This is a genomic window from Lacticaseibacillus suihuaensis (assembly GCF_054785075.1).
Map to the genome: position 1 here is coordinate 1 of NZ_BAAGBJ010000017.1, position 47,508 is coordinate 47,508.

Below are 47,508 nucleotides of genomic sequence, written 5' to 3' on the forward strand. Positions count from 1 at the left end.
CCGTGGTCTCCGTCATCGACACCGGGATCGACGCATCGCACAAGGACATGCGCCTGAGCGACCCGTCCAAGGCCAAGATTTCCCAAGACGACGCCAACGCCTTTGCCAGCTCCGTCGGCTACGGCCGGTTCCTGACCGACAAGGTGCCTTACGGGTACAACTACGCTGATGACTCCAACGAGTACATCGCCGACGACGATCCGGAAGAGCAGCACGGCATGCACGTTGCCGGCATCATCGGCGCCAACGGCACGACCGGCGACCCGACGACCTCAGTGGTCGGCGTGGCGCCTGAAGCGCAGCTTTTGGCGATGAAGGTGTTCTCGAACTCCGACGCCGAGGCGACGACCGGTTCCGACACGGTTATCTCCGCCATCGACGACTCCGCCAAGATCGGCGCCGATGTCTTGAACATGTCCTTGGGTTCTGGTTCCGGGACGCAGACCAACGACGATCCGGAGCAGGCCGCGGTTCAAAACGCGATCGACGCCGGCACCGCCGCGGTCATTTCCGCCGGTAACGACGGCTCCAGTACTTCCGCCACCGACGGCTCCAACGCCAGCTACTTCGACACAGAAGACACCGAAATGGTCGGGGCTCCTGGCGACGCCCGGAACGCGACGACCGTTGCCGCGGCCGAAAACACCGACGCCGTTGGCTACTCCGTCAGCATCAAGGACGGCGACACCGACGTGGTGACGCCTGAGCTGACCCAGATGTCGACCAGCGCTACCCAAAAAGACTTTGATTCCAAGAAGTTCTTCATCGCGCGTGACGCCGATGGCAAGCTTGGCATCGGGACACCTGATCAGATCACCGCAGACGCCGCCGGCAAGGTCGTCGTCGTCGCCCGTGGTGAGATCAACTTCACCGACAAGCAGGCCAACGCGGCTGCGGCCGGTGCCAGCGGCTTGATCATCGTCAACAACACCGATGGCGATGTGCCTTTGACCTCCATGTCCATCGACGACAGCATCCCGACGATCTCGCTGTCCCAGACCCAGGGCAACAAGCTGGCCGACTTTGTGACGGACGGTCACACGGATGACACGTTCAGCGTTTCGCTTGGTCTGCGTCAGTCGCACAACGCGGCTTACGACGCCGACAAGATGTCTTACTTCACGTCTTACGGCCCAACCTCCGACCTGTCCTTCAAGCCGGACATCACGGGCCCTGGTGGTAACATCTGGTCGACCCAAAACAACAACGGCTACATCAACATGTCCGGGACCTCGATGTCCTCACCGTTCATCGCCGGCACCCAGGCCCTGTTGAAGGAATCGATCACCAACGCCGACAACCCGTTCTTCGCCCAGTACGAGGCGATGAGTGGGGCTGAAAAGGCCGGCCTGTTCAAGGCCATCGAGATGAACACGGCCAAGCCGATCCTCGACGACAACTACGACAACGCAATCCAGTCCCCACGTCGCCAAGGCGCCGGGATGGTCGACGTCGAAGCCGCAATCGAACGCCTCGAGACCAACCCGTCGACGGTTGCGTCCGACAACGGTTACCCGGCCGTTGAGCTCAAGAGCATCAGTGGCAACAAGCGCCAGTTCAACGTCACCTTCACCAACCGCACGGCCAAGGATCTGACCTACACGCTGGATTCAACCACCGGCACCCACGCCGTATACACCGACGCTGTCGATCCAAGCGACGGCACGATGTACGACACCCAGGTTTACGGGGCGACGATCCGCACCAACGACGACATCGTCGTGCCGGCCAACGGCACCAAGACCGTGACCCTGACGCTGAGCCTGCCGGAAGGCCTGAGCCAGAACCGCTACATCGAAGGCTTCATGGGCTTCACCGGCTCCGACGGCACGACCTTGAACCTGCCTTACATGGGCTTCCGCGGCAACTGGGATGCCCAGCCGATCTTTGATCCGGTCAACGGCCAGTCTGCCCAGGCACTGGGCCTGAGCTCCTCGTCGGTGCTTTACGCCGAGGACCTGCTGACCGAGAAGCTGATCATTCCTGGGACGACCGCCGATTCCGACACGGTCGACCAAGACGCCGTGGCCTTTTCCAACAGCGGCAGCGCGGCCGTTCAGTCCATTCAGGGCCAGGTCTTCACGTTCCGCAACGCCAAGGATGTGCTTTTTCAGATTCTGGACGCCGATGGCAACGTGGTCACCACGCTTTCCAAGTCGACAGCCGAAACCAAGACGTACTACTACCAAAACGGTCAGTACTACACCACGGTTGACCTGCCGAAGTGGGACGGGACCGCGTTCAACCAGGCAACCGGCAAGTACGAAGTCGTTCCTGACGGCCAGTACACCTACCGTGTCTCCGCGATTGCCGACGGCGCATCCGAGGACAGCCGTCAAAACATCGACATGCCGTTCAAAATCGACTCCGTTGCGCCTGAATTGCAGCACATCGCGTTGACCTCTGAGGAAGTCGACGGCAAGACCCAGTACTACATCACGGGCGAAACCAAGGACGACTTCTCCGGCAACGACATCACCAAGATGGCCGGCACCGCCGTTAACGGCGTCGTTGAGGTCTACCAAACCTACGAAGTGACCGGCACCACGGCCGACGGCTACACCCAGATTCGGGTGCCTTTGACCGACGCGCAGGCCAAGACGCTGGCTCAGGGCCGCAACGCCATCGAGCTGTACGTCAACGATAACGCCTCGAACTATGTCGACGTCATGAAGGACGACGCACCGCTTCCAGGCCAAACCGCCGACGGGCTGGTCATCGACGGTGGGATTCCTGCCACCATCAGCATGGCTAACGAAGACAACATCGATGCAGACTTCAACACCGGCGTTCTCTCCTACCAGATGACCGGGCGCTACTCCGGCGGCGATGTCTACGGGACCTACGTGGATGCGGACGGCAAGACCCAAGATCTTGACATCACCAACCACACGAACCCGAACGACCCAACCGACGTTTCGGCTCAGTACTTCGTGGCGAAGATGCCAATCACGCATGCGGTTGATTGGGACACGACGTTCAAGTTCTACGCCGATGCCGCTCACACGCAGTTGCTCGGCAGCTACGACTCACACATCGCCCTGCAGCAGCCGAAGATCGGGACGCTGACCGTCAACAACGGCAACGACCAGACCTCCGAAGGCAGCGTCAAGGTGGCCGGTGCGGTTTCCGACGACGTGGTTTCGGCTACGGCGACGGTCAACGGCGGCGATCCAATCGACCTGGCCCTGGATGACAGCCACGCGATTGACGCCGATGTGCCGGTTGCGTTCGGCGACAACACCGTCACCATCACGCTGACGGATGCCGATGGCAACGTCAAGACCTTCGACTACGCAATCAACTCCAGCTACGACGCCGATCCGCTGAGTGGCGCGGTCACCTTCGACAACGTTGCCTTCGGGAGCAACTACGTCGAACCAGGCGACACCGCTTACGACGCCGACACCCAGACCTACCACGTCTCCGGCCACGTCAAGCACCCGACGACCAGTCTCGAAATCGCGGGTAAGCACGTCGACATCAAGTCCGACCTGTCCTTCAGCGTTGACCTGCCGGTTGGCACCCTGGGCAAGCACGACTTCAGCGTGGTTTACGGCAACACGCTGACCGGTCAGACCATTCAGGAACGCATCTCCATCATTTTGGATGCGATTGCCCCTGAAGTGACGATCGACCAGGATACCGACAACGACATCCACACCGACAAGGACACCTTCACCATCAGCGGGACCGCGACGGACAACTTCGATTACCTCGAAGTCTACATCAACGGCAACCAGATCGTGCAGACCACCGGTGACCTCAACTGGAACACCACGAACCCTGGCACCAGTCAGTCCTTCTCCGAGGTTGAACACCTCAAGGAAGGCAAGAACATCTTCGTGATCGATGTTGGCGACAGCACCGGTAACCAGGTTGAAAAGGTTGTCACGGTTTACTACGACAAGCCAGCCACGACCGGCACCGAAACCGGTACCGGCACGGAAACTGGCAACACGGGTTCCGAGACCACCACGGACACGATCCAGAGCGTTCTGGACGCAATCGCGGCGGCCAAGAAGGACGCCAGTGACGTCGGCGAGGCCATCAACCCGGCAACGGGCAACACCTTCAACGGCGACTTCAACGCCCTGGCCACTGACCTGAAGATCAGCAAGCTGACCCCGGCCCAGGCCAAGGCACAGCTCGCTGACCTGATCAAGGCGGTTGAGGCCTACCGCACCGCCAACGGCATCACCGCGCCGACGACGAACACGGATACCGACACTGACACGGATACCGATACGGATACGGACACCGACACTGACACCGATACCGACACTGACACCGATACCGATACGGACACCGATACGGACACTGATACCGACAGCCCAATCTTGACCGCAATTGACGCGGCCAAGAAGGCGCTTGGCGCGACGCTCGGCGAAACCACGAACCCGGCCACGGGCCGCACGTTCTACGGCGACCTCGACGCCCTGGCAGCGCAGGTCAAGGCAGGCACCATCTCCGATGAAGACGCCGAAACCACGCTGAACCAGATCATCAGCGCCGCCTACGTCCAAGGCGATATCGCCACGGTCAAGGCAGCCTTCGCCAAGGCCGACTTGGGCAACACCAAGGACGCCGCGACGGGCCGCACGTTCAACGGCGACGTTGACTACCTGAAGGCTCAGGCCGCTTCCGGCGCGATCACGCCAGAAGATGCCGAAAAGCAGCTGAGCGGGTTCGTTGACAACGCGCTTGACGCCTTCGCTGCCGCCATCAAGCAGGCAACGCCGGTCGCCATCGGCAACGCGACGGATGCCGCGACGGGCCGCAGCTACTACGGCGACCTCGACAACGCGAAAGCGGCCGGTCAAAAGGCCACGACGCTTGCCGACAAGCTGGCGCAGTTCGACGCGCTGATCGGCTTCAAGGCCGACATCGCAGCCGCCAAGGCCGGCACCACGGCCCCGGCCGCGACGACCGACACCAAGACCACCACGACCAAGGTCGGCGCGAAGTTCGCCGCCTTCGCCAAGGCCGTCAAGGCAGCCTTTCAGAACCTGACCAAGTAAGCTAGGCCGCAACAAAACACGACCATCGCAGCGATGCGGTGGTCGTGTTTTTTTAGTCAAAAAATCCTGACCTCGACGCGATGAGGTCAGGATGAGCAGGCATCGCCAAACGCCAAAAACGGCACGTGAGAGCCAGGAAGACGCAGGCTGCCATTACCCCTCGGCCAGCGCCATCAGCCGCGCCAGACACTCGGCGGCGGCCTGCGGGTTGGCGTACTCGACGGCGTAGACGAAGCCGTCCCAGGCGCTGTACAAGGCGCGATAAACGGCATCGCGCGTGGTGGCCGCGGCGTCTGGCGCCGGGCGGCGGCCGTAGCCCGCGTAGAACTCGGCCGGCGTGGTCGATGAAATCGCGAAGTCCAGCGCCGGGTCGCCGAACAGGCCGCGGTCGCAGTCGATGACGGCGATCAGCCGACGGTGATCCAAGCTGACCAGCACGTTGCCCTCCCAGAGGTCGGCGTGAACCAGGTGCGGCGTGGTGATCGCGTCAAGCGCCGGCCGCAAATCAGCCACCCAGGCTTGCACGTGAGCGGCCTGGGCCGGCGTGAGCAGCGCGTGGTGAACCAGCAGCCGCAGGGTCGTCGCGAATTCGGCTACGACCCAGCCGCTCCAGGTGGCGAAGCGGCGGTCGGGCTCCGCCAGGCGACCGAAGCGCGGCGCGGTGATCGCGTGAAAAGCGGCCATCGTGGTCCCAAGCTGGCGGTACAGCGCCAGCCGCTCGCCTGGCGTCACCGCCGGGTCATTGAGCGTCACACCGGGCAAACAGCGCGTCAGCATGTAGGCGCGGTCCAGCGCCTGGTCGCCGCGCGACCAGGCGACGACCTGGCTGCCGGGGACACCGTATTGAGCCAGCAACTGCGCGGCCTGGGCGTCGGCCGCCATCAGCCCGTGTTCGAAGGGCAAAAGCAGCTCGCGGTGAACCGGCCCGATGCGCAGGATGTAGGCGTCACCGGTCGCCAGGGTGAGGAGGTAGGTGGTGTTGAACAGGCCGCCGTGAACGACGGCGACGCGGTAGCCGGTGGCGCCGGGGAAGTGGCGGTGAATCAGCGCCGTCAGTTGCGGCGGCGTCAGTTCCTGGTAGATGCGAGATGGCATAGCGACCTCCAAGGGTTTTGCCTTCAGTATACCCGCTGTTCCACGTGAAACAAGGGTGAAAACAAGCCGCGTGGGGTCCAAAAAATAATTTTTGTTATCGAGTGTCAGTTTACCTGACCGCCGCGCTTGAGCCCCGCGTGAATCTCGGGTATGCTTCAGTAAGTAATGCACAACACATGGAGGCTATCACGTGACTGTTAATCTTGATTGGGAAAACTTGGGCTTCGACTACATGGAACTGCCGTACCGCTACGACGCCCACTGGAAAAACGGCGCCTGGGACGAGGGCGGCCTGGTTCAAGGCGGCAGCCTGACGCTGAACATCAGCAGCCCGGCTCTGCACTACGGCCAAAGCGCCTTCGAGGGGCTGAAGGCCTACCGCACCAAGGACGGTGCGATCCAGCTCTTTCGCCCGGACCAAAACGCGGCGCGGCTGAACCGCTCGGCCAGCCAGCTGCTGATGCCGGCGGTGCCGACCGACCAGTTCCTGGCCGCCGTCAAGCAGGTCGTCGCGGCCAACGCCGAGTACGTGCCGCCGTACGGCACCGGCGCGACCTTGTACCTGCGGCCGCTTCTGATCGGCGTCGGGGAGAACATCGGTGTCGCTCCGGCCAAGGAGTACCTGTTCACCGTGTTTGCGATGCCGGTCGGCGCCTACTACAAAGGCGGCATGGTGCCGACCAAGTTCATGGTCGCGGAGACTTACGACCGGGCGGCCCATTTTGGCACCGGGCAGAGCAAGGTCGGCGGTAATTACGCGGCGAGCTTGCAGGCGGGTAAGTACGCTCATGAGCATGGCTTCGGCGACGCCATCTACCTCGACCCAATCGAGCACCGCTACATCGAGGAGGTCGGCTCGGCCAACTTCTTCGGCATCACCAAGGACGGTCGCAAGTTCGTGACCCCCAAGTCGCCGTCGATTCTCCAAAGCATCACGCGCCGCTCGCTGATGGCCCTGGCGACCAGCGTCTGCGGCCTGACCGCCGAAGAGACCCGTATTCCGATCGACGGCCTGGATGACCTGGCCGAGGCCGGCGCTTGCGGCACCGCGGCGGTGATCACCCCGATTCAAAGCATCACGTACCGCGACCACGTGCATCAGTTCGGCGACGGCGGCGTCGGCCCAATCACGCAAAAGCTCTACGACACGCTGGTCGGCATCCAAAACGGCGACGTTGAGGGCCCGGCCGGCTGGATCGTGACCGTGGAAGCCTGAGTAGCGGCGATTCGGAAGCCGGTTCGCGCCAACCGTGACGGTGGTGGTTCGGGAGCCGGCGTGGTGGCAATCGTGGCCACTCGCCGCGGATTACGGTCGGTCGACTCGTTGCGGCGCGTTGTCTGCCTTGCCCGGCAGTGCCAGGCGCAAGCCATCGCGGCTCAACCACGCAAAAGCAGGTGCCTCACCTCACAATTGTGAAGTGAAGCACCTGCTTTTTAATGGTCTGTTGGGTTAGTCGGCGAAGTGCAGCACCTGCGCGACCGGGTAACGGGCGGACTTCATCTCGTCCTTGCCGTTCTTGGCCGGCTTGCCGATGGCAATCGCCATGACCGGCACGTAGCGGGTCGGGTCGAGGCCGAAGAGCTTAGCGGCCTTGGTCGTGTCGTAGCCGCCGATCGGGTTGGTCTCGTAGCCGTGAGCCCGAGCGACCAGCATCAGCTGGGTAGCGGCGATGGCGGAGTCGACCGAGGAATCGGCGACCAGCATCGACTGCGGCGCCTTTTCGTAAAGCGGCAGGAAGGTCCGCAGCACCTCGTCGCGCTTTTCAGGCGTGATGCGACCGTCTGCGGCCGCCTTGTTCCACAGGTCGCGGTAGGACTTGAAGGCCTGGGTGTCGCCGAAAATCTGAACGACGGCGCTGGCGGATTCCAGTTGCGGCAGGTTGAACTTCATGAAGTACTGGCGCAGCAGGTCCTTGCCGGCGGCGTTGTCGACGACCTCGAAGTGCCAAGCCTGCAGGTTGCAGGCGGAAGGCGCCGTGATCGTCTCTTGGATCATGGCGGTCAGCTCCGAACGGGGAATCGTGACGCTTGGGTCAAAGTCCCGCACCGAGGAACGGTGCAGCAGCACATCACCGAAATCATTGTTCACAAAAGTCATCAGGTAAGACTCCCTTCAATGTAAGTAGCGGGTTGAGCTGGACGCGCCAACGTTGCGCTTGGAAACCCGGATTCGACTTCAGTATAGCGCTTTCCCTATCTTTTGGTAAGCGCCACCTGGACATTTATCGTCAAGTGACCACAAACGCTTACAATGTGTTGCAAGCGAGCCATTGTAAAAACGGTCACGGACTCGTAATCAAACTGTCACGTCGCCGGCCTGGCCAACATGCTACGATGGAATTATTAAGAAAAGGTAACGATAGGAGGACGCTGATGAGAATGAATCGGGTTCAGTTAGGGAAGGCGACACTGGGGGTTACGGCGGCTGCACTGGCGGCGCTTGGGGCGCAGGGCCGCGGCCACGTCACTCAGGCGGCCGGCGGCGCCCAAACCGCAACCGCCAGCGCTGCGGTGGCCAAGGCGCAGACGAGTCGGACCAAGGCCACGGTTTTGGCCAACTCGGTCACGAAAGTCAGCCCGTTAACCAGCGGCATTCAGGCGCTGCAGGCGACCAACTCAAGCCGCTACCCCAAGGCCGTCGCCGGCTTCCTGAACCAGATCATTTCAGGCGCCATCACCGGCTGGACGTCACACCGCATTTTGCCGTCCCTGACCGCCGCCCAGGCGATTTTGGAAAGCGGCTGGGGTGGCTCCAGCATGGCCACCAGGTACCACAACCTTTTTGGCATGAAGGGCAGCTACAACGGCGCGACCGTGCGGGTGGCGACGCGCGAGTACTACGGCGGTGCCTACCACACCATCTACGATAACTTCCGTGTCTACCCGAACGACGCCGCCAGCATCGCCGACCACGCCACGGTGCTGGCGACCAGCGCTCGCTACGCCAACCTGATTGGCGTCACCAACGCGACCACCGCGACCAACCGCATCAAGGCCGACGGTTACGCGACGGCGCCGGATTACCCGGCCAAGCTGCGCCAGCTGATTGCGACCTACCGGCTGACCGCCTGGGACCAGCTGGCGTTCCAAAACGCCGCCGGGGCCGGCACCGGCGCCGGTGCGACCACCGGTAGCACAAGTGGGGTGACCTACACCGTGCGGCGCGGCGACACCCTGACCGCGATCGCGCGGCGCTACGGCACCACCGTCAGCGCCTTGGCCGCCCTGAACGGCCTCAAGAACCCGAACGTCTTGATGGTCGGCCAGAAGCTGGTTGTGAAAAAGGCCACGACAACGACCGCAAGTTCAGCAACGACCAAACCGACCACGACGACCAAGCCGGCGACCAGCACCAGCAAACCGGCCGCGAAGCCGACGCCGGCAACCGCCACCAAGCCGGCCGCGAAGCCGACTGTGACCAGCCCGGCGGTGACCTACACGGTGCGAGCCGGCGACACGCTTTACGCGATCGCTCGCAGCCACCAGACCACGGTGGCCAAGCTGGTGAGCCTGAACAAGCTGGCCAACGCCAACCGCATCGGCGTCGGCCAGCGGCTGGTAATTCGCGCCGCAACCACGGCGGTGAAGGCGACCGCGACGAAGGCGACGACCGCGAAGGCGACGCCGACCAAGACCGCGACAGCGAAGACCACCGCGAAGACCACGGCGGCCAAAACCTACGTGGTGCGAGCCGGCGACACGCTTTGGGGCATCGCGACGCGCAACCACACCACGGTGGCGAAGCTGACGGCGAAGAACCACCTGACCAATGCGAACTACTTGCGCATCGGCCAGCGGTTGGTGCTGGCGTGAGGCTGGCAACAATGGTAAGGTGAGATTGTTCATCTCGACACGTGACGGCGGGTTGATTCCGGCCGTTTTTGTGCGTCAACTCACTTGCAAAGGAAGATTCTCATGGACCTGATCGGCATCGACTTAGACGGCACCTTGCTGGACCGCGACCAGCACATTTCGACCGGCAACGCCGCGGCGCTGCGGCTGGCACAAAAAACGGCGGTGCCGTTCATCTGCTCCGGCCGTGACCCCGAAGACATTCAGCGGTTGCTGGCGGCGGTCGCGGTGGCCGTGCCGGTGGTCGGGCTCAACGGCGCGGTTGGCGTGGTCAACGGCCGGCAGCTGTTCGCCACAACCTTCGCAGCAGCAACCGCAAGCGCTGTCATTACTGTTTTGGACGCCATTCCGTACAAAGTTTACTCGCCAACCGCGCGATTCGAGACGCCGGAATACGAGGCCAAGCTGCGGGCGCTTTTTGCCGCCGGGGATGCCGATCAAAAAGGGCAGCTGCCGTACCAGCTGGCGTATGATGCGAGCGTTCCGGCGCAACCGCTTTCATCATCCGACCGCAACGACCTGACCAAGTTCAACGTGACGATTCCAGACCGCCGGCTCAAGGCCCGGGTGATTGCCAGCCTGGCTGCGGTGCCGGGCGTCGTCACCACCGGCTCCGGCCCCGCCAACCTCGAGGTGATTCCAACCGGTGTTGGCAAGGGACTCGCGTTTGGCAAGTTGCGCCAGGCCCTGGCGCTTGAGGCAGGGCGCAACGTGGCAATCGGCGATTCCGAAAACGACCGCTCGATGTTCGCCGCGGCGGATCTGACCTTTGCGATGGGTAACGCGACGCCGGCGATTCAGGCGGCCGCAACCGCGGTGGTGGCCGACCACGACCGAGACGGCGTGGCCGAGGCGCTGCGGCTTTGGGCAACGCGCTAGTTGCGTGACGCCGAGAAGGCCGCAGCGAGGCTTTACCGCCGCGAACCGGCCATGTTATACTGAAGCCAGCAAAAAACGGCACCCCTGCAAGAGTGCCGCCTTGCAGACTACCGCGTTAAGAGCGGTGGCCCAGTGTTTAGAAGCTAAGAAGCCGCCAAGCTTTGGTCAAAAAGATGTGGGCGGCTTTTAGCTTGCTCATTTTTGGATGATGGCCCTCAGTGCCTGAATCGCAACGACCAGGCGGCTGATGGCTGCGATCGATTGCTCGATCTCCGTAATCAGCCGGTTCAGGCTTGCGACCTGTTTGCGAAGCGCATAGGTCGCAAGCGTCGAACCACTGAGAAACACCACGATCGCCGTCCAAGACGGGATCACGAGTTTGCAAAGTCCTCCTTTCTTTCAGAATCCGACTACCAACGCGCCTCAGCGTCATTGGCATCACCCTCTTTCGGAAGTGGGGACCACCGCTCATATCACTTTGTCTGCCGGTGTATTGTACCAAGAGCTGGCGCGTTTTGCCTAGGTGAGGGGCATGAGAAGTTGGTGTGACGCGGCTTTACCACCGCGAACCGACCATGTTATACTAAGGCCAGCAAAAACGGCACCCCTGTGAAGAGTGCCGCCTTGCAGACTACCGCGTTAAGAGCGGTGGCCCAAGTGTTATGGAAGCTAAGAAGCCGCCACTACTTCTGCCAAAAAGTTATGTGGGCGGCTTTTAGCTTGCTCATTTTTTGATGGTGGCCCTCAGTGCCTGAATCGCAACGACCAGGCGGCCGATGGCTGCGATCGATTGCTCGATCTCCGCAATCAGCCGGTTCAGGCTTGCGACCTGTTTGCGTAACGCATAGGTCGCAAGCGTTGAACCACTGAGGAACACCACGATCTCCGTCATAGACGGGATCACGAGTTTGCCGTGCCCTCCTTTCTACCGGAATCCGACAGCCAATCCGCCTCAGCGTCATGGGCATCACCCTCTTTCGGAAGTGGGGACCACCGCTCATATCACTTTGTCTGCCGGTGTATTGTACCAAGAGCCGGCGCGTTTTGCCTAGGTGAGGGGCATGAGAAGTTGGTGTGACGCGGGTTGAAGGGCAGGACGCCGGCGCAGAGACGGATTTTTGAAGTTGCGGGTGACAGAAAGGATGAACGAACATGGCGATTCAGCTGGTGGCCATCGACTTGGATGGCACGTTGCTCAACGATAATCACGGCCTGGACCAAGTGACCATTGCGGCGGTGCAGGCGGTCGTGGCCCAGGGGGTGCGGGTGGTGCTGTGTTCCGGACGACCGCTGTCCGGCATCGCGCCGCTTTTTGCGCCGCTTGGGCTGGGGCGGCCCGACGATTACGTCATCGCCTACAACGGGGCGTTGGTCCAAAACGCCGCCAGTGGAGCGGTGATCGATGCCCACACCCTGAGCCTGACTGACTTCAAGCGGCTGGCGGCGTTTGCATCGGCGCAGCACGTTCACATCCAGGCGCTGGACCGCGAGCGTCTTTACACGCCCAACGCCGACGTGTCCCGCTTCACCGTGCGGGAGTCGTACCTGCTGCACGTCCCGCTGTTTTACCGGCCCCTGGCGGAATTTGCGCCGGAAAAACGCTTCGTCAAGGTGATGATGATTGACGAGCCGGAGCTGCTAGCCGGCGCTAAGCAAGCGCTTCCAAATGACTATTTCAATGATTACTACATCGTCAACTCCGAGCCCTTCTTCCTGGAGGTGCTGCCGCCGGCCGTCAGCAAGGGCAACGCGGTGGCGACGCTGGCCGCTCACCTCGGCATTCCGATGGCTGATGTGATGGCGATCGGCGACCAGGCCAATGACGTGCCGATGATTGCCGCGGCCGGCCTCGGCGTGGCGATGGGCAACGGGATTGAGGCCGCCAAGGCAGCCGCGGATGCGGTGACCGGCACCAACGCGGCCGGCGGCGTCGCCCAGGCGCTGCGACAGTTTGTGCTGAAGTAGGCAAGGGCGACCGGCCGGCCGGCGAGCCGCTCGCACTGCGGCGCTTCGCACCGAATTTGGCGCAACCGACTGGCCGGCGGCGTGGCCACCGGCTGTGCGGGTGACCGCGATGGCGGTTCGCGGGCGACCGAGCCACTGGGCAGACAGATTGCGACAAGGTGTGGGTGGTGGCCCGGGCCTTTTTCGTGGTGCTTTCTGAAAAATATTTGGCAACCAGGGGCAACTCGTGTAAACTGTTATTCGTAACCGTTACTGTTAACGAACTTTGGGGGAGACGCATGACGCCATTGATCACCGTATCACACATGAGCTTCGGCTTTCGCGACCGTAGGCTATACTCGGACATGAGCTTCGCGCTCGCTCGCGGCTCGATGACCAGCCTGATTGGGGCCAACGGGGTGGGGAAAACCACGCTGATTCGCCTGCTCATGGGGCAGCTGACTCCGACGGCCGGCACCATCACCCGGGCGGCCGACCTGAGCCTGGGCTATGTGCCGCAGTTTCGCAACATCGACCCCGAGTACCCGCTGACGATTCGCCAGTTCGTGCAGCTCAACCAGCTCAAGCACCTCGTCCCGTGGCATACCCGCGCGGAAAAAGCGGCGGTCGACCAGGTGATCGCCCAGTGCGACCTGAGCGAGCGGCAACACCTGCGGCTCGGGGCGGCCAGCGGCGGCGAGAAGCAAAAGGCCTACCTGGCCCAGGCGCTTTTGACCCAGCCGAACTTCCTGATCCTAGACGAGGCGACCGCAAGCCTCGACGTCAACACGAAGACCGAGCTGATGAGCCTGGTGCGGCGGCTGAACCGCGAGCTCGGGCTGACCGTGCTGTTCGTCACCCACGACCTGGAGCTCGCCCGGGAGTTCACGAGTCAGTACCTGCTGCTGACGGCGACCGGCCACGAGCTGGCGCCGACGCAGACGATGGATTTGGCCAAAATGCCGCGCGAGCTGACGCCGGTGGCGGAGGTGCATTAATGTTTCAGTATGATTTTATGCAAAACGCTTTTCTCGCCAGCACCTTCATCGCGCTGACGACCGGCATCGTCGGCGTGTTCGTCACCGCTCGGGGGATGAGTTTTCTCGCCCACACGCTGTCGGAAATCGGCTTCGCCGGGGCCGCCCTGGCGGTGTTCGTCGGCATCCGGCCGCTCGACGGGATGCTTGTGACCACTATCTCAAGTGCCGTCGCGGTCGGCAAGTTGTCGGTCAAGGCCAGTCGCCGCGAGGCCTCGATCAGCGCGGTGTCCAGCCTGTTCACCGGCTTGGGCATCCTGTTTTTGGCGCTGTCGGCCAAGAGCTCGAGCTACGCCACCACCATTTTGTTCGGCAGCATCATCGGCATCTCCCGCGCCGACGTGTGGCAGCTGGTCGGCCTGGCCGCGGTGGTGCTGGTGACGATAGCCTGGGCCTACCGCAGCCTGGCCTTCGACTCCTTCGACCCGGTCGGCGCCCAGGCCCAAGGGGTGCGGCGCAATCTGATCGGTATCTACTTTCTCTTGATCCTCGCGGTGTCCGTGTCGATCGGCGCCCAGATTGTCGGCAGCCTGCTGGTGTTCATCCTCCTGACGCTGCCGCCGGCCGTGGCCAAGTACCTCGGCCACACGCTGCCGCAGATGCTGGCGATTTCGGTGGCGACGGCGCTGATCGGCGTCTGGGCGGGGCTTTTGCTGGGCTATTACACCAACTGGCCGGTGACATTTTTCATCGCCGCCATCGAGTGCGTTTTTTACTTCGCGGCGCTGCAAGTGCGGCGGCGGCAGGGGTAATGGGCAGACTGAAAAGGCGTGGTCACGCGACCACGCCTTTTTTGATAAACCGATTCAGTTTCTGAAAACGAGAACGCGGTGGCGAAAGTACCGCGTTTTTTGCTTGCCGGCCAGCGCAATCACCACTGGGGTTGGTCCCGCGCCACGCGACACGCAAAGGACACCGCGGGTTGACCCACAGTACCCCCGGTTGATATTGAATTGACGAACCGACCCGCAAGCAGGGCAGACTGCCCCCGCCAGTAGGTAAAACCGATTCGGTTGGTGGTACGCACTGTGGTGGAGCCGGCAGTTGCGGATCATTGGAGTCAAACCAGGGCTGTTTTCTTTTACGCGAATTTCTTCGTCGCTAGACACTCACGCCGCGGACGTGGTCGACATAGGTCGACGTTCATCAGATGAGAATGATAGTCACCGTAGACTGCCTTGAGCTGCGCTTCGGCCGTGCGACCGAGAGGCGCTGTCGAATTCTACGAGGATAGAATAACACCAACTCAAGTCATTTGGCAAGCGCTTACGTCGCGATTAATGTAAATGTTGTGTAAATGTTTGGTAAATAAAATATAACAGAATACGGGGCCGCCGCCCCCACCCCTGCGACCGGTTGTGCTTGCAATCCCGGCGACCAGGTCGCATAATCGGCATGTTTTTTGACGACCTTGGAGGGGATACCGATGGTTTCACAGACATACGCCGCTTACCTGGAGCAGGTCCGGGTGACACACCACATTCGCATCAAGGCGCTGTGCGATTACGTGGGCTTTTCGGAAAAAACATATCAGCGCATCGTGCGGGACGAGGCCAGCCCCAAGATTGGGGAGTTCTGTCGCTGGCTGGATTTTCTGCACGTCGACGTGGCCAAGCCGCTGGCGCCCTTGATTGAGGCCGCCTATTTTCGCATCACACCGCTGCAAAACCGGGCGCTGACGCTTTTGCGCGACCCGGCGCCGCTGCCGGATGCCGGGTCGCTGCGCCGACAGCTGACCGCGCTTGCCGAAGCGACTCACCAGCCCGACTGCACCCTGCTGATGATGCTGCTGAAGATACGCGAGACGCCGGTAGCGGCGCGGCCGGCCATTGCTAGAACGGTGCTGGCGACGCTGCAGCGGCGCAAGTTCTGGGCCGCTTTTGAGCTACAGAGCTTCCTGGTCATCGCGCCGTATCTGACCTTTGCCCAGGTAGATCACGCCATGGAGCGCTATGCTCAGGCGCCGGCCAAGGGTCAGCCGACCGGGCCGCTGATCGGGCAGGTCATTCACTACCAAGAGGCGTTGCTGCTGTGTTACGTGCAGGCCGCCTGCGCCACGCACATCTGCGAGAACGTTATTCGGGCCCTGACCTGGGGAACGGTTCGCGACCCGGGGGAATGGACGCAGCCCTATGATTTTCAGGTGCTGGCGGCGCTGTGCCAGGCGCTTGTGCCGGTGTTTGAGGCAAGTCGGGTGAAGATTGAATCCCTGGACGCCGTTTTTGCGCCCCGGCTTGCGGCCCTGACTAAGCTCAATGGCCCGGCGCCATCGCGACTGGCAGGTCGTATCGCCGCGCTTGCGGCGATTCTCAAGGCGACGTCGGGCTACCACCACGATGCGCGGCCGCGCCATTGCGCGACCCCGACGGCGAGCGCCAAGGCGTTGGCTGCGGGTTTTGGGGAGCGGCTGGACCAGCTGCGCCGGGCTCAGCGCGTCAGTATTAAGAATCTGTGCCGGCTGAGCGGCCTCACTCGCGACGGCTACGCCAATGCGCTGGCTGGTGCCGGCTTGCGGCTGGATCAGCTTTGTCGGGCTCTGGATTGCCTGCATGTCGGCCTGCACGAGTTCATCACGTGGCGGGACATGCCGTACTGGGCCGAGGCAATGACGCTATCGCAAAGTCGGATGGCCGCGGCGGCCAGGGGCGAGCTGGCGGCGGATCATCAAGAGACACTGGCGCGGTTCAAGGTGCTGGCGGCCGGGGACAGTCCCTACTTCACCATGATGGTGCAGTTGATGCGAACCATCGATGCGGAAATCGGCGCGGGTTTTGATGCGGCACTGCCAATCGGTCAAAAGGTGACGGACAAACTGGCTAGCTTCGATGCCTGGACACCGCGCGACTACTACCTGTTGGCTGACACGGCACCGGCCGCGAATCTTGCCACTGCTCAGCGGCTGATGCGCCAGCTGGCCAAGGCGCAGACCACGCCGGATGCAGCGGTCAACGCGATGCACCCGGCGGTGTGGCCGAATCTCTGGTACAGCCTGCTGACGGTGGCTTATCGTACCCGAGACGCCGACACGGTGCTGGCGATGACCCGCACGATTGTCGCCTTGCCGCCACTTGCACCGACCGCCGACACGACGCTGTGGGATGCCATGCAGTGCTACGCCGCTTATGTTGCGCAGGTGGTGACGCAGGGGCGGACGGCCGCTGAACCGGCCTGGCGAGACCTGATGGCTGCCGCCAAAACGCTTTTGCCGACCACGACAACGACGGCGGCGGCCTGCATCAATCCCGGGCCCAACCGCGAGCTGCTGCTGGCGGTGCAATGGCCGGGGGATGCCGGAAGCAGTCATCAGTAAGTGAATGAGCGCCAGCCCCCTCGGGTGAGACCCGAGGGGCTTTTTTTGCACGAATTCTTCAAAATTTGGGTTTTTTGACCGCTTTTAAGACAGCAGGCAATCGCGCAACTAAACTTGATTTGTTCACTGAGAGATAATTAATCATCGAGAAAATGCGCGTGAGGGGGGAGGCGTCAACGCGCAACACGCACGACGAACGCCGGCCGGTCGGGAGAGGCCAGGGCGGTGCCGGCGTCCCGGCGAGACTTCACCGGGCACCGTTAAGTTTTGGGGGAAATTTTTTTCGGACGTATCCATCTGGAGGATATCATGAAGGTTAGTCAAATTAAGTCTCAAACCACTGAAGTGACCGAACACATCAAGCTGTACAAGGCCGGCAAGCGCTGGCTGACCGCGGGGATTTTCGTCGCGGCCCTTGGCGTGTACGGCGCCACCGCGACGCCGGTTCAGGCGGCGGCAGGCACAGACGCTGCGACCACCGCTACCGGCGACAGCATTACCAGCCACCACGCGGCAATCCTGAAGTCGTCGCAAACCGCGGCCCCGACCAAGGCCGCCACCGCGACCGACCCGACGCCGACCACGGCAACCACCGCCCCGACCACCGGCAGCGCCAAGACCGCGACGGCCACCGGTGACGCAGCCGCGACTGGTACCGCTGCGACCGGCACCGCCGCGGCGACGGCCAACCGCGCTATCGCGGCCGGCAACCAGGCCGCTCCGGTCAGCCGCCGCGCCACCAGCCCCGCGGCCGCAGCCAGCACCACTGCCGCCCGGGCCGCCGCGGCCGGCGCCTCAAGCGCCAGCACCACCGCTGCTGCCAGCACCGCTGCCACTGCCACCGCAGCCGCCCCAACCGCCACGGCGCCGGCGACCACGGACACCGCAACCGACGCGACGGCTTCCAGCGTCGACGGGAAGACCACGGCTGTTTTCGATTACGTCGACGAGGCCGGTGCCCCGGTCACGGGCGACCGGGTGCTGACGGTCAGCGCCGCCAAGCTCGGCGTCGTGCCGGGGGCGGCGACCGTCGCCGGCTACACGCTTGAGCGCGAGGTGGTCAACATCCCCGTCAGCGAGCAGCCGAACAAGCAGACCCACTCCGTTGTGGTCGATTACGGCAAGCAGACTTACACCGAATACACCGGGGACAACGGCACCGGCAGCGTCGTTGAGCAGCAGGACTTTACCGCGCTCAACGCCGCGGCTCGCCTGGCCTTGGCCAACAACGGCGTGATGATCGACCCGAGCCACGATTTTGACATGCAAGTCGACACCCAGGCTGACGGCAGCACCGCGGCGACCAAGGACGCGGCGGTCGCCGACTGGTGGCAGGCCTTCGTGCTGGGCGGTGGCTCAAGCGCCTATGTTTACAGCAAAAACACGCAGGACACCACGCCCGAGGCTGACCGCATTCGCACCACGTTCCACTATGTGACCGATCAAGGGGAAACACTGAGCAACGGCCGCATTTTGACCGTCGATGCACAAGCCCTCGGGGTCGTGCCCGGGGCCACCGTGGTGCCGGGCTACACGCTGCAACAAGAGGTCATCGACACGCCGGCCGCTTCCGGCTCGACCGATGCCGTGCAGTCCATCGTGGTGGATTACGCCAATCAGACCTACACCGAATACGCCGGGCTTCACGGTACCGGTGCGGTGCAGGCCCAGACCAAGTTCGCCGACATCAACCAGGCCGAACGCCTCGGCGACGCCTACCAGGGCATCATGATCGACCCGACCCAGGATTTTGACATGGGGGCCGATGCGGTCGGCACCTTCTACAACGCGGCCAACAAGCTGAGCTACATCAACCAGGTCTGGCGGCTGATTCAGTCCGAGGGCCTGACCTTCAGCTATGTTTACAGCAAAAACGCGACGGACACCACGCCGCAATCCGACGTCGTGACCACGGCCTTCAACTTCCAAGACGCCGCCGGCAACCAGCTGGCGCCGGCAACGACCGTGACCGTCACCGACCAGAACCTCGGCGTCGTGCCGGGGGCGGCGACCATCGCCGGCTACACGGTGCAAAAAGAGGTGGTCAACCTCGATCCGCAGACCTACGACGAAGGCACGGTGCAGTCGATTGTGATCGATTACGCTAGCCAGACGTATACCCAATACACGGGCCGCGACGGCAGCGGCGCCGTCGAAAAGCAGCTCAGCTTCGGCGCTATCACCGCGGCCCAGCGCGTCGCCATCGCCTACCAGGGCCTGATGATCGACCCGACCCAGGATTTTGACATGGAAAAAGACCGCATCGCCCAGTTCGTCAGCCTGAACGCCCGGCAGCTGACGATGCACGACACCTGGGCCGAAATGGTGGCGCAGCACTTCAGCTTCACCTACGTGTACGCCGAAGGGGACCTGCCGCTCTCCACGACGCCGGTGACCGATCCGGACGCGACGCAGGCGACGTTCAACTTCACCGATGACGCCGGGACGACCATCGCCGATCCGGTCACCATCAGCGTCACCCAGGCCAACCTCGGCACGGTGCCGGCGGCGGCCACTGTGGCCGGCTACGTCGTGCAGCAGGAGGTCGTCAACCTGCCGCCGATCAAGGATGCGGCCGGCACGGCCCAGTCCGTGGTGGTCGATTACGTCGCCCAGACCCTCACGGCCTTCGCGGGCCGCGACGGCTCCGGCGCCGCGCTCAAGACCACGGCGTTCGCCGACCTTGACGGCGATCTCCGGATGTCGCTTGGGTTCAACGGCATCATGATCGACCCGACCCTGCCGCTGGACATGGAAACCGCCGGCACGGCCCATTTTGCCAGCGCGACGGTCAAGCACGACAGCGTCTCGGCCTGGTGGCACGAGGTGATTGCCGGCGGCGCCACCTACACCTACGTCTACAAGACGGCGGCCACGGCGACACAGCCGGCGGCTCAGCACCTCAGCGCCGACTTCACCTACGTCGACGCCAACGGCCAGACCCTGGCCCCGACGCAGGTCCTCGCCGTCAGCGAGACGGCCCTGGGCACCGTGCCCGGTGCCGCGACCATCGCCGGCTACACGCTGCAAAAAGAGGTGGTCAACACCCCGGCCATCGTTGATCCGGCCGGCACCGCCCAGTCCATCGTGGTCGATTACGCCAAGCAGGTGATCAGCGCGTACAGCGACCGGGACGGCCAGGGGACGCTGATGAAGGCCACGGCCTTCACCAACCTGACCGCGACCGACCGCACCGCCTTTGCCTTCAACGGCATCCTGATCGACCCGAGCCAGGGCTTCGACATGGCGCAAGACACCGCCGGCCAGTTCCCCGGCGGCAAGCTGGCCGCGGTGTACAGCTGGTGGCAGACCTTCCTTGACGGCAACGGCACCCACAGCTACGTCTACGTTTTGGACACCGAGGCCGGCACCGGCGACCTGGTGACCGGCGACAAGGTCCGCGCGACCTTCAGCTACGTCGACGAGAACGGCAAGCAGATTGCGGCCGACCGCGCCTTCACCACCACCGAGCTGGTGGCCGGCACCGTGCCGGGCGCAGCCAAGGTCGCCGGCTACACGCTGCAAAAAGAGGTGGTCAACACCCCGGCCATCGTCGATCCGGCCGGCACGGCGCTGTCGATTGTGGTCGATTACACGACCCAGCGCGTCACGGCCTACACCGGCCGCGATGGGCAGGGCATCGCCCTCAAGACCTCGACGTTCGCCGCGATGAGCACGGATGACCGCATCGGGCTGGCCTACGACGGCATCATGATCGATGCGGGGCAGGATTTTGACCTCAACACCGACACCGTCGGCCAGTTCGCCAGCGTTCAGAGCAAGCTCGACCAGGTCTTCACCTGGTGGCAGGAGTTCGTGGTGAACGACGGCAGCCACACCTATGTTTACAGCCAAAACGCGCCGGTTCACGGCACCGCGACCAGCACCCGCACCATCGTCTTCGTCGATGATAACGGCAAGCAGCTAGCGGCCCCAATCGTGCAGACGGTCACCTACCGCACCAGCACCAACGGCGAGGGCACCACCGTTTACACGGCTCAAGGCGTCTACGCACCGGAGTCTTCGCCGACCATCGCCGGTTACACGCCGGATCAGACGACCATCGCCGCGGCCTACCCAGGCGCCGGCCTCGGTCAGCCGCAGAACACGACGGTGACCGTGACCTACACGCGCGACCACGGCAACGCGGCCGGTGGCGTCCGGGTCCGGACTCAAGTGACCGGCGGCGTGAGCGTGACCCCTGCGGATTACTACGATAACACCACGGCGGCACCGGCGCTGGATGCTGGTGTCCGGGTACGAGCGCAGGTTCCGGCAGGCGTGAGCGTGACCCCTGCGGATTACTACGATAACACCGAGGCGGTGCCGGCGCTTGACGCCGGTGTCCGGGTACGAGCACAGGTTCCGGCAGGCGTCAGCGTGACCCCTGCGGATTACTACGATAACACTACAGAGGCACCGGCGCTGGATGCCGGTGTCCGGGTACGAGCACAGGTTCCAGCCGGCTTGAGTGTATCGGCTGAGGACTTCTATGATTACACCAAGCCCGGTCGCGTCGACGGTGGGGTAGCCGTCCGGACCCAGGTTCCGGCTGGGCTGAGTGTGACCAAGGCCGATTACTACGACCACACCACCCCGCAGCCGGCGCTTGATGCCGGCGTCCGGGTCCGGACTCAGGTGACCGGCGGCCTCAGTGTGACGCCGGCGGCCTACTACGCCGCCCGGCAGCAGGGCATGGTGGCCGGTGGCGTGATCCACGAAACCGCCGTGCCGACGCCGGTCAGCGTGACCAAGGCCGCCTACTACGACCACCGGACCCCAACCGGCGACACTACGCCGACCACGGGCACGACGTCGGATGGTGGGACGACCGGAACCACGAGCACGACCGGGACGGCGACGCCAACCGGCACCCAAACGCCGGCGCAGCCGACCAACCTGCCGGTGACCGGCGGCAACACCGGTCGCCTGGTGGCCACCACCGGCACCAGCACCGCCCAGACTCCGGCGCTTTTGCCGGTGACCGGTGGCGCCACGCCGGCCGCGCAGCTGGCCGCCGACCACGCCGCAAGCGGCCAGCTGCCGCAAACCGGCGAGGCGCCTCACGCGGCTTTGACGGCCGCCGGGCTCGGCCTGTTGGCACTGCTCGGCCTCGCCGGGGTCGGTTCGCGCAAGGACCGGCGAGAAGACTAGTCTGCGTCAGCTAGTCGCTTGCAGGATTACGCGCGATGGGGAAGCGGTCGCCGCACGTCTGGCGGCGGCCGTGGCACCCATCTGGCGTGCGGGTCCGCCCCCACGGGCCCACACTCCAGATGGGTGCTGAATCCCCAAGTACTCGCGACAGGTGTCACCACGCGTGGCACCTGTTTTTTTGCGCAAAAAGGTCGGCCAAACGCTGTCACGCAACGTTTGGCCGACCACGGTTAATCTAAAAAATTGCGCCGCGCCGGTGCGGTGCGTTGGCGAAAACTGGCTCGGGCCACCGCGCCTACTTCCCCCAGCTCGGGTAGCTTTGGATCAGCGCCTGCGTGCCCAGGTCGCCTTGGCCGGCGTCGACCATCGCCCGGTACAGCCGCCGCGCCGTCGCCGTCGCCGGCAGGTCCAGGCCCATGGCGGTCGCCGAGTCCAGCGCGATGCCCAGGTCCTTGACGAAGTGCTTGATGAAAAAGCCTGGGGTGTAGTCGTCGGCCAGGATGCGCGGCCCGTAGTTGCTCATGCTCCAGTTGGCGCCGGAGCCGCCGCTGACGGTGGCCAGCACCTGCGCCAGGTCGAGCCCGGCCGCCTTGGCGTAAACCAGCATCTCGGTCAGGCCGGTCATCGTGCCGGCAATCATGATCTGGTTGGCCATTTTGGCGTGCTGGCCGCGACCCGGGCCGCCGAAGTGGTTGATCGCGTGGCCGACCGCCTCAAAAATCGGCCGCAGCAGCGCGACGGCCGCCGCGTCGCCGCCGATCATGATGGTCAACGTCCCGTTCTTGGCGCCGACGTCGCCGCCGGACACCGGGGCGTCCAGCGCCGTCACGCCTTGCGCCGCGGCGGCCTTGGCGATGCGCTCGGCGAGGCTCGGGGTGCTGGTGGTCATGTCGACCACGGTGCTGCCCTTTTTCGCGCCGGCCAAAATGCCGTCGTCGCCAAAGTATACCTGCTCAACGTCCTGCGGAAACCCGACCATCGACAGGGTGACGGCGCTTTGCGCAGCCACCTCGCGCGGTGTGGCGGCCCAGGTCGCGCCGGCGTCCAGCACGGCCTGCGCGTGGGCCTTGGTGCGGTTGAACACGACGACCGGGTAGCCGGCCTTCAAAAGGTTGTGGATGATGCCGGTGCCCATGACACCGGTGCCGATGAAACCGAGCTGTTGAAGACTCATGATGTCTGCTCCCTTCGCAATGCGATGTGATGTCAACTCAGTGCGGTCGCGCTCACCCCGAGCAACGCGGGAGCGGCTAGCTCAGGCCGGTCGCCGGGCCAAGTGCTGGCCCAACGCCCAGCCTCACGCTACCCGTCCCGCTAAACCCGCCGGGGTCACGCTCTAAACGCGTTCCCCCCGGCAACGCGGGAGCGGCTAGCTACGCACCGGCACTCGGGACCAAGCCCGGGTCCCAAGCACCAGCGCTAGGCTACCCGTCCCGCTAAACCCGCCGGGAGTCACGCTCTAAACGCGTTTCCCCCCGGCAACGCGGGAGCGGCTAGCTACGCACTGGCACTCGGGACCAAGCCCGGGTCCCAAGCACCAGCGCTAGGCTACCCGTCCCGCTATACCCGCCGGGAGTCACGCTCTAAACGCGTTCCCCCGAGCAACGCAAACGCGTCCAGCTACGCACGACTACTTGGGGCCAAGTGCCGCCCCGAGTGGCCGTGCTAGGCTAGCCGGTTTGCTAAATTCGCTCGGGGTCACGCTCTGATCAGTTTTTCAAACTCGTTCAGTCGTTGCTCGAACACCGCGAAGGCGTCCTCGAGGTAGGCGGCCTGGGTCATGTCGACGCCGGCGGTTTTCATCGTGTCGATGGCGAACTGCGACGAGCCGGACTTCAAAAAGCCCAGGTAGCGGTCGACGGCGCCGGGTTGGCCGGCGCTGATGTGGGCGGCCAGCGTCGACGCGGCGGCGAAGCCCGTCGCGTACTGGTAGACGTAGTAGTCCATGTAGAAGTGCGGAATCCGCGCCCATTCCAGCGCGATCTCGGGGTCACGCGCGACGTCTGGCCCGTAGTAACGCGCGTTCAGGTCGCCGTAAAAGGCCGACATCGCGTCGGCGGTCAGCGGCTGGCCGGCGGCGTCTTGCGTGTGAATCCAATGCTCGAACTCGGCGAACTGGGTCTGGCGGAACACGGTACCCTTGAAGCCGTCCAGGTAGAAATTCAGGATGTAGGCGCGAATTTTCGGGTCGGTCTGGGTCTTGAGGAAGTAGTCCGTCAGCAGGTTCTCGTTGCTGGTCGAGGCGATTTCCGCAACAAAAATCGGGTAGTCGCCGTAAACGTACGGCTGGTTGTGGCGCGTGTACCAGGAGTGAACGCTGTGGCCGGTTTCGTGAACCAGCGTGTACAAGGCGTCCAAGCTGTCTTGCCAGTTGAGCAGCTCGTAAGGCGCGGTGTCGTAGGAGCCGCCGGAGTAAGCGCCGGAGCGCTTGCCCTGGTTTTCCACGACGTCGATGTCGCGGCCGTCAAAAATGGCCTGGACGTGGCTCAGGTAATCCGGACCGAGCGGCGCCAGGGCCTTTTTGGCCTCAGCCTTGGCCTGCTCGAAGGTGTAAGACAGCGGCGCGTCGCCGGTCAGCGGGGTGTACATGTCGTACATGTGCAGGTCGTCGAGGCCCAGCAGCTCCTTGCGCAGCACGACGTAGCGGTGCAAAAGCGGCAGGTGGGCGTTGACCTGCTCAACCAGCGTGTCGAACACGGCGGCCGGAATGTGGTTATGCGCCATTGCGGCCGAGCGGGCGTCCGGGTAGTGATGCGCCTGGGCCTGGAAGTTGTGACGCTTGGTTTCGCCGGCCAAGGTCGCCGCGAACGTGTTTTTGAAGTCGCCGTATGACTTGAAAAGCGTCTGGAAGGCCTGCTTGCGAACCGGGCGTTGAAGCGAGCGGATCAGCTGGCCGTACAGCCCGTTGGACAGCTGGCGCTGGTTGCCGGCGTCGTCTGTGACGCTTGCGAACTTCAGGTCGGAGTTGTTCAGCACGTTGAAGGCGGCGCGGCTGGCCCCCATTGCGTCGCCGGCCGCGGCGAGCAGGGATTCCTGGGCGCTCGGCAGCACATGGGCGCGGCCTGCGGTGATGCCGTCGATGAAGTGGCGGTAAGGCGCAAGCGCCGGGCTTTCGGCCTGCCAGCCGGCCAGGGTCGCGGCCGGAATCGCCAGGATCTCGGGTTCGAGGAAGGCGGTTTGGGCCTCGATCTTGGCGGCCAGCGCCTCGGCTCGGGCGTTGAAACCTTGGTAATGGGCGTTGCCGGTGTCTTGGTCGGAGGACATCGACGCGTAGACGTAGACCTTCTCCAGGTTGCGCAGCACGTCAAGCACCTGCGTGATGCCGGCGGCCAGCGCCTCGGCGCTGGCGCCGAGGGTGCCTTCCAGCTGCGCAGCCGCGGTGCCTTGCGCGGTGACGGCGGCGGCCGCCTGCTCCCAGTCGGCGTCGGTGGCAAAAATCTTGGTCAGGTCCCAGGTCAGTGCGGTTGGGACCTCTTCTCGTTTCGGTAATTGTTCCACGCGATTCATCTCCATCTTCTCATTGTGGCTTAATTTTACCACAGTGGCGGCGCGTTGGCCCGACTGCGGCTCGCTTCCCGCGTTGCGCGGTGCCGGCCGTCGCTCACAGCGCAAAATGGCGCAGCGCCGGCCGCCGCCCGAGATGCGCGGCCCAGTCGCCGTTCGTTGCCCGAGGCGCGTCGCACCGGCCGTCGCTCGCATTCCCAAACCGCGCGGCACCGGCGCCTGGCCGCCGCCGGCAGCGCAGGACTTGTGGCCGGCCATCAATTGCGTGATAGCGGCCGGGCGTTATCAATCGAGTGATGATGGGACCGGGTGTGGCGGCCATCAGTGAATCGCTCGCTGAGAATTAGCCAATCGATGCCGGCCGGTGATGATTGAAATTTTAATCTGGCCACCGCCGCCAGGGTGTGGTAACCTTGGCCCCAAGGTAATTCTTCTGCCGCCGGGCAGGCACCGCGTCGACATCCTCAGGCCAATGGGATGTCGGCGCGGTGTGTTTTTTTTAGGAGCGTGTTGAATATGGCTTGGTTTTATCTGGTGTTGGCGGGGGTGTTTGAGGTGGTATGGGCGACGTGCCTGAAGCTCTCCGCCGGTTTCACCCGGCTGGGGTTTGCCGCCTTGACGGTTGTGGGGATGCTGGTCAGCTTCTGGGGGCTGGCGGAGGCGACGCGGCGGCTGCCGATGAGCCTCGCCTACCCGGTCTGGACCGGCATCGGCGCGGTCGGCAGCGTGGTGGTCGGCGTGATTTTCCTGGGCGATCGGCTCAGCCCGGCGACCTGGGGCTTCGTCGTCCTGCTGGTGGTGGCCATCATCGGCATTAAGGTGACAAGCTGAACAAAAACGGCCCGAGGCGGGTTGCCGTCCGGTTTTGACCGTGCTAAGTTACGCTTATCACCGATTGGGAGGTTGTTATGGATAGAATTGCCCTGAATCACCGCAGCATCCGGCGCTTCAAGCCGGAGCCGATCGCCTACCAAGCGCTGGAGGACGTGGCCCGGGCCACCGCCTCCAGCGAGTTTCTTCAGTCCTTCACGCTGATTCGCGTCACCGATGTCGCGTTGTGCGAGCAGATCGCGGCCGTTTCCGGCAGCGCCGTGTTGCACGAACGCGGCGGCGAGCTCTTCATCTTCGTGGTCGACTGCGCCAGAGACATCGCGCTGGTCCCGGCCGCAAGCGACGTGCATCACTTCACCAACTGGAACGCTTTTTTAGCCGGGTGCTTCGACGCGACCCTGGCGGCGCAAAACGTGCTGGCCGCGGCCGAGCGGTCGGGGCTGGGCGGCGTGTTTCTCGGCAGCATTTTGAACGACCCGCGGCGCATGATCGACCTGTTGCACCTGCCGCGCTACACCTTCCCGCTGCTGGGCCTGATGGTCGGGGTGCCGGCGGAGGACCCGGAGCCCAAGCCGCGCTTGCCGCGGCAGCTGACGGTGGGTGAGAACGGCTATCCGGCCTTCGATGCGGCCGCCGCGGCGGATTACGACGCCACGGTGGCGAACTACTACGCCAACCGCAGCGCCGGGGCCCGGCAGGAAAGCTTCACCGGCCTGGTGCAACGGCACCTGACCGCGGCGCTTCAGCACCGCGACGAAATCGGCGCCATTCTGGCGGCTCAGGGCTTCACCCTGCCGCAAGCATAAGGAGATTAATGACATGAAGATTCTTGTAATTGGCGCCACCGGCCGCGTCGGCCAGGCGCTGTGCGAGCAGCTGGTGGCCCAAGGTGACGACGTGGTGGCCGCGGCGCGGCACCCGGAGCGGCTGACCGGCGGCGGGGCGGCAGTTGGCGATGGCGTTGCGCCTTCGCCGGTTCCAGCCGCTTCGGCTGCGGAAAGCCCGGCCGCCGCGGGTCGCGGGACCCTGACGCCGCTTGCTTTGGACCTTCACGCGCCGGTGGCGACGCTGGCCCAGGCGATGGCTGGCGTCGACGCCGTGATTTTCACCGCCGGGTCCCGCGGCGCCGACCTGATCGGCACGGACCTGGATGGCGCGATTCAGACCATGCAGGCCGCTGAGCAGGCCGGGGTGGCGCGGTACGTGATGCTCAGCACGATTTTTTCGCTGGACCGGACCCGCTGGGCGGCACCCGGCATTCAGAGCCTGCGCGATTACTACATCGCCAAGCACTACGCCGACCTGTTCTTGACCCGCAGCGGTCTGGCCTACACCATTTTGCAGGCCGGCGGGTTGACCGACGACGCGGCCACCGGGCGCGTCACCTTCGCGGATGAGGCGGGGTCCAACGCGGTGGCCGACGTGGCGGCGGTGCTAGCGGCGCTGGTTCGCGCCGCCAACACCATCGGCCGCGTGATTCCGATGCATGCCGGCGCGACGCCGATCGCCGCGGCGATTGCCAACCTGTGACCAATTGAACGGCCAGCCCTGTCTGCGTGACGGGGCCGGCCGTTTTTGGAATGCTGGAAAATGGCCGATGCCGGCGGTGAGCCTTTTGCGGCGGCGTGGTCAGCTGCAACGCAGGGCCCTGGCTGATACGGCAGCGTTGGCGGTTCACCGCTGTGGCCGCTCGGTGTTGCAGCACTGAAAAAGGGCAAACGAATAGCCGCGTCCCAGTGTCCTCACGGAATATTGACGCGACTATAACGTTTGTTCAAATTAGTGCCCTGGCCACCGCGGTGTTCAGCCGGGTGGGGAGCTGGTGCGACTGCAATCGCGCCGGCTTGTCTATGCCTGAGCCTATTATCTTCAATGGTGGCTGGCTAGCCCGGCAGCTGCCCGGCGGCCTTGGCCCGGGTTGCGATGTCCTCGGTCAGCTGGGCCAGGGTGATGCCGGCCATCGCGGTTTCCGCCGCGTTTTGAACCGTCTGGTAGGCCGCGTCCAGGGTGGCCTGAATGTTGCCGCCGACCGGGCAGCGCGGGTTGGTTTTGTCGTCGACGTGCAGCAGGCGGCGGTCGCCTTCCAAGGCCCGGTAGATGGCCAAAAGCGTGATCTCGCTGGCCGGGCGGCCGAGCGTCGGCTTGGCGGTGCCGGGCTGGCTTTGAATCAGGCCGGCCTGCACCAAGGCGGCCATCAGGCGCCGCACCAGGCTGGGGTTGCTTTCGATGCTGGCGGCGATGGCGGCACTAGACAGGTCACCGCCTTCAAAAAGCGTGATGTAGGCCAGAATGTGAACGCCATCGCTGAGTTTGTGTGAGAATTTCATAATCGCTCCTTGGGTTGCTCAGTTCATCATAACGCAGCCGGTCACCGGCGGTCAGGGCGGGGCCGGTCACCGGCGGCCAGGGCGGGGCCGGTGCGTTCCGAGGCAATCCGGTGTGTTTCGGTGCAATTCGGCGCTGTGCTACTTGCCCAGCACGGTTTGCACCGTGGCGGCCAGCGGTGTCAGCGGTCGGCCCAGCACCGTCGGCAGGTCGGTAGTGGTTTCGGCCAGTTGGTTGTCGCGAATCAGCGCCTGCAGCATGCCCATCACGGCCACGTTGGCGTCGCTCATGCCGGCCTGGCGCAGCCCGGCCGCGTATTCCTCGGCGGTCAAAGACGAGACTTGGAAGTCGCCCGGCACGGCCGCCGCTAGCTCGGCGTAGGTGTGCGGGGCCCCGGCAAACTCGTAGATGGCCCGTGGCGCCGGGTCAACCAGGACCCGGGCCGCGGCCTCGGCGTAGTCGCTTTCGAGGGCCCAGCCGACCAGGCCGTCACCGCCGGCGTAGACGAACGGCTTGCCGGCCGCGGCCGCCTTCAGCTGGTGCGATTCGTTTTCCAGGTACCAGTTGTTGCGTAGGAAGGCGTGGGCGAGCCCGGATGCGGCAATCGCTTGTTCGGTGGCGGCGTGGTCTGCGGCCAGCGGCGTCGTGGCGGTGTCGGCGTGAGGAAAGCTGGTGTAGGCGATGAAGCCGACGCCGGCGGCCTTGGCGGCGGCCACGACGTTTTCGTGCTGCGTCAGCCGCGGCACGGCGGCGCCGGGCTGGCTGGAGATGAAAAGCAGCCGGTCGACGCCTTGCAGGCTGGCGGTGAGCTGAGCCCGGTCGGTGTAGTCGCCGGGCCGAACGGTGACGCCGGCCGGCAGCAGTGCCGTGGCCCGTTCGACGTTGCGAGCCAGTGCCACCACGTGATCGGCACCGACCAGGTTGACCAGAGTTTGCGCGGCGGTCTGGCCGAAGTGGCCGGTGGCGCCGGTTAATGCGTAAGTTGTCATAAGCGGATCTCCTTTTTGATGTTACTTTAAAAGTAACTTGCAACATTTATTGTAACAGCAAGGCGGCCGGTGTCAAGCCCCAACCGGCCACGCGTCACTGGCCCGGCATCACGAGCCCAGTCTAAAGCGCATTGCATCAGCTCAGCGCCGCTCAGTCCAGGTCCGAAACCGCCTCGCCCGGCCCGGCGCCGCGTAGCTCCAGTCCGGTAGCACCTGTGCCCGGTGCCGCATCGCACCGACTTGCGCATTTTTCAACTTCCTTGCTTGACAAGCTAGTCGACCTGCCTTATCCTTGCAGTGCAAAATAGTGGAGGTGAGGACATGCGCAGACTGCCGACGCAGCTGTTGAAGGGGACGCTGGAAGGCGCGTTGCTGCAGGTGATTGCGACGCGCGAGACCTACGCCTACGAGATTCACCAGGCTCTGGTCGAGGCGGGGTTCGGTGAGGTGGCCGACGGGACCATCTACCCGCTGTTGCTCAAGCTCGAACACGCCAAGCAGATCGAGGGGCGGCGCTTGGCCTCGCCGAACGGGGGACCGCCGCGCAAGTACTACCACCTGCTGCCGGCTGGGGAGCATGCGCTTGCGGCATTTTCGGCGGATTGGGCACAGCTGGCCGCGGCGATGGCCAGGCTGAAGGAGGAGAACCATGAGTGAGACGGAGACTTTGCTGCCGCGCAATCAGGACTACTACGACCGGCTAGCGGCCTACGTGACCGACGCGATCGGGGTCGACGGCGTGGCGGCCGATTCGACGCTGGCGGAGATTCACCAGGACCTGCTTCAGGCCCAGCACGACGGTATCGGTGCCGCGGACTACTTTGGCCGCGACCCGCAGGCCATCGGCGACGACATCGTGGCCAACCTGCCGCACCGCAGCCGGCGCGGTTGGGTGGTGCTGGGGATTGTGGCCTGGGCCGTGTGCTTCGCCTTGGATGGGTGGCGGGCCATCATCCTGGATCCGGCCCGGGTGCCGCTGGGGTCGCTGGCGGTGCTGGCGCTGCTGCTGCCGCTGGCGATTCTGGTGGTCACGGCCTTTCACCGCCGCCGCACCTTCACGCGCAAAAAGGTCCGGTCCTCGTTTTTGACAATTCTGCTGGCCGTCCAGCTGGTGCTGCTGCCGCTGACGGATGCCTTCCCGCGCTTCGGCGTGGTCGCGGTGCCGGCCTGGTTCAGCGTCGCTGCCGGCTTCGGGTTGGCGGCGCTTTTGTGCGGTTTTGCCATCTGGCTGGGGTTGCACTCCTGGGTGTTCGCGGTGATTGTCGCGGTGCTGGCCACGCTGTTCGCCTACCCCGCGGCGGATGCGCTGGGGACCTTGCCCGGCTGGTGGGGGCGACTCCTGATTCCGCTGCTGGTGGTTGGGCTGACCCTGCTGATCCGCGGCGGTGACCGGCTTTGGCCGACCAAGTGGCAGGCCAAGGACCGGTCGTGAGGCGGCGTGGTCCAAAAACGCGCAATATTTTCGGCGACGTCGCGCGTCTGAACCGCGTCGGATCAGCGTTTCCAGCGCTGGCTTGCGCCCGCGAGCCACAATCATTGACGACAAATTGGTCTGGTGTTAAGATGACTGCGATGATTATCAAGTGCGGGGATGGCGCTGTGGCCGCAGCGCCTGCACCTCTACTGCATAGGGGAACGATCCGGAGCGCAAGCGCCTCTAGTACCCAACCTATGCCAAGTCGCAGTGTATTGCCACACGACTTTAAACTCGAGAGCTTTAGTGCAACCCCTTCAACTTAGGAGGGGAAACCAGGGCACCGGACCTCCACCCACTGGTCGCACCACATCGGGACCTACTCGCAATGCGAGGCAGCTGCGGCTCCGATCAGGCCGGTGGTTGTACCAATCGCACCACCGAAACACGAAGCTGATGAGACGAAGACGGAATCCTAACCGAATCAGGCCAAGGCCACCGGACAGTGTGAGTCCGGTGGCTTCGGCGCGGCCGCCGCAACTTTTGGGTTGCGACGGCTTTTTTGGCGTCTGCTGTTCGAAATGTGTTTACAAAATTCGTAAACACGCGTAATCTAGCCGGAGGAGGTGCGACATGATCACAGCTTACACAACCGAAGACTGGCGGCGCGGCTACCACCGCAACGGCCGCCAGCTGACCTGCAATGCCTGCGAACAGACGGCGCCTTGGACCACCACCGGGGAACGCGCGATGGCCGCGCATGTCGCGGCGGCTCACGGTGGCGCCTTGCAGGCCGTCTTGGCGGCCGAAGCTCGCGCCAACACGCTGACGGCGACCCAGCAGGCGCTTTTGCTCGCGTTTGCCGGCGGCACCAGCGACAAGGCGGTGGCCGCGACACTGGGGCTGGCGGCCGGCACGGTGCGGCACCAGAAGTTCACGTTCCGCCAAAAAGCGGCCCAAGCGCGGCTGTACCTCGCGCAGTTTGACGCGGTGTTCGGGGAGCCGGCGGCCGCAGACACGCTGGTGCCGGTGCCCGAACCCGCCGCGGCGCTTGGCATCACCGAAGCCGACCTGGCCCAGGTACTGGCCAAGTATGCGCGGTTCGACACCGGGCTAGCGGTGACCTGGCCGCGAGCGGAGAAGGCGCGAGTCTGCCTGTGCCTACGGGTGAGCGAGGAATTCACCTTTGCTCGCCACTACGACGGTCAGGCGGTGCGAACCATTTTGCAGGCAATTAATCCCGATCACCTGAGCCTAACGCGCTACCTGGTCGACTACGGCTTCTTGGCGCGAACGCCGGATGGCCGCGATTACTGGAGGATGAACTGAATGAACACGGAAGCGAAAAAGGCGCTGCGCCAGGCCTACAAACTGGCGCCGGTCGAGTACGGCGTGATTCAGATTGAAAACACCGTCAACCATCGCCGCTTCATCGCGGCGGTACCGAACATCAAGAATCGCTGGACCTACTACAAGCTGAACTTGAACCGCGGCGCCTACCACGACACGCAGCTGCAGGCCGACTGGGACGCGATGGGGCCGGCCGCCTTCGCCTACTCGGTGCTGTGGTACGCCAAAACCGATGACGTCGTGAACATGAGGTCGACGCTCAAGGACCTGACCGCCGAGTGGACGGCCAAGGTCAAGCCGGAGTACCACCGCTAGGGTCGTCGGAAAGCCGGCTCGGCTGCCCCACGCGCGGATCACGCCACGGCCGGCGGCTACCACGTCGCCGCCTGTTCAAGACGCCGCAGGATCTTGCTGACGACGCCCGATTTTTTGTAAAAATCTGCCTGGCCCTCTAGCGCTTTTGGTCAAAATTGTTGTCTTACCTGTATAAGGGAGATGAGCGAATGACCAAGGCACAACTGATATTTCTGGCCACCAACGCCGCCGGCACCGGCCGCGTGTTCGAGGGGGCGGCGATGACCGCCGCGCAAGTGATGGCGCAGGTTCACGCGCTGTGTGCGATTCCCGTGTTTGCGGACGACCCCGCGGCGGTGGCCGCGGGTGCGACCTGGCCGGTGGCGGTGGTCGCCATGCGCGGCCCGGTTGATGCGGCGCCGGTGTCATCGGGCTTACCGGTGGCGGCTGGGCAACAAGGGCGTGGCGGCGGTGTGGCGGCGCGGTGTGGCAGTGGCGGTGCCGGCGACGGTGCGGCCGGACTGGCGACCGCGACCGCCGCGGAAGCCTTAGTGGCCGCCGGCTGGCAGGTCGTCTACGGCCGAAACCTTACCTGGCGGCTGCCGCCGGTCGCCGCTCCCCAGTGACGCCGCTGCGTCGTGGCATCACCAGCACTGAGACCCCGCCGGCATGACAAAGCCCCGAACCGCTGATGCGGCTCGGGGCTTTGTCATGCATGGATGCAATTGATTTACAGGATGGTGACAACCGCGCTGAGGACGCCGGCCGAAGGAATCTGGCTGTTCGGCATCGCGACGTCGATTTGGTGCGGGTTGCCGGCGGCGAAACCACCGGTGTCGTTGACCGTGCGGTACAGCGTCTGACCGTTGGACATCTGGATCTTGACGCGGGTGCCGCGGGGCAGCACGGAGAGGTTGGCGGCGATGCCGCCGTAACCCATGCTGGAACCGAGGACGGCCGGATCGTAGAAGGTCACGCGGAACGTGCCTGCGGAGCGGCCGGTGCTGGCGGTGGTGTAGCTGGTCTGCGTCGCAGTGGCGGTGCTTGCGGCGCTGCGAGCCGCGGCGGCCTTGGCGGCAGCGGCCTTTTTGGCGGCCGCGACGAGTGCGGCCTTCTTCGCGGCAGCGGCCTTAGCAGCCGCTGCCTTCTTGGCGGCATCCGCCTTCTTCTTAGCGGCGGCTTCTTCGGCCTTCTTCTTGGCTGCAGCCTTGGCCGCTGCCTCGCGCTTCTCTTCGGCGACCGCGTACGGGTTGACGCCGACCTTGAAGGTGATGGCGTGTGGCTTGGCCGCGATGGTCTGAACGGTGACGAGCTTTTCTGCCGTCTGGGAGGCGGCAGGTGTGTTGTTAGAGGCTTCGAGTTTGTACGCCGTGGCGGTCGGCTGTTCGATCGCTTCGACGGGCTGAATCCCGGCGTAAACGGCGAAGGCCGCGCCGAATGCCATTGTGATCACGATGGCGATTATATTGGCTTTTGAGGTTTTGATAGAAATCACTCCTATTTTTGTTAAGGTTCCCCCTGTAACTGACTGCAGTATATCGAGGCGGTGTGTCACCACAATGCCAGTGTGTTTACAAAATTTAGAATTTTTGACATAATGTTACGTCTTCGTAATATAACGGGCCTGAAATTTTTCTGTAAGCGGGAACAGCCGAATTTTCATGAAAAATGGGCCGGAATTTGTAATTTACGCCGATTTTTGAAAGGCTCGCCCCACCGACGGGAAAAAAGCGGCCGAATTTAGGGCAGATTAACCCGGCACAAGGCGACAGTTCGGCGCGTTCGCCGGCGGCTCGGGCCAAAAAAATGTATAATGAGAAGGAATTATTGCGGGAGGGATACGAGTTGACCATGTACCGAGAGAAGCGTTTTTCCGAGATTAAGCGGCTGCTTGCCGAGCGCAAGGAGCTGAGCATCGAGGACGTGATGGCGGCCGTCGGCGTGTCGCGCGACACCGCCCGGCGCGACATTGTGGCGCTGGCCGCGGCCGGGGCCGGACGCCGCACCCGCGGCGGCATCGTCTCGTTGACGTTCGGCCATACGGTGCCGAGCTACTCCGAGCGGCTGAAGCTTTTTTCCGAGGCCAAAACGGCGATGGCCGCCCGGGCCGCGGCGCTGATCAAGCCCGGCGGCGTCTACTTCATCGACGACTCGACCACCTTGCTCAAGCTGTCGCAAAGCCTGACCGACAGCGTCACCGTCTACACGCACTCGCTGGACAACGCAATCGCGCTGTCGGTCAAAAGCGACGTGACGCTGCGCGTTCTCGGCGGCAAGCTCAACCACCACGGGCGCTTTTTCTTCGAGCCGCGCAGCCTCGACCTGCTGTCGCGCATCGCCTTTGACGCCGCGTTCATCGGGGCCACCGCGATCGCCCAAGACGGCGTCTACTTCCCATACGCCGACGACGCCGAGGTCAAGGCGACCCTAGCCACTGCCGCCCGGCAGGTGGTCGTGGTCTCCGAGACCCAGAAGTTCCAGATTCAGGCGCCGTACCGCGGCTTCCCACTGACGGCCATCGACACCTTGATCACCGATCGCGCCTTGACCCCGGCGGAAAGTCGCTGGTTCGCCCCAAAGACGCAGCTGCTGAACGCAGAGGGCGAAGCAAGGCGCAGTTAGCGGTCCGGGCAGCGCGGCGCCGGGGCTTGGGGCGGGTTGCGTGAGGTCGTGCGTTGGGTCGGCGCTTGGCTTGGCTTGGCTCGGCGACCGGCCTGGCCGCGACGGTTGTTTCCCGACCCGGCAGTTGTGCCGACCACAGGCGGCTGTTATAGTGAACCTAATAGGAAGAAAGTGGGTGGCGATGTGCAGCCTAAGGTGTCGGTGATTGTGCCGATTTATAATCTCGAGCCCTACCTGGACCGCTGCCTGAGCAGCCTGGTCGCGCAGGATTACCACGCGCTTGAGCTGATTTTGGTCGACGACTGCTCGACCGACGGCTCGCGTGACGTCATTGCGCGTTACGCGGCGCAGGATGCGCGGATTCACGCGCTGTACCAGCCGGTCAACGGCGGCGTGTCGGCGGCTCGCAACGCTGCCCTGGCCGTGGCGACCGGCACCTACGTCGGCTTTGCCGATGGCGACGACTGGCTGGCGCCGCATGCGGTGGCCGCGCTGGTGGCCGCGCTTGAGGCCGGGCCTTACGACCTGGTGACCAGCCCGTTTTACCTCGACGACGGCAAAAAGCGCCAGCTGGCCGCGCGACACCTGCAGGACCGGCCGCTGACGCGCAAGCAGTTCATCAACGGGATGCTGGCGCCGGCCGGGCAGGTTCGCGGCTACCTGTGGAACAAGATTTTCCGGCGCAGCGTAATCGAGGCGGCTCACTTGAGGTTCGACGAGTCGCTCGCGCTGATGGAAGACGAGCTGTTTTGCGTCGAATACGCCGTGCAAACCGATCGCTTTTTCTACCGCGGGCGGCCCGGCTACCACCACGTGATTCGTGCGGATTCGGCGACCCGGACTTACGGGCTGGTCGGGTCGTTGCCCCAGCAGTTGACGGTACTGCACCGCATCAACCAGACGCTTCGCGCGGCCAAGGGCCAGGCGCCGGCGCAGCAGCAGGATTAAAGGAGAGACAATGGCAGTGACAATTCTTTCGCGGCGCGAGATCAAGCGCCGGGCGCATCGGCAACTTCACGACGGCACGGTGTTTCGCGACCTGGCCGTGGCCAACCTAATTCCGTGGCTGATCACGGTGGTGTTCGCTATTTTGGCCTACTGGACCCTGTTTGAAAGCGTGACGAAGTTCGGGGTGGCCAACATCGCCTACAACCCGCAGAACTTCGCGGATTACTACGCGGCCAACTCCGGCGACACGCTGGCCGAGAACCTCTTTGAGGGGCTGGTGTCCCTGTGGTTCACCCAGGCCGTGGCCTTCACGGCGCTTGATGTGACCCGCGGCCAAAAAGGGTTCGCCGCCGGCCGCGCGGTGTTTCGCACCTTCAACAGCCGCTACTTCTTCGGCGTTTTGGCGGTGTGGATCACGTCGTTGCTGCTGATCGGCCTGGGCTTCTCGCTGCTGGTGATTCCCGGCATCGTGCTGGCTTACGGGCTGCGCATGGCCTTCTTCACCCTGTACGACGGGCGTGAAAAAAACGATCACTACAGCTTCCTAGCCGCGCTGGGCGACTCCTGGCTGCTGATGCGGGGCCACAAGTTCGATTACTTCGTGCTGGAGCTCACGCTGATCGGCTGGCAGATTCTGGAGACCGTGACCTGCCACCTCTTCGACCTGTTGATCGACCCGTACCTGCAGCTGGTCAAGGCCGGCTACTACGACAACCTGACGGCGCTGCACGACCAGCGGCAGGCATCGCAGGACTAGCCACAGGCATCGCAAGACTAGCCACAGGCATCGCAAGACTAGCGATGCAACCGGAATACAACAAAAATGCTCGCCCCGCACAAATTTGTGGGAGCGAGCATTTTTATTGTATTCGAGATTAATAAATGGTCATCTTGGTCAGCGGCCAGTAGCGCCAGACCACCACGGACTGAACCTTGTCCTTCTTGATGAAACCGAAGTCGCGGCCGTCGTGGGAGATCAACCGGTTGTCGCCCATCACGAAGTAGCTGTTTTTTGGAACGGTTGCGCGTTTGGTCGAGGTCAGCGTCTTGAGGCTGAAGTTGTAGGTGAAGGGAATGGTCGACGGGTCGCGGTCGGCCTTGGCCGCCTCGGTTTTGATCTCCGCGGTCATGAAGGCCTGCTTCAGGTACGGCTGCTTTTGCTGCTTGCCGTTGATGTAGAGCTTCTCGTTTTTGACCTGGACGGTGTCGCCGGGCATGCCGATGACGCGCTTAATGTACAGCTCGCCCGGCGCGTCGGGGGCGTCGATCACCACGATGTCGTTGCGCGAAACAGATTTGTGCCGCAGCGAGTACAGACGGTCGCCGTCTTCAAGCGTCGGTTGCATCGAATTGCCCTGCACGACGTCTTTGCTGACGACAAAGCGCGTCAGAAGCTGGGTGGCCAGGACCACGACGACGATCAGCACGACGAATTCGATGACGCTGCGAAGGAGGCTTTCCTCTTTTTCGGGTTTTTGCTTAGCCATGAGACACCTTCCCAAACTTGTTTCACCTATCATAACACAACCGGGGGAAGGGGGTGGCAAAAAGCACCGGCGTCAGTCGGCCGCGCTTGCGGCGAAGAATCCGGACCGCTCGGCCACCTGGACCCGCTGCACAATGGCGCCGTACTTGGTCAAAAGCAGGCACCAGCGGTGGGGGATGCGCAGGTAGCCGTAGGACAGCCCCGCCAGGCCGCCGGCGAGCAGCGCGTAGGCGGCGCTGGCGTTGCCGAAGTTGGCCGCGGTCAGGACCGCCGGGGCGAAGTCGGCGGTTGCCTGCAGGCTGTACCAGGCGACGGCCAGCACGTTGCGCGGCGTGGCCGGGCTCGCCGCCAGCGTCTTGGCTTGCGGCAGGTCCAGGCCGCCGAGCAGCGCGAAGTCCAAGGCGGCCGGCTCGCCTTGGTAGTAGGTCAACGTCGCGTCCAAAGCGGCGTCAAGCGCGGTTGCCAGCGGCGCGTCGCCCAAAAGCGCGGTGACCGCCTGCAGGTACAGCGTGGTCGCGATGCGGTTGGCGAGCCCGGGGTTGGTCAAATCGACGAAGGCGGCCAGCTCGCCGGTGGCGGTAGGGTTTTGCAGCCAGTCGGCCCCGAACTGGTGGCGCAGGAAGAAGCCGAGCGGCAGGCTGCGCAGCAAGGCGCCGGGATCCGCATTCGGTGCCGCCGGGGTGCGGTGCCCGAGGACCGCCGCCGTGGCCGGCCAGGTGTGGCGCGGCGCCGTCGGGTAGGCTGCGTAGGCGCCGGTTTGCGCCCATTGCCGGTACTCCTGCATCAGCCCCGCGGGGGCAAAGCCGGTGGAGAGGGCCGCCAGCCCGGCCTGGGTCAGCGCGGTGTCGTTGCTGTAGGCGCCGGTGGGGCCGCTGGGCGAGGGGATCAGGCCGAGCAGCGGCTCGCGCGTCGCGTCGTTGGCCGGGCTGCCGTCAATCGGCAGCCCGAGGGCGGAACCAAGCGCCGCCCCGATGATGCTGTGGGTCAGGCGCGAATCGATCAAAGACATGTGCAGGAACTCCTTTCGATAATGGGCAAGGCGCGGCGCTTGTCTCACCGGTCGCGTCGCGCGTAAGCTTGGGGGGAAGCCCCGTGCCTTCATTATCCGACCCGCACGGCGCTTCGGCAAAGAATCTGCTTGATTGCAAAGTCACAATGAAGTGTGGTAGGGTAGTATGACGTTTTTTTCTGAAAATGGATTGAAAATACGCGCGAGACGGCCGCGCCAATTTCTGAAGGAGGACCCCCAACCATGAGTGTTTTGACCGTGACTGGCTTGTCGCAGCGGTTCTTAGACAAGCAGCTTTACCAGGACGCCAGCTTTCAAGTCAACCAGGCGGATCACCTCGGGGTGGTCGGCCAAAACGGCGTGGGTAAAAGCACGCTGATCAAGATTTTGACCGGCGGCCTCGAGCCGGACGCCGGCAAGGTGGTGTGGCAAAAGCACCTGCACATCGGCTACCTGGACCAGTATGTGAACCTGCACCCAGGTCAGACCGTGGGTGAATTCCTGCACACGGCCTTCGCCGCGCTTTACACCAAAGAGGCCAAGATGAACCAGATCTACGCCGACTACGCCCAGAACCCGGACGACGAGCTGCTGACCAAAGCCGGCACTATCCAAGAGGAGCTGGAGGCCGCCGAGTTCTACGACATCGACACCAAGATCGACACGGTGGCGACCGGGCTGGGGCTCGACGCCATCGGCCTGGATCACCCGGTCGACGCGCTTTCCGGCGGCCAGCGGTCCAAGATCATTTTGGCCAAGCTGTTGCTGGAGAAGCCGGACATGCTGCTGCTCGACGAGCCGACCAACTACTTGGACGTCAGCCACATCGCCTGGCTGACCGACTGGCTGCAAAGCTTCGAAGGCGCGTTCATCGTGATCTCGCACGACTACGATTTTCTCGAGAACGTGACCAACGCGATTCTTGACATCGAGTTCGGCCAGATCACCAAGTACACCGGCAGCCTGCACCAGGCGATGCGCCAAAAAGAGGCCGACCACGAGACCTACATGAAGGCCTACGCCAAGCAGCAGGCCCAGATTCAAAAGCAGGAGGCCTTCATTCGGCGCTTCAAGGCCGGCACCCGCTCCACCGCCGCGAGGTCCCGCGAAAAGCAGCTGGCGCATCTTGAACGCTTGACCCCGCCGGGCAACCGGGCCCATGCTCACCTCGCCTTTCCTTACCAGGAGGTGCAGCGCCAGGTGCTGGTGTACGTCAACGACCTAGTCGTCGGCTACGACCAGCCGCTGCTCGCCCCGATCAACTTCTCGATTGCCAAAGACGAGGTGATCGCGCTGTCCGGGTTCAACGGTATCGGCAAGTCGACCCTGCTCAAAACCATTTTGGGCCAGCTGCCGGCTTTGGGCGGCGACGTCGCCATCGCCGACAACGTGGTCTTCGGCTACTTCGAGCAGGAGCTGGACTGGGCGATTCCCAAGCAGACGCCGCTGCAGTACTTGATGGGCAAGTACCCGGCCTTGAGCCAGCGGCCGCTGCGCCAAGTGCTGGCGCGAACCGCCTTGACCCAAGAGGAAATGGACAAGCCGCTGCAGATGTTGTCTGGTGGTGAACAAAGCAAGGTCAAGCTCGCCGACCTGATGCTGACGCCGAGCAACATCTTGATCATGGACGAGCCGACCAACCACCTGGATGACGACACCAAACGCGCCTTGCAAGACGCGCTGAGAAGCTACCCCGGCGCCGTGGTGCTGGTGTCGCACGAAACCGGTTTTTACGACGACAGCTGGGTCGACACCCAGATCAACATCGAAAACCTGCGCCGCTGATTCAACCACCGATAGCCCCGCCGAGACCGCTGCGTCTCGGCGGGGCTTTGTCGTGTCGGCGGTGATCGAGGCCGGGGATGGCGGCCAACGTCGCCGGTGGTCGCACTCGAGGTCGACGCATCGCCCGAACCCACCGCGGGACGTCTCATTGCGGTCGGGACGACCGGGACCGCCTGGCCGCAGCGGCATGGTCGGCGGTCACCGCCAGGAACCGGCGGATGCGGTCGCCTGTGGTTCATCGGCTGAACAATCGGTCGCGGCCGTGACACGTGATGTCGCACCGGTAGCTTATACTGCGTGAGTTTTGATGGATACATAAGAAAAGGGGGCGTGGTCGATGGTGTTTTGGCTGTTGCTGGGCGGCGCGTCGCTGCTGGCGGTCTTAGTGATCGCGTTTGGCCTGACCCGCGAAGGGGTCGTGTGGCTGGCGGTGAACGCCTTGGTGGCGCTAGACGCGGCCCATTTTCAGGGCGGCGCCGGGTTGTTTTGGTACCTGGTGATCATCGGGGTGGCGGAGTTTTTTGCCATCCGGATCGATTTGTGAGGGAGTGGCACGATGAATTGGTTTGAAGTGGTGACGGTCGGCGCGTTTGCGACCGTGTTGATTCTGGCGATGTATGCCTGGTTGCGCCGGGTGGTGCTGCGGCGCGTCGGGCTGGTCGCCAACCTGGTTTGGGCGGCGCTGTTGCTGTTGGTGGGTTGGTGGCTGAAGTTTCACGATTTTGGTGATGGGGCCAGTGACGAGACCATCGTCATGCTGCGCTACATGGGCGTTTTGACGTTGGTCATCGGCGCCTGGGTCGCGCTGCGCCAGTGGTGGCCGGTGCGGGGCTGGACGGCGATTGTTGGCTACCACCTGGTGCGGCGACTGCGGCCGACGCCGGGCTGGCTGGCCGCGGTCAACCGCCAGTGGCACCCGCGGGTGGCGGGGCACTGGGGCATGGCCGGCGGTGTTTACCGCATGTCGGTTCTGGGCGACCTGGAGGCCTACGCGCAGGGGTTCGGCGAGGTCGCCTTCAATCACCGGGCCGTGCAGCGCCAGGCCAAGGACTGGCTGGCCTACAGCGTGGTGACCCGAACCGACTGGAAGGCCTACACCAAGGTGTTTTGGGCCGCGGTTGCGGCCAACGGCACCCGGCCCGACAACGACTACGCGCGTTATCTGGACAGCGCCTGCTGGCCGCTTTTGGCCTTCGTCGGCCGCTACCGGACGCGGGTGTTGGCGCTGCCCGAGGTGCTCGGCTACCTGACGCAGATTAAGGCGGCGCAGTCCCGGCTGCAAAACGCCATTCAAGGCGATCGTACCACCTTCGATGAGCTGGCCGACTGGTACCGCGGCGGCGTGGTGGCGGTGCCGGGCTTTCGCCGCCGGCTGCGCCTGTACCGCCAGAGCGGCCACACCCACACGACGCTTGAACGCGACGAGATGCAAGACGTTCGCGGCGATTACGCCGATTACTGGCGTTACGTGCTGCTTTTGGGCAATGGCACCCTGCTGGTGTCCGTCACCAACAACCCGGCCCGGCGGCTCAAGGAGCAGACCGGCGGCAGCGGCTCGGTGGTGACCCGCTCAAGCGGCGTGACCGGGCTGGTGCGGCTGGATCACCTGGGATCGAAGCTGTTGAACGACGCGATGGCCGACGCTGACGCGCTGACCTTGAAGCTGATGGCCCAGTACGGCGTCGCCTACGTTCGCGGCGGCCACTGGTCGCAGCAGGGCAGTCGGGCCATTCAACGGAAAATGTACCGTCAGGCCGACCTGATCGCGTCGCGCTACGACATCGACGTCGATAAGCTGCTGCACGGCAAGATCAAGCCGTACCGTGGCGAGTAGCGGCCGCCGTTTCGCATTGAGGTGGCGCCGCAGCCGCTGCCGCCGCAACCGGGTGCCGTCGGCCGAAGCATCGCCGGCCGCTCGGCAACGGCACCGCTTGGAACCTCGGGTCACGCGACCCGGGGCTCTTTGTCGTGACCCAAGCAATTAGTCATGATTGAGCCCATCGCGCGTTTTTACCCGCCCGGTGGCTAAACTAGCGGTAGGCGATTCGGAAGGGGTGCGGTACGATGAAGATGGAAAGCACAAGGCGGGTTTTGGACGTGCTGGCGCGGCTGTTGGCCGGCGAGCGGCTGACCTTTGCGGCGTGGAGCCAGCGCTACGAGATGCCCGGGGCCCGTCGCACCTTCCAGCGCGACGTGGCGGCCATCCGCCAGGCGCTGGCGGAGCAGGCGCTGCCTTACCAGTTGCAGGCGACGGCGACCGGGTTTTGCCTGGTGCGGCCGCTGTCTGCGGCGGCGCTGGCCGATCTTGCGGCCTTGGGTCAGCTGATCGTCACGGCACCGGGCGTGACGCCGCTGGGCCGCCAGCGGCTGTTGCGGGAGCTGGCGGCGGGGCTGTCGCCGCAGGACGCGGCGGTGTTGACGCGGCAGCTTTTGACGGTGAAGTACGGCGGCCACCGGGCGCAGGTGAGCGAGGAGGGGTAGCATGGCGACACAGCCAGCAAGCATTGGGGAGATGATCGCGCAAAACCGCGTCCGGCAGGGGCTGACGGTGGCGGATTTTTGCGCGGCGGTGGGGCTGTCTCGCGCGACCTATTCGCGGGTGATCCGCGGTCGGGCGACGCTCAGCCTCGAGCAGCTGTTCACGGCGCTGTCGGTTTTGGCCATCGAGCCCAGCGACTTCATGGCGGTGCTGCAGGTGAGCAGCCTGTGGGTCGAGCGGCTGAAAACCACGGTCCTGTCGCACCTGCCGTGCCTGGCCGCGGCGCCGGCTCAGGCCAGCTGGCTGGCCGACATCAGCAACACGCTGGCGGAAAAGGCGGCGCTGACCGGCAACGTCGGCGTTCGCCAGCTTCTGGCCTACGTGCGAGCCGGGGCGGCCACTGCGGCCAAGGACGAGGCGTTGGCGGCCCAGCTGGCCCAGGCGCTTGGGGCGGAGCTTGTCGCCTACCCCAGCTGGACGGCCTTTGAGATGGACTTGTTTTTGGCCATCGGGGCGGCCTTGCCCTGGGCCAGCTGCGAGCGGGTGCTGACCCACATCCTGGTCGGCAACCGCCAGACCGGCTACCGCGGGGCCCCGCCTTACGCACGGGCGTTGGACCTGCGGGTTCGCGCCTTCAGCGAGCTGTTTTTGACCCGGGCCTGCCAAACCGGCTCGGCCCAGGCGCTGCAGCTGGCGGCCGACTGGGTGGCCGATCAGCAGGTCGACACGGCCAACCTGGCGATGCAGGCCTGGGTCAACCTCGGCCAGGCGGTCTTGGCCCACTTGGCCGGCGACCCAACCGTTGCGACCCGCTACGCCGAACAGGTGGCGGCGCGTGACCTGATCTGGGGCGGGGCGACTGCCTTTGCCAACTTGGATGCGCTGTGGTCGGCCATTGCGGCCCGGACGTGGGACGCGGTCGCGCCGCTGCCGGCGCCGGTGCGACCGACCGGCCTGGTTCCGGAGGGCCGCGCGACGACGCTGGTCGCACAGCTGGCCGCTTACCGCCGGGCCAAGGGCGTGACCGTGGCGGCGGCCGCCAAGTGGTGCGGCGTGTCGCGAGCGACGTACCAGCGCTTCGAGCACGGCCGCGGCCCGGTGTCAAGCGACGTGTTCATCAACACTCTGAACGCCTTACGGCTGCAGCGCGACGACCTGCAGACGTCGCTGTTCAACCACACCGTGCCGCTGCTGGCGGATGAGTTTCGCCTCGCCACGCACATGCGGCCGGCTAACCTCGCGGAACTGGACGCCATGCAAGCCGAGTTTGCGGTCAAAAGCGCAGGGCTTGCGACTTCGCCGTACCGCTACCTCGCCTGGTTTTGCGCGGGGATGGCGGCGCGACACCGCGGCCAGGCCGGCACGTTTCGCGCCTGTGCCGACCGCATGGCCCAGGCCGCCTTGGCGACGCCGGGCGGCGGCCTGTCGGCGTTTGAGCGGCGGTGGCTGAACCTGGCCGCCGGTGGCCTGAGTGCCGATGCGCTGGCCGGTCTGATCGCGCAGCTGACCGCCCGAGCCAAGGCGGTGAGCGGGGCCGAACGCGGCAGCCTGGCCATCTGGCACGTCAACCTGGCGCTGGCCCCTGACACAACCGGGGCGGTGATTGACCGGGCCGAAACCGCCTTGGCGGCCCTGGATCCGGCCGCCTGCCCCAACCTGATCTACGGCGCCGCGGCGCTTTTGCCCTGCGTCGCGACCTGGCGTAGCGGCGATCACGCGGCGGCGACGGCGCAGTACCAGGCGGCCAGGGCCGCGATGATCACGGTGTGGGGCACCGATTTTGCCGTGGTCGGCACCTTCTTTGAAAGCGCCTGGGCCCGGGTGACCCGGGCGTGACCGCCGCGTCGCAACGACAAAGGCGTGGTTGCGCCGCCGGCCGACTCGAATTTATAGAAGAAAGGGGGAACTACCCATGTCGCAATTTTTGCTTGCGCCGCTGCACCAGCCGGCGTTTTGGCCGCTTTGGCTCGTGCTTTTGGCCGCCGATGCCGCCTGGATGCGGCACGGCAAGGCGCTGCTGCGGCAAGACTACTTGTGGCTGGTGCCAGGCTGCGGGGTCGTGACCTGGCTTTTGGTCAAGGCGCTGCCCGGTGGCTGGCTCGGGATGTTTCAGCCGCGGCTGCTGTTACCGCTGCTGTTAATCCTCGCGCTGTTGCCGCGGTTCATCACGGACTTTGGCTTCAACTCGCGGTGGGTTGGCGCCGGCCTGTACGTCGGCGTCGTGGTGCTTGGGGCCCAGATGTTCACGACCAGCGGCGCCCAGGCCCTGGGCAGCGTGGTTACGCTCACGCTGTTTTTGCTGCTGCTGGTGCCGGTGTTTTGGCTGATCATGCTCTTCCTGGATTAGCGAGTTGACCGCATGATGCGCGGTTACGTCAGGCACGGGCCGATGGCTTGATGCCGCCGGCGATTCGCACCCTGGGGATGCCGACGCCTTACGTCATCAGCGGCGACCGTGTGGATTTGGCCAACCAGCCGGCCCCCATCGCCGTGCCGGCGACGGCCCCGGTGGCGTTCATCTCGGTGTCCCAGACGGCCTACGCCTTCACCTTCACGGCGCAGCTGGTCGCCGGCTGCTTTGGACTGCTTCTATATAAGGACAATGGCAGCCAGGCCAGCCTGACCGTCAGTGGCCACCCCGGCGCATGGCAGCTTTGCGTGACGCGGCAGGCGGTGGATCTGCGGGTGACCCAGACAGTGGCCCTGCCGGATTCGGCGCAGGTCACGCTGGAGCTGCGCGGCACGACGGATGCCTACCAGCTTCGGGCAAGCACGACCCAAGGCCCGGCCGTCCAGGCGTCCTTTGACGCCCGGCACCTGACTCCTGAAGTGGCGGATTCGCGCTTCACCGGCGTTCAGGTCGGCCTGTTCGCCCAGGCCACCGGTGGCCACACTGTGTTTACCCACGTGGCTTACCAAAACCGCTGACCACGCAAAACCAGCCGCACGTCTCCCCTCGACGTGCGGCTGGTTTTTGTGATGGCCGGTGTTTGCCCTAGTCGTGTTGACTGGGGGTTTCGACTCGCCGCCGAGGACCGGTGGCTCACAGCCGGCAGGTCAAAAGCGAGTAGGTGTAGCTGATAGTGGTGGTCACCGGCAGGTTGGGGTCGGGAACCCCGATCACCGCCGCCGCGAGCTCCCGCGCCGCACTGAGCGAAAAGGGCCGGTTAAAGGCAGGCAGCAGTTCGTTGATAGTGGTGGTGTCTTGCAACGTGTAGGTGAAGTCCTGGTGCATCACCCGGCTGCCCTTGAGAATGAGGGCGCGTTGGATGCGGCTGGCCCGGGCGGGATCGGCCTGCGGCACCGTGACCGGCGGCGTTTTCAAGACCGTGGCCATCTGCGTGACCAACGCCGTGGTCTGCGCGGTTTGAAGGTTGAAGGCCATTGCCCGACCGGCCAGCTGCCGCAGGTGGGGCAGGTCTTTGGGCGTGAGGGTGGGCAGCTGGCTGACGAACACCAGATCGGCCAGCGGTCGCCGCGGCAGATCGTGCCAGTTGCCGGTTTGGTAGGTGGCGTTGTACACCCCATGCTGATCGAGCCACCCCTTGGCCTCCTGCAGCATCGCCGGCGACCAGTCATTGAGCGTGATCCGGGCGCAGGCATTGGCCAGCGGCAGCGCGTAACGGCCGGAGCCGGCCGCGACATCCAGCACCGACCAGTCATGAAGCGGCAGCTGGGTCGCCAAGGCCTGCGTCACGTCGCGTTCGACGGGCAGCCGTGACTCGCGCTGAACGCGAGCGTATTCCGGGGCGAAGTCGTCCCAGGCGTGTGGATCATCCATTATCTTCTCTCCTTGTTTGCAGAAACTTTTCAAAACCGGTTGACGGCAAGTCGTTCACTTGGTATGATATCAAAGTTGTCTTTTAGATGACACGGAAACGACTTGAGCCAAGCAAAAAAACGTTTGACATCAAGCCTGTGACCTGATAAACTATAAAAGTTGTCGCAAGCGAGGCATAACGCTTCACTAATAAGAATTTAAAACTTCTTATTGACAACAGTTAGCCAAGGTGATATACTTTAAAAGTTGTCGCTTGACCGACACCAGGTAGCCCTTTGAAAACTGAACAAAGTTTCGTAAATGTGATAGGGCTTTTCTTAATTGAAAAGAATTAAACATTGCGAAGTCAATTCGCTAGTAACAACAAATCGAGCTATTCAAACAGCTCATATTACATGA

The 47,508-nt window shown here is 64.1% G+C and carries 39 protein-coding genes; 27 read left to right on the plus strand and 12 right to left on the minus strand.

All coding sequences use genetic code 11. From position 1 onward, the window contains the following. Positions 1-5,021 (plus strand): S8 family serine peptidase (locus tag ACYVRZ_RS11885; protein ID WP_461227105.1); only part of this gene is annotated, 5,021 nt, incomplete at its 5' end. Positions 5,022-5,174: 153 nt separating this feature from the next. Here the strand turns inward: ACYVRZ_RS11885 and ACYVRZ_RS11890 are convergent. After that, positions 5,175-6,116 carry a phosphotransferase family protein gene (locus tag ACYVRZ_RS11890; RefSeq protein WP_461227107.1) on the minus strand — a complete coding sequence of 314 codons (942 nt, stop codon included), beginning with the start codon at positions 6,114-6,116 and terminating at the stop codon, positions 5,175-5,177. Between the two features lie 190 nt (positions 6,117-6,306). On the opposite strand from ACYVRZ_RS11890, the gene ACYVRZ_RS11895 reads away from it, so the two are divergent. After that, positions 6,307-7,332, plus strand: coding sequence for a branched-chain amino acid aminotransferase (locus ACYVRZ_RS11895; RefSeq protein ID WP_461227109.1), 1,026 nt, complete (start codon positions 6,307-6,309; stop codon positions 7,330-7,332). Positions 7,333-7,566: 234 nt separating this feature from the next. On the opposite strand, the gene ACYVRZ_RS11900 is transcribed toward ACYVRZ_RS11895, so the two are convergent. Continuing rightward, positions 7,567-8,217 (minus strand): nitroreductase family protein, encoded by a 651-nt coding sequence (locus tag ACYVRZ_RS11900; protein WP_461227181.1) that lies wholly within the window; start codon positions 8,215-8,217, stop codon positions 7,567-7,569. A gap of 272 nt (positions 8,218-8,489) precedes the next feature. On the opposite strand from ACYVRZ_RS11900, the gene ACYVRZ_RS11905 reads away from it, so the two are divergent. Beyond that, positions 8,490-9,929, plus strand: a complete 1,440-nt coding sequence (locus tag ACYVRZ_RS11905) for a LysM peptidoglycan-binding domain-containing protein (RefSeq protein WP_461227111.1) — start codon at positions 8,490-8,492, stop codon at positions 9,927-9,929. A 102-nt stretch (positions 9,930-10,031) separates the two neighbouring features. Continuing rightward, on the plus strand, positions 10,032-10,847 hold the full coding sequence (locus ACYVRZ_RS11910; protein WP_461227113.1) for an HAD-IIB family hydrolase: 816 nt from the start codon (positions 10,032-10,034) through the stop codon (positions 10,845-10,847). A 195-nt stretch (positions 10,848-11,042) separates the two neighbouring features. Here ACYVRZ_RS11910 and ACYVRZ_RS11915 read toward each other — a convergent pair whose 3' ends face one another. Together ACYVRZ_RS11915 and ACYVRZ_RS11920 are read right to left on the minus strand one after the other, a co-directional pair. Next, the gene (locus ACYVRZ_RS11915) at positions 11,043-11,222 is read right to left on the minus strand and encodes a hypothetical protein (RefSeq protein WP_461227115.1); all 180 of its coding nucleotides are present in this window, start codon (positions 11,220-11,222) and stop codon (positions 11,043-11,045) included. A 349-nt stretch (positions 11,223-11,571) separates the two neighbouring features. Beyond that, positions 11,572-11,751 (minus strand): hypothetical protein, encoded by a 180-nt coding sequence (locus tag ACYVRZ_RS11920; RefSeq protein ID WP_461227117.1) that lies wholly within the window; start codon positions 11,749-11,751, stop codon positions 11,572-11,574. A gap of 248 nt (positions 11,752-11,999) precedes the next feature. On the opposite strand from ACYVRZ_RS11920, the gene yidA reads away from it, so the two are divergent. From yidA to ACYVRZ_RS11945, 5 genes are all read left to right on the plus strand, one after another. After that, on the plus strand, positions 12,000-12,812 hold the full coding sequence (gene yidA / locus ACYVRZ_RS11925; protein ID WP_461227119.1) for a sugar-phosphatase: 813 nt from the start codon (positions 12,000-12,002) through the stop codon (positions 12,810-12,812). Positions 12,813-13,090: 278 nt separating this feature from the next. After that, positions 13,091-13,789 (plus strand): metal ABC transporter ATP-binding protein, encoded by a 699-nt coding sequence (locus tag ACYVRZ_RS11930; protein ID WP_461227121.1) that lies wholly within the window; start codon positions 13,091-13,093, stop codon positions 13,787-13,789. Then, positions 13,789-14,580, plus strand: coding sequence for a metal ABC transporter permease (locus ACYVRZ_RS11935; RefSeq protein ID WP_461227123.1), 792 nt, complete (start codon positions 13,789-13,791; stop codon positions 14,578-14,580). The genes ACYVRZ_RS11930 and ACYVRZ_RS11935 overlap by 1 nt, the downstream gene beginning before the upstream one ends. 674 nt (positions 14,581-15,254) lie before the next feature. Continuing rightward, positions 15,255-17,138: a hypothetical protein gene (locus ACYVRZ_RS11940; protein ID WP_461227125.1), complete on the plus strand. Its 1,884-nt coding sequence runs from the start codon at positions 15,255-15,257 to the stop codon at positions 17,136-17,138. Between the two features lie 309 nt (positions 17,139-17,447). Then, positions 17,448-22,292 carry a mucin-binding protein gene (locus ACYVRZ_RS11945; RefSeq protein ID WP_461227127.1) on the plus strand — a complete coding sequence of 1,615 codons (4,845 nt, stop codon included), beginning with the start codon at positions 17,448-17,450 and terminating at the stop codon, positions 22,290-22,292. Positions 22,293-22,587: 295 nt separating this feature from the next. Here ACYVRZ_RS11945 and ACYVRZ_RS11950 read toward each other — a convergent pair whose 3' ends face one another. Together ACYVRZ_RS11950 and pepF are read right to left on the minus strand one after the other, a co-directional pair. Next, on the minus strand, positions 22,588-23,466 hold the full coding sequence (locus ACYVRZ_RS11950) for an NAD(P)-dependent oxidoreductase (RefSeq protein WP_461227129.1): 879 nt from the start codon (positions 23,464-23,466) through the stop codon (positions 22,588-22,590). Positions 23,467-23,990: 524 nt separating this feature from the next. Then, complete coding sequence (gene pepF, locus ACYVRZ_RS11955) at positions 23,991-25,790, minus strand: oligoendopeptidase F (RefSeq protein ID WP_461227131.1); 1,800 nt, start codon at positions 25,788-25,790, stop codon at positions 23,991-23,993. 522 nt (positions 25,791-26,312) lie between these two features. Between pepF and ACYVRZ_RS11960 the strand changes: the two genes are divergently transcribed. From ACYVRZ_RS11960 to ACYVRZ_RS11970, 3 genes are all read left to right on the plus strand, one after another. After that, positions 26,313-26,627, plus strand: coding sequence for a DMT family transporter (locus tag ACYVRZ_RS11960; protein ID WP_461227133.1), 315 nt, complete (start codon positions 26,313-26,315; stop codon positions 26,625-26,627). 77 nt (positions 26,628-26,704) lie between these two features. Next, positions 26,705-27,433, plus strand: a complete 729-nt coding sequence (locus tag ACYVRZ_RS11965) for a nitroreductase family protein (protein WP_461227135.1) — start codon at positions 26,705-26,707, stop codon at positions 27,431-27,433. Between the two features lie 13 nt (positions 27,434-27,446). Next, positions 27,447-28,157, plus strand: coding sequence for an NAD(P)H-binding protein (locus ACYVRZ_RS11970; protein ID WP_461227137.1), 711 nt, complete (start codon positions 27,447-27,449; stop codon positions 28,155-28,157). A 353-nt stretch (positions 28,158-28,510) separates the two neighbouring features. Here ACYVRZ_RS11970 and ACYVRZ_RS11975 read toward each other — a convergent pair whose 3' ends face one another. Both ACYVRZ_RS11975 and ACYVRZ_RS11980 read right to left on the minus strand, forming a co-directional pair. Beyond that, complete coding sequence (locus tag ACYVRZ_RS11975) at positions 28,511-28,954, minus strand: Rrf2 family transcriptional regulator (protein WP_461227139.1); 444 nt, start codon at positions 28,952-28,954, stop codon at positions 28,511-28,513. A 138-nt stretch (positions 28,955-29,092) separates the two neighbouring features. After that, positions 29,093-29,941, minus strand: a complete 849-nt coding sequence (locus ACYVRZ_RS11980; RefSeq protein WP_461227141.1) for an NAD(P)H-binding protein — start codon at positions 29,939-29,941, stop codon at positions 29,093-29,095. Between the two features lie 321 nt (positions 29,942-30,262). On the opposite strand from ACYVRZ_RS11980, the gene ACYVRZ_RS11985 reads away from it, so the two are divergent. The 5 genes from ACYVRZ_RS11985 (at position 30,263) to ACYVRZ_RS12005 (ending at position 33,625) form a co-directional block, all read left to right on the plus strand. Beyond that, a complete protein-coding gene (locus tag ACYVRZ_RS11985; protein WP_461227143.1) occupies positions 30,263-30,598 on the plus strand; it encodes a PadR family transcriptional regulator in 336 nt (111 codons plus the stop codon). Then, positions 30,591-31,373: a DUF1129 domain-containing protein gene (locus ACYVRZ_RS11990; protein WP_461227145.1), complete on the plus strand. Its 783-nt coding sequence runs from the start codon at positions 30,591-30,593 to the stop codon at positions 31,371-31,373. Before ACYVRZ_RS11985 ends, ACYVRZ_RS11990 begins: the two co-directional genes overlap by 8 nt. A gap of 615 nt (positions 31,374-31,988) precedes the next feature. Next, positions 31,989-32,684: a DUF2087 domain-containing protein gene (locus ACYVRZ_RS11995; protein WP_461227147.1), complete on the plus strand. Its 696-nt coding sequence runs from the start codon at positions 31,989-31,991 to the stop codon at positions 32,682-32,684. Then, complete coding sequence (locus ACYVRZ_RS12000; RefSeq protein WP_461227149.1) at positions 32,685-33,020, plus strand: GIY-YIG nuclease family protein; 336 nt, start codon at positions 32,685-32,687, stop codon at positions 33,018-33,020. 188 nt (positions 33,021-33,208) lie between these two features. Further along, positions 33,209-33,625, plus strand: a complete 417-nt coding sequence (locus tag ACYVRZ_RS12005) for a hypothetical protein (RefSeq protein ID WP_461227151.1) — start codon at positions 33,209-33,211, stop codon at positions 33,623-33,625. Positions 33,626-33,729: 104 nt separating this feature from the next. Here ACYVRZ_RS12005 and ACYVRZ_RS12010 read toward each other — a convergent pair whose 3' ends face one another. Beyond that, complete coding sequence (locus ACYVRZ_RS12010; protein ID WP_461227153.1) at positions 33,730-34,443, minus strand: hydrolase; 714 nt, start codon at positions 34,441-34,443, stop codon at positions 33,730-33,732. 401 nt (positions 34,444-34,844) lie between these two features. Here ACYVRZ_RS12010 and ACYVRZ_RS12015 point away from each other — a divergent pair, with 401 nt between their 5' ends. From ACYVRZ_RS12015 to ACYVRZ_RS12025, 3 genes are all read left to right on the plus strand, one after another. Then, positions 34,845-35,621 carry a DeoR/GlpR family DNA-binding transcription regulator gene (locus ACYVRZ_RS12015; protein ID WP_461227155.1) on the plus strand — a complete coding sequence of 259 codons (777 nt, stop codon included), beginning with the start codon at positions 34,845-34,847 and terminating at the stop codon, positions 35,619-35,621. Between the two features lie 183 nt (positions 35,622-35,804). Further along, positions 35,805-36,569 carry a glycosyltransferase family 2 protein gene (locus tag ACYVRZ_RS12020; RefSeq protein ID WP_461227157.1) on the plus strand — a complete coding sequence of 255 codons (765 nt, stop codon included), beginning with the start codon at positions 35,805-35,807 and terminating at the stop codon, positions 36,567-36,569. 10 nt (positions 36,570-36,579) lie between these two features. Continuing rightward, the gene (locus ACYVRZ_RS12025; RefSeq protein ID WP_461227159.1) at positions 36,580-37,326 is read left to right on the plus strand and encodes a DUF975 family protein; all 747 of its coding nucleotides are present in this window, start codon (positions 36,580-36,582) and stop codon (positions 37,324-37,326) included. A gap of 118 nt (positions 37,327-37,444) precedes the next feature. On the opposite strand, the gene lepB is transcribed toward ACYVRZ_RS12025, so the two are convergent. Together lepB and ACYVRZ_RS12035 are read right to left on the minus strand one after the other, a co-directional pair. Beyond that, positions 37,445-38,056: a signal peptidase I gene (gene lepB / locus ACYVRZ_RS12030; protein WP_461227161.1), complete on the minus strand. Its 612-nt coding sequence runs from the start codon at positions 38,054-38,056 to the stop codon at positions 37,445-37,447. A 72-nt stretch (positions 38,057-38,128) separates the two neighbouring features. Beyond that, on the minus strand, positions 38,129-39,064 hold the full coding sequence (locus tag ACYVRZ_RS12035; RefSeq protein ID WP_461227163.1) for an ADP-ribosylglycohydrolase family protein: 936 nt from the start codon (positions 39,062-39,064) through the stop codon (positions 38,129-38,131). Between the two features lie 243 nt (positions 39,065-39,307). Between ACYVRZ_RS12035 and ACYVRZ_RS12040 the strand changes: the two genes are divergently transcribed. The 7 genes from ACYVRZ_RS12040 (at position 39,308) to ACYVRZ_RS12070 (ending at position 46,256) form a co-directional block, all read left to right on the plus strand. Beyond that, a complete protein-coding gene (locus ACYVRZ_RS12040) occupies positions 39,308-40,849 on the plus strand; it encodes an ABC-F family ATP-binding cassette domain-containing protein (protein WP_461227165.1) in 1,542 nt (513 codons plus the stop codon). A 337-nt stretch (positions 40,850-41,186) separates the two neighbouring features. Then, entirely contained in the window at positions 41,187-41,393 is a 207-nt protein-coding gene (locus tag ACYVRZ_RS12045) for a hypothetical protein (RefSeq protein WP_461227167.1), read from the plus strand. A gap of 12 nt (positions 41,394-41,405) precedes the next feature. Next, a complete protein-coding gene (locus ACYVRZ_RS12050; RefSeq protein ID WP_461227169.1) occupies positions 41,406-42,683 on the plus strand; it encodes a GIY-YIG nuclease family protein in 1,278 nt (425 codons plus the stop codon). A gap of 230 nt (positions 42,684-42,913) precedes the next feature. Next, on the plus strand, positions 42,914-43,330 hold the full coding sequence (locus ACYVRZ_RS12055; protein ID WP_461227171.1) for a hypothetical protein: 417 nt from the start codon (positions 42,914-42,916) through the stop codon (positions 43,328-43,330). Position 43,331: 1 nt separating this feature from the next. Then, positions 43,332-45,164, plus strand: a complete 1,833-nt coding sequence (locus ACYVRZ_RS12060) for a helix-turn-helix domain-containing protein (RefSeq protein WP_461227173.1) — start codon at positions 43,332-43,334, stop codon at positions 45,162-45,164. Between the two features lie 76 nt (positions 45,165-45,240). After that, a complete protein-coding gene (locus ACYVRZ_RS12065; RefSeq protein ID WP_461227175.1) occupies positions 45,241-45,675 on the plus strand; it encodes a hypothetical protein in 435 nt (144 codons plus the stop codon). 50 nt (positions 45,676-45,725) lie between these two features. Then, the gene (locus tag ACYVRZ_RS12070; RefSeq protein WP_461227177.1) at positions 45,726-46,256 is read left to right on the plus strand and encodes a beta-xylosidase family glycoside hydrolase; all 531 of its coding nucleotides are present in this window, start codon (positions 45,726-45,728) and stop codon (positions 46,254-46,256) included. Between the two features lie 115 nt (positions 46,257-46,371). Here ACYVRZ_RS12070 and ACYVRZ_RS12075 read toward each other — a convergent pair whose 3' ends face one another. Then, positions 46,372-47,109, minus strand: coding sequence for a class I SAM-dependent methyltransferase (locus tag ACYVRZ_RS12075; RefSeq protein ID WP_461227179.1), 738 nt, complete (start codon positions 47,107-47,109; stop codon positions 46,372-46,374). Positions 47,110-47,508 lie beyond the last annotated feature (399 nt).

Excerpts from the sequence above, each read along its gene's own strand:
- ACYVRZ_RS11985 (WP_461227143.1), top strand. The coding sequence starts at position 30,263 with ATGCGCAGACTGCCGACGCAGCTGTTGAAGGGGACGCTGGAAGGCGCG.
- ACYVRZ_RS11960 (WP_461227133.1), top strand. The coding sequence starts at position 26,313 with ATGGCTTGGTTTTATCTGGTGTTGGCGGGGGTGTTTGAGGTGGTATGG.
- ACYVRZ_RS11940 (WP_461227125.1), top strand. The coding sequence starts at position 15,255 with ATGGTTTCACAGACATACGCCGCTTACCTGGAGCAGGTCCGGGTGACA.
- ACYVRZ_RS11965 (WP_461227135.1), top strand. The coding sequence starts at position 26,705 with ATGGATAGAATTGCCCTGAATCACCGCAGCATCCGGCGCTTCAAGCCG.
- ACYVRZ_RS12005 (WP_461227151.1), top strand. The coding sequence starts at position 33,209 with ATGACCAAGGCACAACTGATATTTCTGGCCACCAACGCCGCCGGCACC.
- ACYVRZ_RS11890 (WP_461227107.1), bottom strand. The coding sequence starts at position 6,116 with ATGCCATCTCGCATCTACCAGGAACTGACGCCGCCGCAACTGACGGCG.
- ACYVRZ_RS11950 (WP_461227129.1), bottom strand. The coding sequence starts at position 23,466 with ATGAGTCTTCAACAGCTCGGTTTCATCGGCACCGGTGTCATGGGCACC.
- ACYVRZ_RS11990 (WP_461227145.1), top strand. The coding sequence starts at position 30,591 with ATGAGTGAGACGGAGACTTTGCTGCCGCGCAATCAGGACTACTACGAC.
- ACYVRZ_RS12065 (WP_461227175.1), top strand. The coding sequence starts at position 45,241 with ATGTCGCAATTTTTGCTTGCGCCGCTGCACCAGCCGGCGTTTTGGCCG.
- ACYVRZ_RS12035 (WP_461227163.1), bottom strand. The coding sequence starts at position 39,064 with ATGTCTTTGATCGATTCGCGCCTGACCCACAGCATCATCGGGGCGGCG.
- ACYVRZ_RS11910 (WP_461227113.1), top strand. The coding sequence starts at position 10,032 with ATGGACCTGATCGGCATCGACTTAGACGGCACCTTGCTGGACCGCGAC.
- ACYVRZ_RS11970 (WP_461227137.1), top strand. The coding sequence starts at position 27,447 with ATGAAGATTCTTGTAATTGGCGCCACCGGCCGCGTCGGCCAGGCGCTG.
- ACYVRZ_RS11995 (WP_461227147.1), top strand. The coding sequence starts at position 31,989 with ATGATCACAGCTTACACAACCGAAGACTGGCGGCGCGGCTACCACCGC.
- ACYVRZ_RS12025 (WP_461227159.1), top strand. The coding sequence starts at position 36,580 with ATGGCAGTGACAATTCTTTCGCGGCGCGAGATCAAGCGCCGGGCGCAT.
- ACYVRZ_RS12010 (WP_461227153.1), bottom strand. The coding sequence starts at position 34,443 with ATGGCATTCGGCGCGGCCTTCGCCGTTTACGCCGGGATTCAGCCCGTC.
- ACYVRZ_RS12050 (WP_461227169.1), top strand. The coding sequence starts at position 41,406 with ATGAATTGGTTTGAAGTGGTGACGGTCGGCGCGTTTGCGACCGTGTTG.
- ACYVRZ_RS12070 (WP_461227177.1), top strand. The coding sequence starts at position 45,726 with ATGCCGCCGGCGATTCGCACCCTGGGGATGCCGACGCCTTACGTCATC.
- ACYVRZ_RS12045 (WP_461227167.1), top strand. The coding sequence starts at position 41,187 with ATGGTGTTTTGGCTGTTGCTGGGCGGCGCGTCGCTGCTGGCGGTCTTA.
- ACYVRZ_RS11945 (WP_461227127.1), top strand. The coding sequence starts at position 17,448 with ATGAAGGTTAGTCAAATTAAGTCTCAAACCACTGAAGTGACCGAACAC.
- ACYVRZ_RS11980 (WP_461227141.1), bottom strand. The coding sequence starts at position 29,941 with ATGACAACTTACGCATTAACCGGCGCCACCGGCCACTTCGGCCAGACC.
- yidA (WP_461227119.1), top strand. The coding sequence starts at position 12,000 with ATGGCGATTCAGCTGGTGGCCATCGACTTGGATGGCACGTTGCTCAAC.
- ACYVRZ_RS12040 (WP_461227165.1), top strand. The coding sequence starts at position 39,308 with ATGAGTGTTTTGACCGTGACTGGCTTGTCGCAGCGGTTCTTAGACAAG.
- ACYVRZ_RS12060 (WP_461227173.1), top strand. The coding sequence starts at position 43,332 with ATGGCGACACAGCCAGCAAGCATTGGGGAGATGATCGCGCAAAACCGC.
- ACYVRZ_RS12075 (WP_461227179.1), bottom strand. The coding sequence starts at position 47,109 with ATGGATGATCCACACGCCTGGGACGACTTCGCCCCGGAATACGCTCGC.
- ACYVRZ_RS12055 (WP_461227171.1), top strand. The coding sequence starts at position 42,914 with ATGAAGATGGAAAGCACAAGGCGGGTTTTGGACGTGCTGGCGCGGCTG.
- ACYVRZ_RS12000 (WP_461227149.1), top strand. The coding sequence starts at position 32,685 with ATGAACACGGAAGCGAAAAAGGCGCTGCGCCAGGCCTACAAACTGGCG.
- lepB (WP_461227161.1), bottom strand. The coding sequence starts at position 38,056 with ATGGCTAAGCAAAAACCCGAAAAAGAGGAAAGCCTCCTTCGCAGCGTC.
- ACYVRZ_RS11905 (WP_461227111.1), top strand. The coding sequence starts at position 8,490 with ATGAGAATGAATCGGGTTCAGTTAGGGAAGGCGACACTGGGGGTTACG.
- ACYVRZ_RS11935 (WP_461227123.1), top strand. The coding sequence starts at position 13,789 with ATGTTTCAGTATGATTTTATGCAAAACGCTTTTCTCGCCAGCACCTTC.
- ACYVRZ_RS11975 (WP_461227139.1), bottom strand. The coding sequence starts at position 28,954 with ATGAAATTCTCACACAAACTCAGCGATGGCGTTCACATTCTGGCCTAC.
- ACYVRZ_RS11930 (WP_461227121.1), top strand. The coding sequence starts at position 13,091 with ATGACGCCATTGATCACCGTATCACACATGAGCTTCGGCTTTCGCGAC.